Genomic DNA, 57,671 nt, shown 5'->3' with positions numbered 1-57,671 from the left:
GGTCGCAGCGGTGGATGCTCACCGCCGAGCACTCCGATCCCACCGAGGCGCATCGCATCGGCCTCGTCCAGGAAGTCGTGCCCGACGGCGCCACGTCGACCGGGCCGTCGCCCTCGCGCAGACCATCGCCCGACAGGCAGCACTAGGCGTCCGTGTCGTGCCCCCATCCTTGTCGCACGGCGGACGGTCCAGGCACCAACGGCCCTCACACTAGTGGTGCCAGGCTCGCCCGCCCGTGTTGTGGATGAACCGCTGCAACACCTTGAGGGTGATCAGGTACTCCTCGTCGGAGACACCCGCGTGCCGTTCCGCCCAGAGCTCGTCCTGAAGGGCCGCGGCCTTGTCATAGAACGCCCTGCCCTCATCCGTGAGGCGCAGGTGTCCCTCCGTGTCCTCGGTGATCCAGCCCTGGGTGACGGTCCGGTCGATCTCCGAGTCCATGGTGTCGAGGCCGACCTCGAGGTAGTTCTGAAGGAGGCGGGACACTTCCGCACGGGTCTTGACGGTGTCGGCGCGTGCCACCTGCGCGAGGACCCACCACTGGGGCTGGGTGGTGCCGATCTCCGCGAGAGCGGACCGGGTGCGCGTGATGACGGCCTTGTGGGCCGCCCAACTCCAGTAGCCCATGGGCTGCTTGATCAGTTCGGCGTCGCTGTGTGAGTACTCCATGACCGGGACCCCTGCCGTTGTCTGCGTCGGTTCGACGGGATCGACCGTAGAAAGTCAACCGGACTTGAGGTCAAGGGCGTACCGGTCGACTCGTTCTGTGCGCGGGATGATCCCGCGGGTCGAAGCTGATCGCGCGCTTGTCGCCCATGTGCGAGAACCCGATCGCAGGCAGCCGAGTCGCCCGCGGCGTCTCAAGAAGAAGCACCGCGCGGGCTGGGACCGGCCCAGCCCCGGACGGCCTCGCTCCCCCTTCCTACGGCATGCCGAAGCCGCCGCGCCGTCATGGCCTCGAGACCCGAGCGATACTCGGCGAAGTCGGTCGGTGCAGGCTGGTCAAGGGCCAGGAGGACAAGATCACGGACATCCCGCCCGACCTCGCAGCAGTCGGTGTCGTCGGCTGAACGGGAGGGACGGGTTCTTCGCTGCGGCGTGGTGGTGATCGTGGCGCGCGGGTGACAATCGTCCGCATGATGGAGTCCTCCGGTGGTCCGTCCACCTTCCGTGACCTGTCCGCCTTCGTCGCCTGTTCCCGCGTCAACTCCCTTGCCCTGTCAGCCGATGGCACTCGGCTGGTCGCCGCCGTGCAGTCGCTGTCCGAGGACGGGACGCGGTTCGTGTCCGGCCTGTGGGAGATCGATCCGACCGGGAAACGCGACGCGCTACGGCTGACCCGGTCCGACAAGGGCGAGTCGGCGCCGGTGTTCGGCCCGGACGGCATGCTGTACTTCCTGTCGGAACGCGCCGCAGCGCAGGGAGATGAGGACGAGGGCCCCGCGCTGTGGGCGCTGCCGCCGCGCGGGGAGGCCGTCGTCGTGGCCCGGCACCCGGGCGGGATCGCCGCGGCCACCGTCGCCCGGGAGTCCGGCGCACTGTGCCTCACCGCGGGGCTGCTGCCGGGTGCCGCCGACGCCGAGGCACACGGCAAGCTGCGTGCGGCGCGCAAGGACGCGAAGGTCACCGCGATCCTGTACGAGGGCGGCCCGACCCGCGCCTGGGACCATGACCTCGGCCCGGCGGAGCCGCACATCTTCGTGCGGGCCACTGTGGGCGCCGAGCCCGTCGTCGCCGGCGGGCAGGGGATCGGTCTGGCGGATCCGGGGGACGCGGCACTGTCGCCGGACGGCACTCGGGTCGCGTACCGCCGGTTCGTACCCGGGCGGGTCCCGGACCGGCATCGCACCGCCGTGGTGGTGGCCGACGCGGTGAGCGGCAAGGAGATCCACGTCGTCGGTGATCCGGAGCACCTCTACGAGGGGCCGCGATTCACCTACGACGGCTCGGCCGTCGTGTGCTGCCGGATGCGTTACGTGACGTACGACGAGCCCTGGAACGCGACTCTGGTCCGGATCGACCTGGCCGACGGCACGGTGCAGGACCTGCTGCCCGGTTTCGACAACTGGCCCGGTGGCGTGGTCTGTTCACCGGTGGACGACACGCTCTTCTTCACGTCGGACGAGCAAGGGCACGCACCCGTCTTCCGGCGCGCCCCGGACGGAGGCGTCACCCGCCTCACCGCCTCGGGTGCGTACGGTTCGCTGACCGTGTCCCCCGACGGGCGCACCCTCTACGCCCTGCGCCATGCCGTCGACGCGCCGCCGACGCCGGTCCGGATCGACGCGGGCGCCGCTGACCAGACGCCGGCACAGCTGTCTGCCCCGGGGGGCGTCGGGGAGTTGCCCGGCACGCTCACCGAGGTGCATGTGGAGGCGGACGACGGGTTCCGGCTGCGCGGTTGGCTCGTCCTGCCCGAGGGCGCGTCCGCCGAGCGGCCCGCTCCCCTGCTCGTCGCCGTCCACGGAGGACCGCACTTCAGCTGGAACGGCTGGACCTGGCGCTGGAACCCGTGGCCGTTCGCCGCACGCGGGTACGCGGTGCTGCTGCCGGATCCGGCCCTGTCGACGGGGTACGGGCAGCTCAACCACCGGCGCGGCTGGGGGCAGTGGGGCGGGCGCCCCTACACGGACGTGATCGCGCTGACCGAGGCCACCGAGGCCCGCGACGACATCGATGCCTCACGTACCGCGCTCGCCGGCGGCTCGTACGGCGGATACATGGCGAACCGGGTCGCCACCCGCACGGACCGGTTCAAGGCGATCGTCAGCCATGCAGGCCTGTGGGACCTGCGGATGTTCCAGGGCGACACCGATGTGCCCTGGTACTTCCAGCGGATCTTCGGCGACCCGCTGACCCGCCCCGACCGGTACGAGGCCGACTCGCCGCACCTCGACATCGCGAACATCCGCACCCCGATGCTGATCATCCACGGGGCGAAGGACTACCGCGTGCCCGTCGGGCAGGGCGCCACGCTCTTCCAGGAGCTCCAGCGGCACCAAGTCCCCGCGAAGTACCTCTACTTCCCCGACGAGAACCACTGGATCCTCAAGCCGAACCACGCGCGCGTGTGGTACGAGACATTCCTCAACTTCCTCGACCACCAGGTTCTCGGCACGCCGTGGCAGCAGCCCGGGCTGCTCTGATGTCAGGCGCGTGACGGCGCCGCCGGCCGACACGCCACCCGTCCGTGTGCCTGAGCCGGCGGCCCTACTGCCCGGTGACGCGCCGGAAGGTCCATTGCTGGTTGGTGCTGCCCCTGTCGGAGTACTGGATGAGCGCGGCCCCGTCGGCCGTGCTGCCTGCGCTGACGTCGAGGACCTTGCCGCTGTTGCGGTTGACCAGGACGAACGCACCCCCGGTCAGCGGGCGCAATTGCCATTGCTGGCTGGTGCGGCCGTCCGCGGTCGACTGTACGATCCGCGCGCCGTCCGCGGTCGAGGAGCCCGATACGTCCAGGACCTTGCCGCTGCGGACGCAGGTGACGGTGTGGTAGCCGTCCGCGGTGGACTGGAAGGTCCACTGCTGGTTCGCTGCGCCCTTGTCGGACCACTGGATCAGGCCCGCGCCGTCCGCGGTCGATCCGCCGGAGACGTCGGCGACCTTGCCGCTGCGCACGCTGACGCATGTGTAGGCCCTGGTGGGGGCGATGGAGTACTGCACGGAGTCGATGTCGACGTAGCCGGTGTTGTTGGGGTTGTAGGTGTACAGGCCGATCCGGTCGCCGCGGTAGCCGCCCCAGGTGAGCTGGTAGGTGCCGCCGAAGGAGGTGAACGCGCTGCCGTCGAGGCTGTAGGAGAACTGGCTGACCCCGTTGACGTCCCAGGTGGTGCGCAGCCACACGGCGTTCTGCGTGATCGCCGCACCGTCGGTCAGGGTGCCGTTGACGTTGTTCACGATCGTGGTGGTGGTCCCGGAGCGGCGGACGCCCAGCCCGGCGTAGGTGGCGGCGTAGTGGCACAGTCCGGCGTGCTGGCCGTCGACGAGGCCGGCCAGTTCGAGACGGACCGTCACCGTCGCGCCGCCCGCGGTGCGCAGCACGCGTTGGGTGAGGGTGTTGCCGACCTTGGTCAGGTTGTCGGCCGCCAGCGGGGCGAACGCCTTCAGCCGAAGGCAGCCGGGGCGGTCGGTCAACGACCAGTGATCCGCGCGGGGTTGGTAGTACCACTCCCACTGAGGCTTGAGGCGGGTGTCGGTGAACAGGTCGCTGGTCACCACGGAAGGTAGCGCGTCGACCGGCAGACCGGGGGTGCCGCCGGCGGGGACCTGACCGGTCCAGACCATGGTGCCGATGCCGTCCGTGCCGACCTGGCCCAGGATGGGCCAGCCGTCGATCCAGGTCACCGGCAGCAGGGACAGCACGCGTCCCTCCCAGTCGCCGTGGCCGTGATGGGTGACGAAGTACCAGGTGCCGTCGGGGGCCTGTACCAGGCCGCCCTGGTTGGGCTCGCGGTCCACCGAGGAGTTGATGTGTTCGAGCTGCCGGGTCTCGTAGGGGCCGTAGAGGTTGGAGCTGCGGTTCATCATCAGCACCCGGCCCTCGGGCTTCACCTCGCTGTACAGGTGGTAGTAGAGGCCGTTGATCTTGTACAGCTTGTTGGCCTCGCTGCCCGACGACTGGTGGATGACCGTGGGCGAGCCGACCAGGGACTTGCCGTCCTCGGACAGCTTGAACAGGTTGATCTTGTAGCCGTCGGAGTAGTGCGAGGTGACCAGGTAGCCCTGCCCGTCGTCGTCCCAGAACGGGCAGGGGTCGTCCCAGCCGGAGGTCCGCCACACCGCCGTCAGCGGATCCCACGGCCCTTCCGGTGACGCGGCCGAAGTCATGAAGAAGCCTTCGTCGGGGGTGTTGAAGTACACCCAGTACCGGCCCGCGTGGAAGCGGATGGCACCGGCCCACACGCCGCGGCCGAAGCGGTTCATCCGGTCCCAGTTCAGATTCGGTCCGATCTGGGTCAGGTCACCGACCGCGCCGCCGAGCGTGCGCCAGTTGACCAGGTCCTTCGAGTGCAGCACGGCGACGCCGGGCGAGTAGCCGAACGTGCTGGTGATGCCGTAGTAGTCGTCGCCGACCCGGATGCAGTCCCAGTCGCTGAAGTCGCCCGGGAGGACGGGGTTGACGTAGGTGCCGTCGCCCTGGTCGCCCCACTTGCCGGCCGACAGTGCGGCGGCGGCCGCCGCTCTGCCCGGTGACAGCAGGCCCGGCAGCAGGAGTGCCCCGGTGCCGACCGCGGCGAGGCGGCCGAGTTGTCGTCTGGTGATGTCCACGAGTCCCGTCCCTTGGTAGGGGTCATCACATATGGGGTGGTACTGCTCGATGCGCATGCGCGGTGATGCCGGGCGGGATCAGTCGACGTTGACGATCTTCCACAGCTGGCTGTCGGCGTTCGTGTCCGTGGTCTGGGCGAGCTGAGTGCCGCCGGAGGACACGTCGAGCACCTTGCCGCTGTTCACGTTCTTGATCTTGTAGTAGCCGTTTCCGGTGGCGGTCAGGGTCCAGTGCTGGTTCGCGACGTCGGTGTCGGACGACTGGACGACGGTGGCGCCGTCCGCGGTGGATGCACCGCTGACGTCCATGACCAGTGCACTGTTGCGGCTGACGATCTCGTAACTGCCGTCACCCACGGGAACGAAGCGCCAGTTCTGGTTCCCGGCTCCGGAGTCGGTCCACTGGATGATGTTGGCTCCCGCCGTCAGCGATCCGCCCGACACATCGACGGCCTTGTTGCTGCTCTTGTTGACCACCTTGTAGTTGGCGTTCTTCGCGGGGAACTGGATGGAGGCGAAGGCGTCCAGCGCGCAGACGGCGTTGGAGGCGGCGGTGTTCTTCGTTCCCGTGCACACCACCCTGATCGTGTGCGGGCCCGCGGCCAGGTTCGTCCTCTCGAACAGCGGCACCTGCTTCGTCACCGTCGCCGCGTAGGCGTCGATGCCCGCCTGGGCCAGGGTGCCGTCGAGGTAGACGTCCACCTTGCCCATGTTCGGCTGCGTCATGCTGAGGTACCGCACGCCGGTGCCGGTGAACGAGAACTCGGCGTAGTTGCCCGCGGTGCTCGTGACCCTCTCGGAACCGTTCACGTCCTTGGTGTCGTTCCAGTTCGACCAGGTGCCGGAGTAGGTCACGCCCGCGGCCTTGTCGTCGACGTGGTTCCAGCGCTGCCGCACGAGGGCCTTCGACGCAGGGGACGTGTTCCCTTGGGCGTCCACGACGTAGAGCCGGTAGTCACCCGCCGTCTGCGGGACGCGGATGCTCGTCGAGGTGCCGCTCGCGCTGGTCATGGTGGGACCGGCGGCGAACGTGGTCGTACCGGCGGGAGCCAGCCACAGCGTCTTGGACGCGTCCTTGGGGCTGCGCACCGGGATGGTCATCACGCCCGTGCCGGCGAACGTGCTCGCGGGCAGCGCGTAGTCCTGCGCAGCCGTGACCGCGGCGGGCAGCAGGCTCTTGTAGGCCTCCTCGAGACCCGCGTTCAGGGCGATGCTGTACGCCTGGGACGGCCATACGTTGTCCCCGTACGCGCGTACGTCCGTGATCGTGCTGTTCGGAACGCTCCGGCCGGCGATCTTGTTGACGGTGCCGTAGTTGTTGGTGATGGTCAGGTCGTGCTGGCGGCCCCAGGTGCCGGAGTTGACGGTGTACGCCAGGCCCGGGTCGACGTCGAGCACGTTGTCGTGCTCGTTGAGGAAGGCGGAGCCTTCGTCGGGGTGCAGGCCGTACTTGTGGCCGGCCGGAACGCCCTTGATGTAGTTGTCGCTGATCTCCGTTCCCGGCTGGCTGCCCAGCGTGTAGATGGGAGCGGAGTCACCGAGCACCTGCATCGTGTCGATGATCTCGTTGTACTTGACGGTGTTGTTCCTGGCCGTGGTGGTCGCGTTCCCGGGATTGATCGAGTTCGCCGAGCCGTCGAAGTTCCACCATCCCCAGCCGAGGGTGATGCCCGCCCACGGGGACTTCTCGATCCGGTTGTGCTGCACGGACAGGGAATCCACGAAGTACGCCGACACCGGGCTGGAACCGTTGAACAACACCGCGCTGTCGTAGAGGTAGTTGTCCGTGATCGAGATGTTCTTGCAGAGCCCCTCGACGTTGACCGGGTACTTCTCGTTGTTCGTCGAGGTGTAGTCACCGATGTACACGTGCTGGGGATGTCCGACAGTGATGGCGGACCCCGCGATGTCGTTCGTGACGTTGCCGGTCAGCTGCGAGTCCGTCACGTCGTTGGCCAGGGTGATGCCGTCGGAGCCGGTGTGCTGAACCGTGTTGCGTGACAGGATGATCCCGTCGGCGTTCTCGATCTGGACGGCGGCGGGCGGCAGGTCGACGTTGCGGTAGGTGTACGCGTGGAAGTTCTTCCTCGCGTACACGTTCGCGCTGGCGTTGCCCTGCTGGCCCTGCCGGAAGACGGAGCCCGCGACATTGGTCAGGTTCCAGTCGGAGTGCTCGACCGTGAGCCCGGAGAACGTGATGTTCCGCGCGTGGTCGGTCCTCGACGAGCCGGCGATCTTCAGGAGGGTGGACACGTGGTTCGGCGCGAAGACCTGCGCCGACGTCATGTCGTCAGAGCTGGACTTGTAGTAGTAGAGCGTGTGGGCGGTCTTGTCGAAGTAGAACTCACCCGGCTTGTCCAGGAACTCGTACGCGTTCATGAACGTCTGGGTACCGGTGGCCTGGAAGTTGGCGTTGTACGCGCCCTGGGCTATCGCGGCGCCCGGCTCCTGGAACTGGGCCACGCGATTGGCGCCGTCCGAGCTGGTGGTGATCTGACGGACGCCCACGATCGCCGTCGTCCAGGTCGTCGCCGTCCTGATCTCGACGTCGTCCTGGTTGGAGGCGATGGCGGGCAGGTCGGCGAGGCTGTACTTCGCTCCGTCGCACTGCGATCCCGATTCCCAGGCCCAGGGGGCCTGACCGGCGGTGATGGTGTACGTCCCGTAGCATCCGGCCGAGTTGATCGTCTTCGAGGCCATCTCGGCGCGCTTGCCGTTGACGTAGAGCGTGCGGAGCTTGTCGTCCCGGTTGAGCGTGGCCTTCCAGATGTTCCCGCTGTGCTGGGTCCAGCCGGACACCTGAACGCCTGCGTCGAGGACCGGCTTCTCGCCCGGGTAGGCGGCGTACACGATCTGGTGCCCGTTGGTGCCGGAGTCGGCCGAGGTGAAGCCGATCGTGCTGCTCACCGGGTACGTACCGCCCCGGAGATAGACGTTGATGTCTCCGGTCATGTTGTCGTTGACCGTGCGCACCACGTCCCGGGCGTGTTGCAGGGTCTTGAACGGTGCGGAAATCGTCCCGGCGTTGGCGTCGTCGCCGTTGGGGGCGACGTAGTACGTCGCCTGGGTCGCGGCCGAGGCCGGGACCGGTGTCGTGAGGGAGGTCAGCACGACAGCGGAGACCGCGACCGGGAGCGCTGCCGCCAGACGGCGGAAGACGGAGGCGGCAGGAGCTCTGCCCCTCCGGTTGCTTCGGACGGTCGGCAAAGCGTTCATGCGTCGGCTCCTGCGGCTCTGTTGTCGGTCTGGTGGTGCGGATCTTCCTCGTTGCCCGGTCCCTGAGCGTCCTGCGGGCCTGGGGGCGTCGGTCACTTAAGGCGGCTTGTGTGTCACCGACGTCGAAGAAATTAGCCGTCTTATCAAGGGGTCCGTCAAGAGTGCGTACGGCGTTCGTTTGAACCAAGGAGTAACGTCGGGGCAAATATGCGTAACTCCTTACCCTATAAGGGATTTGGGCACCGGAGGAGCCAGGGTCCACATGATGGATCTAGGCAAAATGAGTACTACTTATTCTTCCCAGCTACACATGGACGCCTTGAGGCCCCAGCGCCATCGGTTCACCGACGCATGGCCCGCAGACATGCCATGTCTACCCGGGACGCAACGGTCGGATAGCCGTACAGAGCACCATAAAACGACAGCGAAAAGGAAGCTTTCATCCCTGCACGCCCGTTGACACAGGCCTGGCGTGTGCCGCAGCTTCATGCGTGGCGGCAAAAAGGGCGTCACCGGCTGCGAACGGCGGCGGAGTCCGGGGGACTTCAGGGAATTCGCGGTGGAGCAGCTTCCCGAGGACATGTCCACCCGCCACTCCGTTCTGCAGAAGTACCGCCGACCATCGGCCCTGGTCTTTCACCACAGCTCTGACGGAGGTACCACCATGATCAGCAGACGCCAGTTCCTGGCGAGCGCCACGGGTGTCGCGGCAGCGGCGGCCGCGGGAAACGTCCTCACCGCAGGCACCGCCCGCGCCGCGACCACCTACACGCCGACGTGGGCCTCGGTCGACCAGCACACCGCTGCTCCCGAGTGGTTCAGGGACGCCAAGTTCGGCATCTACTACCACTGGGGCGTGTTCAGCGTCCCCGCCTACGACAGCGAGTGGTACCCGCGCAACATGTACGTCGGCGGGAGCAAAGCCAACACCCACCACATCGCCACCTACGGCGATCCGGCCGCATGGCCGTACCACAACTTCATCAACGGTGCGAACGACCTGAACGGCAACTTCACCAAGTTCGCCCCGAAGCTGAAGTCAGCGGGCGGAAGCTTCGACCCGGACGAGTGGGCGCAGCTGTTCGTCGACGCCGGCGCCCGCTTCGCGGGCCCGGTCGCCGAGCACCACGACGGCTTCTCCATGTGGAACAGCTCGGTCAACGAGTGGAACTCGGTCGCGAAGGGTCCCCAGCTCAACCTGCTCCGGCTGTTCTCCGACTCCATCCGCGCCAAGGGGCTGAAGCTCCTGGTGGCCATGCACCACGCGTTCAACTTCAACGGCTACTACGACCACGCGCCCGCGCAGTCCGACCCGAGCCTGCAGAAGCTGTACGGGCAGTTGGGCACTACGGCCGAGAACCAGCTGTGGTACGACAAGCTCAAGGAGGTCATCGACCTCGCCCAGCCGGACATCATCTGGCAGGACTTCGACCTGGTCAAGGTCGACCAGACGCAGCGGCTGAACTTCCTTTCCTACTACTACAACCAGGCGAACACCTGGGGTCGCGAAGTCGTCGCCACCTACAAGGACGGCCTCAACGGCCACGGCGAGGTCTTCGACTACGAGCGCGGCGGCCCGGGCGACATCACCAACCCCTACTGGCTCACCGACGACAGCATCTCCAGCTCCAGCTGGTGCTACACGAACGGCATCGGCTACTACAGCATCCAGCAGATGCTGCACGCGCTGATCGACCGGGTCAGCAAGAACGGCAACATGCTGCTCAACATCGCCCCGATGGCGGACGGTACGATCCCCCAGGCCCAGAAGGACATCCTCCTCGGCATCGGCGACTACCTGCGCCGCTTCGGCGAGTCGGTGTACTCGACCCGGGCCTGGACCACGTACGGCGAAGGCCCCACGCACATGGGCGGCGGCGCCTTCACCGCCCCGAAGGTCGGAACGGCACAGGACATCCGCTTCACCCGGAACAAGAACAACACCGTCCTGTACGCCACGGTCCTCGGCTGGCCGGGCGGCACACTGAACATATCGACGCTCAACTCGGCCCGGATCAACGTCGGTTCCCTGACCTCGGCGCAGCTGCTGAACCCGACCGCCGGCACGTACACGAACCTTCCCAAGCCGACGCAGGACTCGGCCGGGCTGCATGTGACCCTGCCGTCGTCGGCGGCGCCGTTCACCGCCCTGGCCTACGTCGTGAAGCTGACCTTCTCCGGCCCGATCCCGGCCCTGAAGCCACTGTCCGGGGCCGTGGCCTACCAGGACGTCAACTACCTGGGCTCCTCGTCCGTGCTCCAGGTCGGCTCCTACACCGCCGACCAGTTGTCGCTCGCCGGCCTGCCCGGCCGCACCCTGTCCTCGCTGAAACTGGCGCCCGGCTACCAGATCATCGGCTACTCCGGTGACAACTTCACCGGCACCGCCTGGACCTTCACCGCCGACACCGCCGACCTGCGGGTCACCGGCAACAACGACGCCGTCGTGTCGATGAAGGTGCAGTTCAACCCCTCGGCATGGTTCAGGATCACCAACGTCACCGACGGGCTGGTCCTGGACAGCGGCGGGAACGTCCCCAGCGGCTCCAGCCTCAAGCAGTGGACCTGGAACGGCAGCACCAACCTCCAGTGGCAGGCCGTCGAAGTCGGCGCCGACTACTACAAGCTGGTCAACCGCGCCAACGGCATGGTCGCCGACGGCGGCGGCGCCACCACGAACGGCTCCCCCGCCCTGGAAGCGCCCTGGGACGGCGGCACCAAGCAGCAGTGGGCGCTCAGGTACCAAGGCGGCGGCAGGTACTGGCTCGTCAACCGCGCCACCGGCCTCGTGCTCGACGGGGGCGGCAACGTGCCCTCGGGCTCCGTGACCAAGCAGTGGTCGGGGAACAGCAGCACCAACGTGCAGTGGACCTTCACCGCGCTCTGAGCCGGCGGGAGGAGCGGGGGCCGGGGCAGCAGCTCCGGCCCCCGCAGCCCTGACGCCTCCGACGTGGCCGGCTGATCGCGGGGCTCAACTCCGGCCGCTCTCTTGTGCGCGAGCCATGGTCCCGGCGGCTGCCGAGAGCGCCTCCGCCGTCGCCGGGTCGGCCGGCAGGAACGCCTCCAGCTTCAGTTCGGCGAGGGTCACATCGACGGCTGTGGCGAAGGTCGTCACCGTCGTCATCAGGCACAGCTCACCGACTGAGGACCGCAGACGGAGCGGGACGGCGAAACCCAGCAGCCCGGCCGACGGCTCCACCTCGGGCACGTACGCGGCGAGTTCGGCGCGCAACTCCTCCAGGGGACCGAGGCGTACCAGGATGTGCCGCGCCCATTCGGCGAGGTTGCGGATCCGGGGGGCCAGGCCGTCGGGATGCAGCGCCAGGCGGTAGACGTTCGTGCCCGGGCCCACCAGCTCGGCAGCCGCGCCCTCGGTGATGAGGTCGAACGCGGAGTTCGCGGCGATCAGGTCACCGCGCCGGTCCACCACCAGTGCCGGATACGGCAGATGCCCGCGGAGAATGTGGTCGATCGCCGTGCGCGCCGGGGCCAGCACCGGATCGTCCAGTGAGCTCTCGGGGTAGGCGGGCGCGTATCCGGCGGCCAGCAGCAGTTCGTTGCGCTCCCGCAGCGGCAGCTCCAGTGCCTCGGCCAGGCGCACGACCATGTTCCGGCCGGGGACGGACCTGCCGGATTCGACGAAGCTGAGGTAGCGCTGGGTGGTGCCCGCTCGCAACGCCAGGTCGAGCTGGCTGAGATGGCCGCGGGTACGGCGTTCACGAAGCGCGCTGGGGAAGTCCACGGGCCTGTTCTAACGGCGACGGAGGGTTCTCCGCCATTCCCTCCAGGGAATTGTCGCCACTCGTTCCGGTCGTGACCATGGCCGACATGGACATCGGTGTACTGCTTCCGACCGGAACCGCCCAGTGGGGCGCTGCCGACCCCCGCGAGCTGATTGCCTTCGGCCGGCATGCCGAACGCTCGGGCTTCTCCTCGCTGTTCGTCAACGATTCCCTGATCAGCCCGCGCATCGAGGCGCTCACGATGCTGGCCGCGCTCGCCCCGGTGACCGAGGCCGTGACGCTGGGCACAGCTGCGCTCCTGCCGTTCCTGCGTCGGCCGATCCAGACCGCGCAGTCCCTGGCGTCGATCGACCTGCTGTCCGGTGGACGGCTCACCGTGACCGTCGGCGCCGGCTTCCCCGGCCGATTCGGGCGGCCCCTCTACACGCTGTCCGAGCTGCCGTGGGAACGCCGCTTCGCCCGCCTGGACGAGACCGTCGCGCTGTGGCGGGCCCTGTGGGACGGTTCCGACGCCTACCACGGCGAGATCCTCCGGTTCGACGACATCCCGCCCACGACCAGGCCCTTCCGAGCCGGCGGCCCTCCTGTGTGGCTCGGCGGCGCGACACCCGCGGCGCTGGCCCGCACCGGCCGACTGTACGACGGATGGCTGCCGTACCCGCCCGACCCCGCCGACTACGCGTCCGGCCTCCGTGCCATCCACAAGGCGGCGGCCGACGCCGGACGTGCGACCGAGGACATCACCCCCGCGCTGTTCGTCTCGGTACGGATCGACGACGACATCGAGAGCGGCCGTCGGGCACTGGACGACTACGCGCGGGCCACGTACGGAATGCCCCTGGAGGAGCTGGAGAAGATCCAGGCAGTGGTCACCGGCACCGCGGACCAGGTGGTGGAGCACCTCGGACGGTACGTCGCCGCCGGTGCCCGGCAGGTCGTCGCTCGCCTCGCTGCCCTGGACCTGCAATCCCAGCGCGACCAGCTCGAACGGCTCGCCGACCTGATCCCCGCCGTCCAGAGGACAGCCGGCACGACGTGACGAGTGCGGGACAGTTCCGCTTCAGATCGCCGGCCGCTTCACGGCCCGCTTCGCTGCACGCGGCCGTCCAGAAGCTGCGCGCCCAGCGGGGTGAGGGTGTGGCGAACAGTGTTGCGCACGCGCAGGCTCTGGATCAGGCCCGCGTCACGCAGCACCGTCGCATGCTCGCTGACCGACGCGGACGAGATGCCCAGCCGCCGGGCCGTCTCACCGCCGGTGACGCTCTCCCCCTCCCCGATGGCCAGGAGGGTCGCCGCCCGGGTACGGCCGAGGAGCCGGTCGAGCGCGGCGGCCCTCGCGGCGATGCTGTGGGGCCGCAGGACGCCGGCGTCCTGACTCACCGGATAGACCAGCACCGGTGCGAGGGAGTCGTCCCGCAGTGTGATGGGCGTTCCCCGGCAGAAGTACGAGGGTACGAGCCGTAGCCCGCGCCCCTGGAGGTGCAGGTCCCCGTCCCGGGGATAGGTGATCTCGAGAACCGGAGCCCGCCATCGCACCGCAGGGTGCAGTCCGCCCAGGAGCCGGTCCGTGCCTCCGGCCAGGAACGCCTTGGCGCGCAGGGCCCGTTCGGCGTCGACCGAGGCACTGATCTGCGTCCAGTACGGATCCAGCGCCTGTCGGTGGTAGTGGCGGAGGGCTCGGCCCAGACCGCGTCTGGCCGATGGGACTCCGGAGGCGAGAGCGGGCGCCCACGACGGCAGTTTCCGCTCCCGGCCGAGCAGCGCCATGTCCGCCCGCAGGCGCGCCTGTGGGGTGGACATGATCGTGTCGACGGCGGCGTCCGGATCGGACACCGCTTCGGCAGGGGTCAGGAAATCGGGCGAGTACCCGCGGGACGGAACGAGATGGAACAGCGGCCGGGACGCCGAGTGCAGCGTCGTCCGGACTCGGCTGGTCCAGCTGCGCAGTCCGGGGTCGGTGCCGGAGGTGCCGAGGACATGCAGGCTGAGCAGGGCCTCCCAGGTGGGATCCGGTCCTGTCGCCAGACGAATCCGGCCGAGGTCCTCCGCACTGAAATGGATACGCAGCATCAGCTTCCCCCCGAAAGGCTGCTACCCCAGGTGTCTCACTCTCCCCCATGAACGCAGGGCACGGTAGCTCCGATCCCGCCAGTCGCGGTCTTTCGGCCGGCACCGAAACTGCTCCCGCACGCAGGTGACCGACGCGGACCGTGTGCTGGTGATGCAGCGCTCAGGTCGTGCCCCGGACCTTCAAGGTCGGTGTCAGGACGATAGGGGGCGGCAGTTCCCCGGCCAGGAGTTGGCCGACCTGGTGAATGGCCAGTTCGCCCAGCCTCCGCTTGTCGATGTGGAGCGTGGTCAGCGGCGGGTCGACCAGGTCGACGACGCTCAGCCCGTCGTAGCCCACCAGCGCACAGTCGTCCGGTACCTGGACCCCGGCCCGGCGGGCGCCCCTGAGCGCGCCGATCGCGACCAGGTCGTTGAAGGCGACCACGGCTGTGAGGTCCGGATGCGCGGCATACAGCGCCTCGAACCCCGCGGCGCCGCCCGCCGGGGACTGCTCGCTCAGGACGATCCAGCCCTCGTCGACCGGCAGGTCGTGTTCACCCACGACCTCGAGGAAGGTGCGGTGCCGGACCATCGGGGCGCTGAGGCACTCGCAGTCGATCAGGCCTATCTTGCGGTGCCCCCGGTCGATGAGGTGCTGCATCCCGGCCCGGATCGCGGGCGCGGTGTCGATCTGGACCATCGCGTGGTGCGACGACTCCATCCCGCGATCGACCAGGACCAGCGGCATGGTCCCCACGTACGGCTCGATCTCCGCATCCGTGTGGGTGACATAGCCGACCAGAGCGTCGACCTGCTGGCCGAGTGACCGGAGCAGGGCCAGCTCCCGGGAGCGGTCGTTCTCGGTGCTGGCAACGAGTACCTGCCAGTCGCGTTCGTCGGCGGCCGCGATGACGCCGGCCACGAACTCCGGGAAGAACGGGTTGACCACGTCGGGGACGATGAGCCCGACGGACACGACATCCTGGCGGCTGAGTCCCCGGCCGAAGCGGCTGGGCCGGTACCGCATCCGCTTCGCGACGTCGAGCACGCGCTGCTGGGTCGCCGGGTCGATCTCCCCCTTGCCGTTGATCGCCCGGGAGACGGTCTGATGGGACACACCCGCCGCCTCGGCCACGTCGCGGAGGGTGACGCGCTTGGCGGTTCTCACACCCTGCGCCTTCTGGTCATCCGTTTTGCGCTGTCCGGCCACGTCGCCCACTCACTTCTGTCCTGTGTCGCCCGGTGCAAGTCAATCAGGTTCACCGTCCTGCCGTCCCGTGGGCCGTCCGCACAGGGGCGTTGACGGACGGCACGTCTCTGGGCAAGAATCCCGTTAACGGTAACGTTAACGGTCACGTTAGCGATAACGGACCAAGTGAAGGGGATCGCATTGGCTTCTCCGAGGGGCCCTCTACCGCACGCACCTCACCCGGCCTTCCACAGCCTGTTCAGCGGGTGGCAGGCACAGGCCGGCGTCTTCTCGGCGCTGCCGGACGCACCCGTACAGCCGGACGACCGGCGGCCTTGGTGGCACCGGCTGAGCGGTCGGCTGCGGAAACGGAACAGCGTCGCGTCCTCGTTCCGCCGCTCCGCTGCGCCGCACCCTGTGGGCTGCCCTGCTCCCACTGCGGAGGGTCGGGGCTGACGCCCGGGAACCACGAGGCCAGGGCGCGTCACCCGTCAGCGGCCCCCGGCAGCCTCCGCACGCGGTTGCCGGTACGGCCGTACGGCACGCCGCGCGATGGCGAAGCGGTGTGTCTCCGAGGGGCCGTCGTAGATGCGGAACGGCCGCACCTCCCGGAACAGACGGGCCAGCGGCGCGTCGGCGGCCGAGATGCCGAGGGCTCCGCAGATCTGCACCGCCCGGTCGACCACGCGGTTGACCGCCTCGGCCACGAACGTCTTGGACACCGAGGTCAGTTGGGAGGCGGTCGGCGACTCGGTGTCCAACTCCCAGGCGGTGCGCAGGATCAGGGCACGGCTCGCCTCGATGTCGATCTCCGAGTCGGCCAGCATCTGCTGGACCATGCCGAGGTCTCCGAGCGCCGAGCCGAACGCCATCCGGCTCCCCGCCCGTTCCAGCGCGACGTCCTGGGCGCGGCGAGCGGCTCCCAGCCAGCGCATGCAGTGGGTCAGCCGCGCGGGTCCCAGCCGGACCTGGGCGCCCTCGAAGCCGCGGTCCACCTCGCCGAGGACCTGCCCCTCCCCCACCACGCAGCCCTCGAAGACGATCTCGGCGTGTCCGGCGAACAGCGACTCGTCGAGGGTCTCGATGTTGCGGACCAGGCGCATGCCGGGCGTGCCGGCGTCGACCAGGAACATGGTGGCGCCGCCCGGGTCACCGGGGCTGCCCGAGGTGCGGGCCATGACGATGGCGAAGCCGGCTCCGTGGGCGCCGGTGATGAACCACTTGTGACCGTCCAGGCGCCAGCCGCCGGGAACTCTGGTCGCGGTGGTGCGCAGGGAGCGGGGGTCGGCCCCGGCCCCCGGCGCCGGTTCGGTCATGGCGAAGCAGGACCGGTTCTCCCCCGCGGCGAGGGGGCGCAGGTAGGCCTGCTTCTGTTCCTCGGTGGCCACCTTTTCCAGAAGGTGCATGTTGCCTTCGTCGGGGGCCGCGCAGTTCAGGGCGAGCGGGCCGAGCAGGGAGTAGCCCGCGGCTTCGAAGACGGCCGCCTGTCCGCGCAGGTCGAGTCCGCGCCCGCCCCAGCGCTCGGGCACCTGGGGGGCGAAGACGCCCGCTTCACGGGCCGCCTTGTGCAGGGTCTCGCGCAGGGCCTCGGGGGCGTCGTGCACGGAGCCGCCGCACTCGCGCTCGGCCGGGACGACCACCTCGCGCACGAACTCCGCGGTGGACGCGGCGAGTTGGGCGACTGCCGGATCGACATCGAACTGGATGGGCACGGGTCCTCCCGCCGACAGGCGTACGGGCATCCGGCCCGTCGCGTCCTAGAAACTGTATAGCGTCTTGAGTATCTTGCCGGGAAGCACCCGGCGACAGGAAGACGCGAGGAGTACCGCCCATGACCCTGCCCGTGAGCACCGAGCCGGTCCGGATCGTCCGCCATCCCGACCGGGTCGTCGAACTGAGACTGGACGATCCCGTGCGGGGCAACGCCCTGGACCTGAGGACGGCCGAGGCACTGCGGGACGCGTCCCGCGAGGTGGCCGCCGACCCGGGCGGCGCGGTCCTGCTGCGGTCCGCGGGCAGCAGCTTCTGCGTAGGGGGTGACCTGCGCGCATTCGCCGGCCGGGGCGCGGAGACGGGCGCTTATGTGCGGGCCGTGGCGGACGCCGCGCACGCCGCGATACAGGCCCTGTACGACCTGCCGGTGCCGCTGGTGACGGCGGTTCCCGGCGCGGCCGCGGGCGGCGGGGTCGGTCTCGCCCTCGTGGGCGACGTCGTCCTGGCGGCCCGCTCGGCGCGGTTCCGGCTGGCGTACACGGCGATCGGGCTGACACCGGACTGCGGGGCCTCGTGGTTCCTGCCACGCCTGGTGGGCCCCCGAAGGGCGACGGAGCTGGTCCTGACCGACCGGGTCCTGACCGGCGACGACGCCGAACGATGGGGCCTCGTCTCCCGGTCCGTGGACGACGGCCGGCTCCAGGCAGCGGCACACGAGACCGCGTCCGCCCTGGCCGCAGGCGCCGGCGCCGCGCTGCGTGCCGCGAAGTCGCTGTTGCGCGCCGGGGACGGCGACGGACTGCGTCGGCATCTGGCCGAGGAAGCGCGGTCGATCGCCGCCCTGGCGGACGGCCCCCGGGCGCAGGAGCTGATGGCGGAGTTCCTCGCCGCGCGGGGACGTCCGAAGCCGGGCGGCGGCCGCACCGGAGCCCTCGCGGCGGAAAGTGTTTCTTGAGTCACTCTTCACTAACCCACCCGTCGAGGCGTAACCTCCGGGCAACACAGAACCGAGGAACCGGTCACCACAGAACCGGGGAAATGGTGTGGCGATGCAATCTGCTGCCGTGGGCCTTCCGGACGCGTCCGACGACCCCCTCACCGAGGCAGTCGTCGATCTCGTTCTGCGCGGTATGTGGCGCGGCCGGCCGGAGTCCGAGCACCGTCCGCTCGTCGACGCCGGGCTGGCGATGGCCAAGGGGCCCGTGGTGCTGCCGACCGAGCGCGCCAAGACCACCGTCGCGCAGGCCCTGCGGGTTCCCGCCGGTTCCGGGCGGGAACAGCGCATCACCGCGGCCTACGAGGCGTTCCTGCCGGTCAACCGGCAGATCCGCGATGTGTGCACCGCCTGGCAGTGCCGCCCCGACGGCACCCCCAACGACCACTCGGACGACGTCTACGACGCCGGGGTGCGCGAGTCGCTGGAGGACGTGCACGAGGCCATCCAGCCCGTGCTGCGCAGGCTGGAGCAGGTGCTCGCGGGCAGCGGACGGTATCTGACGGCCCTGGAGGACGCCCTCGACCGCTTCGACGACGGCTCTCCCGAGTGGCTGGCCTCGCCGCTGTGCGACTCGTACCACACCGTGTGGATGCGGCTGCACCAGGAACTGCTGCTCGTCCTGGGCATCAGCCGGGCCGAGGACGCGGCCCGCGAAGAGGAACTGGTCACCAGGAGCCGGGGGTGAGCGTCACCGACCGCGATGCGGGGCCGTGCGCACCCTCCACGACGGCCGGCCCCGGCCGGGTCCTGGTGCCCTACGGGCAGGGACGCATCCGCGGTCTGGACGCCGCCGAACTGGGCTCCCACGGCGCGGCCATGGACCGGCTCCTCGCCCTCGGGCTGCCGGTCGTTCCGGGACTCACCGTGCCGGCCGGCGCCGCCGCCTCGCTGTGCGGGACCGACACCGCCGAGGCCGCCGTGGAACTGGTCGAACAGCTTTCCGGGCGGCGCGTGGGCGATCCGGTCCGGCCGCTGCTGCTGCGCCTGTCGGCGAGCGCGCCCACCGAGGTCGCCGGACTGCCGCCGGACCTGGCCTGTCTCGGCTTCTCCCCCGCCCGCGCGGACGACCTGACCGCTGTCATCGGACGCGCCGACGCCCTGTACGAGGTGTGGGCCGGCACCATGCGCATCATCGCCGAGTACGCCCTCGAGGTGCCCGCCGCCGTGCTCGACGACGCCCTCCTGGACACACCCGAGCCACGGGAACGGGTGGAGCTGCTGCTCTCCCTGGCGGCGGAGCACGGCTCGCGCCCCTTCCCGGACGATCCGGCACAGCAGCTCGCGCTGGCCGCGCGCGCCCTCCTCAACCGGTGGGACTCCCCCCGTGCGCGAAGGGCCCGCCGCGCCCAGAAGCTCCCCGCCGAGCTGGCCGTCGCCCTCCATGTGCAGGCCCTGCGCATCGGCCCCGCCGACCACTCGGGCTACGGCACCGCGGTCAGCCGCGATCCCGAGAGCGGTCGCTTCTCGCCCCGGGGCTCCTTCTTCCGCGGTGTGCGCCGCAGTGCCCCTCCGCCGCACACCGGTGAACCGTTGGAGCGGCTCGCGGGCGGCACCGCGTTGCTCGAACACTCCCTGCTCACCCTGGAACGCCATCTGCGCACCCCGGTGACGGTCGACTTCGAGGTGCGTGACGACGAGATCTCCCTGCTGGCCGCCTCCCCGCAACCACGCCCGCCGCTCAGGGCAGCCGTCTGTCTGGCCGCGGACCTGGCCCGGGACGGAGCCCTCGGCCGCGAGGAGGCCGTGCGCAGGATCAGCCCCGCGCAGGTGCAGGAACTGCTGCACCCCCAGCTGCGGTTGACCGGCGGGGAGGAGCTCCTGGTGAAGGGACTGCCCGCGTCCCCGGGAGCGGCGACCGGAGCGGTCGTGCTGTCCAGCGAACGCGCCCTCGAACTGGCCGCGGACGGCACGCGGGTCGTCCTCGTGGCCGCCGAGACCAACCCTGCGGACGTCCCCGGGATGCTGGCCTCCGCCGCGGTGTTGACCGCCACCGGGGGCATCGCCTCCCACGCCGCCGTCGTGGCCCGGGGCGCCGGCAGACCCGCGGTGTGCGGCGCGGAGGGACTGCGCGTGGACCGGGCCGCCGGGACGGTGCGCTTCGGCGAGCGCGTGCTGCGCGAGGGTGACCCGGTCTCGCTGGACGGCCGTACCGGAGCCGTCTACGCCGGGACGCTGGGCGTCAGTGTCGCCGGACCGCCGCCCGAGCTCTCCACGCTGCTGGGCTGGGCGGACGACGCGCGCCGGCTGGGGGTGCGGGTCAACGCCGACACGGCCGCCGAGGTGGACACCGCCGTCGCCCTGGGCGCGGAGGGTGTCGGGCTGTGCCGTACGGAGCACCAGTTCCTCGGCGCGCGGCTCCCGCTGATCCGCCGGGTGCTCCTGGCCGCCGATCCGTCCGCCCGTGACGAGGCGCTGGTGGCGCTGGAACGCGCCCAGCACGAGGACTTCCGGGCGCTGCTGGCCGCCGTGGGCAGCAGGCCCGTGACCGTGCGCCTGCTGGACGCCCCGCTGCACGAGTTCCTGCCCGCCCCCGGGCAGGCCCTGGACACGGCCGAGGAGCAGCGCGCCGCCGCCCTGCGGGAGGCGAACCCGATGCTCGGGCTGCGCGGGGTGCGCCTTGCGCTGCTGCACGAGAGGCTCTACCCCGCCCAGGCCGAGGCGCTCTTCACCGCCTGGGCCGATGTCGCCGCCACCGGCGTACGGCCCCGGCTGGAAGTGATGATCCCGCTCGTCAGCCTGCCGGAGGAACTGGCCGCCGCGGCCGCCTACGTGCGCGGTGCCGCCGACGCGGTCGCCGCCCGCACCGGGGTGGAGGTCCCCTACCGGCTCGGCACGATGATCGAGACCCCGAGGGCCGCGCTGCTGGCCGGTGAGCTCGCCGAGCACGCCGAGTTCTTCTCTTTCGGCACCAACGACCTCACCCAGCTCACCTACGGGTTCTCCCGGGACGACGTCGAGCGCCAGGTGCTCGCCTCCTACCAGCAACGCGGGTTCCTGACCGCCAGCCCCTTCGCCCGGCTCGACCCGCACGGCGTCGGCGCGCTGATCGCCCTGGCCGTCGAACGGGCCCGGGAGGTGCGGCCCGGCATCAAGCTCGGCGTGTGCGGCGAGCACGGCGGTGACCCCGAGTCGATCGCGTTCTGCGACGGTCTCGGCCTCGACTACGTCTCCTGCTCCGCGCATCGCGTCCCGGTGGCCCGGATGGCCGCCGCGCACAGCGCCCTGCGGGAACCGGGCGGAAACAGCGGGAGCACACGATGACGACGAGCACCGTCACCGAGGGCACGGCCCTGTCGGACACCGAGCTGGAGGACCTGCGCGAGACCGTGCGGTCCGTGTGCGCGGACGCGGGCGGCACCGCCGCGGTCCGCCGGCTGTCCGAGGAGGCTCCGGGCATCGACGCCGGGTTGTGGGAGGTACTCGGCCGGCAGGTCGGCCTCGCCGCCCTCGGCCTGCCCGAGTGGGCGGGCGGGATCGGCGGCCTCGCCGGGATCACCGCCGTCTGCGAGGAGTTGGGCCGGACCCTGGCTCCGGTGCCGCTGCTGTCCTCGACCGTACTGGCCGGACAGGTGCTGGCCGGCTGCGGTACGGCCGGCACGGCGTTGGCAGGGCTGGCCGAGGGCGCCGTACACGCCCTGGCGGTGGTCGCGCCCGACGGGGCCTGGCGGACGGACGCCGTGCCGGTGGCCGTCTCCTGGCAGGGCAGTGTGCCGCTGCTGGACGGCACCGCGCCGTTCGTCCTGGACGGTGCCGACGCCGAGGCGCTGGTGGTGGCCGCGGCCGGGGCCGACGGCGTGGACCTGTTCCTGGCCGACCCGCGCGAGCCGGGGGTCACCGTGCGCCGGGTGCCCACCCTGGACCTCAGCCGGGGCCAGGCCGTGGTCACCTTCACCGGCTGCCGGGCCAGGGCGCTGACCGCCGGCGGCGACGGGGCGGACGTCGTCTCCCGCGCGCTGGACGTGGGCCTGGTGGCCCTGGCCGCCGAGCAACTCGGCGGGGCGCAGGCCGCGTTGGACCTGACGGTGGCCCATGTGCGCGAACGTACCCAGTTCGGGCGCGCGATCGGCGGCTTCCAGGCGGTCAAGCACGCCTGCGCGGACATGCTGCTCCAGGTCGAGGCCGCCCGGTCGGCGGTGGTGCGCGCCGTCCGCTCGGACGGCTCCTCCGAGGCGCTGGCCGAGGCGGCGGCGGTGGCACAGGCGTGGTGCGGCGAGGCGTTCACCGCGGTCACCGCCCAGTGCGTGCAGCTGCACGGCGGGATGGGCTTCACCTGGGAGCACGACGCGCACCTGTACTTCCGGCGCGCCCAGTCCGACGCGGCCCTGCTGGGCGGCGCCGCGCACCACCGGGAACGGCTCGCCGGACTGCTGGGCTGGTGACGTGGAAGGGCGGTTTCGGCGTGACGTGGAAGGGCGGTTCGACGTGACCACCAGACTCATCGACGAGTCGCTGTTCGAGAGCCGGGAGGACCAGGAGCACGACGAAGCGGGCCCACGGCGTCTCGTGGGCGCCCGCTGCTCCGGGTGCACCACGGTCGTCTTCCCCCGGCAGGACTCGTGCCCCCGCTGCGCGCACGGGACGATGTCCGCGCACGTGCTGCCGGTGAGCGGACGCGTGTGGTCATGGACGCTCCAGGCGTTCCCGCCCAAGCCGCCGTACCGGTCACCGGTCGGCGGCCACCGCCCCTACCACCTCGGCTACGTGGACCTCGGTGAGGTGCTGGTCGAGGCGCGCCTGGCGGTACCCCGCGAGAAGATCCGGATCGGTCTGCCGGTCCGGCTCACCACGGTGACCGCGTACGAGGACGAGGACGGCACCGAGGTCATCACCTTCGCGTTCCGCCCGGAGCGGGACGAGGAACGATGAGCCGACGCGACGAGGTGTATGTGGTCGGCTGCGGGAGGACTCCCTTCGGCCGCGACGAGAGCGTCAGCGCGATGGACATGGCCGAGCGTGCGGTGCGTGAGGCGCTCGCCGACGCCGGTGTCGCCTGGCACGATATCGGCTTCGCGGCCGGCGGCTCCGACGTGTCCGGCAAGCCCGACACGCTCGTGGGCCGACTGGGCCTGACGGGACTGCCGTTCGTCAACGTGCAGAACGGCTGCGCGACTGGCGCCTCCACCGTGCTCGCGGTGGCCGACGCGCTGCGCGCGGGCGAGGCCCCCCTGGGAGTGGCGGTGGGCTTCGACAAGCACGAGCGCGGCGCGTTCCACGTCTCCCCGGCCCGCTACGGCCTGGGCGACTGGTACGCCGTGACCGGCATGATGCTCACCACCCAGTTCTTCGCGCTGAAGACCCAGCGGTACCTGTACGAGCACGGGATCCCGGAGCAGGCGCTGGCGACGGTTGCCGCGCGGGCCTTCCGGAACGGCTCGCACCATCCTCTGGCCTGGCGGCGCAAACCGCTCACCGAGCGGGAGATCCTCGACTCGGCCGAGGTCAGTCCTCCGCTCACCCAGTACATGTTCTGCTCGCCCGGCCAGGGCGCGGCCGCGCTGGTCCTGGCACGCGGCGACCGCGCCTTCGACCTGTGCGAACGGCCGGTCAGGCTGGCGTCGCTGGCCTTCCGGACCCGGCGCTTCGGTTCGTTCGAGGTGTTCTCGCCCTGGCTGACACCGGGTCCGCACCGCAGCCCCAGCGTCGACGCCGCGGAGGCGGCCTTCCGCACGGCGGGGGTGCGGCCCGCGGACGTCCAGGTGGCCCAGCTCCAGGACACCGACAGTGGTTCGGAGCTGATCCACCTGGCCGAGACGGGTCTGTGCGGCCATGGCGAGCAGGAGGAGCTGCTGGCCGGCGGGGCCACGGATCCCACGGGCCGCATACCGGTCAACACCGACGGCGGCTGTCTGGCCGCCGGTGAGCCCGTGGGGGCCTCCGGGCTCCGCCAGTTCCATGAGGTCGTACGGCAGTTGCAGGGCCGTGCGCCCGGTCCGCAGGTGCCGGGCTCGCCACGGGTGGGCTTCACCCACGTGTACGGGGCGCCCGGGATCAGCGCGTGCGCGGTCCTGACGGTGTGAGGGACGCCGACGGACTCCGCGTTGTGGTGGAGTTACTGACTTCCGGCTCGCCAGGGTGAACTCACTTCAAGGCGCCGATCGTGCTGGTCTGCTTACTCCGTTGCAGTACCGGCATGGCACCCCGGGGCGGATTCCTCGCCGGGACGGGCCTGGCTCTCGACGGACGGAACTGGCCTCTCATGCGTCGAGGTCAGTATGCCCACACGGCTCCGACGGCGGGGGCGAGGGCGCGGCCTTGTTGCCGGCCGGCGTCGGCGGCCGGTTTGGCCCGGGCCGGGTCGTAGGGGTTTGGCCCGATGGCGGCGCGGCTGGTGGCATCGGGTGTGGCAAGCACGGTCTGCGCACGCCGGCTCAGGCGGGCGACGTCGTCCTGGGCGCTGGGGATGCCTGCGTGCCCTTCGGGCATGGGGGCCAGGACGACGATGCGGTCGTGGCCGGCCGCAAGGATGGCGTTTGCGGCGGAGACCATGCCGGCGTCAATCCATTCGCGCCCGCCGAAGTGCACGCTGGGCCAGATGCCGGGAACGGCACCGCTGGCTGCCGTGGCGGTTTCGATCGCGATCCCCGCTTCGGGCCCGAGCAGTTCAAGACGACCGGTGTCCGCGTCAGTGACGGCGACCCGCATGGTGGCCGGCCACTGGTCAGTGCGCAGGCGCGCGCGGACCACAGCCTGGCGCATCCGGGGGGAGACGTTCGCCCCGAACTTCCGGGCCACCCGGCCGAAGCCGGCGCCCACCGCCTCGGGTGCGCCCGCGCCGGAGCGGAAGGCTTCTGCCCAGCCCTCGTAGACGGCCGGGTCGGTCCGCAGCACCGGTTCGTGGTCGGTGGCGCGCGCCTGGTCGGCGAAGAGCGCTTCCCAGTCCGTGCCGGAGGTGAAGTTCGTTCCGACGAAGGAGCCGGCGGAGGTTCCGATCACCGTGTCCGCGGTGCGGAGGTCGATGCCCTCGTCGAGCAGACCCGCGAGCAGGCCGACTTCCCAGGCTATGCCGGTGACGCCGCCACCACCGAGGACAAGCGCGCGGGTCGGGTTCGGGGGAGCCACAGGAACCACCTTTCCGGTAATCACGATTTCCGATAATCTACGTTACCGTAAACGGATGCAGCCTGTGCACCGGGGCCGCCCCCGCCAAGCCGACATCGACCGTGTCGCCCTCGAACACACCCTTGCTCTCCTTCAAGAGCGCGGCTACGACGGACTGCGGATGAAGGACGTCGCCGAGTCGGCCGGCATCGGCCTCGGTGCGCTCTACCGGCGCTGGGCGGGAAAGAAGGAGCTGGTCATGGCGGCCCTCCGGGCCGACGTGACCCAGCACGAGACGGAAGACACCGGTGATCCCTTTGCGGATCTGGTCACCGCCCTTGAACGCATCGGCGACGCCGTGCCCCACGGCCTGGGCAGGCTGTTCGCCGCCTGCCTTGCCGATCCGGACTCGGAACTGGCACGCGTGGCCATCGAGGCCAAGCTCACCCCCATGCTCGACGGCCTCACTGTCCGGCTGGAAAGAGTGGCCGGCACCGCGCCCGACGTGCGCCTGCGCGCCGAAAGCGGCCTGTTGTACCTCCTGTGGCACACAGCCGTCGGCGGGCAGACAGCCGACACGACCGCCCTTCAGCGGCGAGTCCTGAAAGTCATGGGAGTCTCTACGGGACTCTGATGGTCAGCCAGGTGTGCCGTTCACCGAACCGGTCACGACACACCCCGTCAGCCCTGCGACGCCGCCGGCTTCGCCGAGGTCTGCTCGGCGGCGACGATCCGCAGCGCCAGGGCCCGCACCGCCTCCAGCACGGACCGGGAGGGCAGCTGGGACAGCGGTCCGCCCTCCGCCCGGAGCGCGGTGACGAGCATCGTCGTGCTGATCAGGGTGCGGACGGCGAGGGCCTGTGCCGCATGCCGGGCCTTGGCGGCGCGGGGGCTGCGCGTCGTGCCCTCGGGCAGATAGTCGTAGCCGCGCTGGATGTGCCGCTGCTCGAACTCGTCCCGCAGCACCTTCACGCTGCCGTTGGCCGAGGCGACCTGGACCTGGTAGAGGCGGGCCTCGTCCGGGTTCTTCTCCACCCACTCCCACACGGCGTCGATGACCCGCACCAGGCCCTCCGCGTCACCCGGTTCGGACTCCGGCCGGGCCGCCTCCACGACGGCGTTCAGCTGGTCGAAGACCCGGCGCATGGCGAGTTCGAGCAGCTCCTCCTTGCCGTCGAAGTGGTAGTAGACGGCGGTCGGGACCACCTGGGCCTCGTCGGCGATGTCCTGGACGCTGGTCTCCGCGACGCCGTTGCGGCCGAACACCCGCACGGCCGCGGTGATGATGTGCTGCCGCCGCGAGGGCCGGTGGGCGGGCTGTTTGCCGTTCTTCGTCGTGGCCGCCATCATGCTCCCTGCCCGCCGCCGTGAACCCGCGTCCCGGATCCGTCCGTACTGACCAGTGTATCCAGTAACTCCGATCCCCCGTCGGCGGAATTCCTGCTGCGCGTGGGCCTCCGGGGCACCCTCCGCCCGGCATACTTGACATCATGACGACATCCGGAACCCGCGCCGCGCACCGACCCTCGCGCAAGCAGTGGGTGATCGAGGCGGCCACGGAGCTGTTCGCCACCCAGCCGCCGGACGAGGTGACGGTGGCCGACATCGCCGCTCGGGCCGAGATGACGTCGGCGGCGGTGTACTACCACTTCTCCTCCAAGGACCAGGTCCTGGCGGAGACCATGCGGGCGTTCGCCGCGGCGCTGCGCGAGCAGTTGCGGGAGATCACCGAGGTCCATGATCCCGGCGCGGACATCGGCGCGTCGGTCACCTCCCTGCTGGCCTGGATGGGCGAGCACCGCTCCGCCGCCACCGTGTTCTTCGTGTCGTCGGCCGGCATGAGCCAGGACGCGGAGGCGCTGCGTCAGGAGAGCCGTACGGAGGTCCTGGACGAGCTGGTGCGGTTGATCCGCAAGGCGCGGGGGTCCGTCTCCGACGCCGAGGCGGCCGTGATCGGCCTCGGCCTGCTGGCGCTGCTGGAGACCGCGGCGATCTCCCAGGTCCGGGGGGACGACGTGTACCGGTCGCTGGGCCACCGCGCGTTCGTCCGCGAGGTCGGCGAGCTCGCGGAGCGGATCGCCGACCCTGCCACCTGAACCGCGGCTCACACCAGCAGGCGAAGCGGCTTGCTCAGCAACTCCCCCAGCGTGCGCAGGTATTCGGCGGCCGGGGCCCCGTCGACCGCGCGGTGGTCGAAGGTGAGGCTCAGGGTGAGGACCCGCGTTCGCAGCGGTCTGTCGTCCGCCCATTCGACGCCGTCCCTGAGCCTGCCCACGCCGAGGATCGCGACATTGCCGGGATTGATGACGGGCGTGAAGAAGTCGACGCCGTAGCCGCCGAGCGAGGTGACCGTGAACGTGGCTCCTTCCAGCTGCGCCGGGGAGATGCGCCCCGTGCGCGCGGCCTCGGCAAGGGCCTTCGTCCGCTCGGCGATCCCGGTCAGGGGCAGTGCCGCCGCGTCCTCGATCACCGGGACCATGAGGCCGCCCGGTACGGCCACCGCGAAGCCCAGGTGGATGTCGTCGAGCAGGTGGATGCCGTCCTCGCGGACCGTCGCGTTGAGCAGCGGGTGCTCGCGCAGGGCCAGGGCGGCGGCCTTCAGGAGGAAGTCGTTGATGCTGGGCACCGGCAGGCCGCTGTCCGTCCACTCCTCCTTGAGCCGGTCCCGCAGGGACACCACGGCGTCCATCCGGACCTCGTAGCCGTGGGTCAGCTGGGCCATCTCCTGGAGGCTGGCGTGCATCCGGCGGGCGATGGTGCCGCGCATCCCGGTGAGGGGGATGACGGTGGAGCTGGTGAGGACGGCGGCGGGGGCGACCGGTTCCAGGTCCGCCCTGCGGATCCGCCCGCCCGGTCCGGTGCCGTTCACCTCGGCGAGGTCGATGCCCCGTTCCCTGGCGAGCTTGCGGACCAGCGGCGAGGAGGCACCGGCGGCCCGTGCGGGGAATGCCGCCACGTGCTCTTCCACGTCCTCGGAGACGATCCGGCCGCCGGGCCCGGTGCCGCGTACGACGGCGAGGTCGACGCCGGCGGCCGCGGCGACCCGCCGGGCGTTCGGGGAGGACAACAGGCGCTGGCTCACGGGGTGAGCGGCGGGGGCACCGGGACCGGGTGAGGTGGCCGGGCCGCCGGGGGCACCGACCGGGGCGCCGGCACCTTGGGCGGCAGCCTGGGCGCCGGGACCAGAGACGATGGCCGGGGCGCCGGCACCGGGGGCGGCAGCCTGGGCGCCGGGACCGGAGACGATGGCCGGGGCGCCGGCACCGAGGGCGGCGGCCGGGGGAGCTTTCGTGGGCGGCGCAGGCTCGTCCGCGCCTTCCGGTGGCCGCTCGCCCTCCGCCAGCAGCCACCCGATGAGTGCCCCGGCCGGGACGGTCGTGCCCGCCGGCACCACCGGGTGGAACAGTCCCCCGGCCTCCGCCTCGACGTCCACATCCACCTTGTCGGTGGCCAGCCGCAGCAACGCCTCGCCTTCCGTGACGACGGCGCCCGTGGGCACCAGCCATTCGTCGATCGTGCCTTCCTGCATGGTCAGGCCGATCTTCGGCAGCAGAACCTCGACCGCCACGTCGGTCACGACCTTTCGAGCAGGCGCCGGCAGCCCTGTGCGATGCGGGCGCGATCGGGCACGTACGCCTTCTCCAGGACCGGTGAGAAGGGCACGGGTGAGAAGGGGGCGCCGATGCGCAGGACCGGCGCGTCCAGGTGGTCGAAGACCACGTCCTGGATCTGGGCGGCGATCTCCGCCCCGAGCCCGCCGAAGGTGACGGCCTCGTGCACCACGAGCACCCGGTTGGTGCGGCGCACGGACGCGAACATCGTCTCGGTGTCCAGCGGCTGCACGGTGCGCGGGTCGATCACCTCGATCTCCACGCCCTCGGCGGCGAGTTCGTCGGCCGCCGCGAGCGCCTCGCCCACCATGCGACCCAGCGCGATCACGGTGACGTCGGAGCCCTGTCGGGCGGTGTGCGCCTGGCCCAGCGGGATGCCGTAGATCTCCTCGGGCACCTCGCCGGTGCTGCCGAGCAGGACCTTGTTGAGCATGACGACGACCGGGTTGTCGTCCCGGATGGCCGAGACGGTCAGGCCCTTGGCGGTGTGGGCGTCGCACGGCATCACCACCTTGAGGCCGGGCACATGGGCCAGCCACGCCTCCAGGGACTGGCTGTGCTGGGCGGCGGCGCCGAGGCCCGCGCCGGAGGCGGTGGTGATGGTGAGCGGCACCGACAGCGCGCCGCCGAACATGTACTTCATCTTCGCGGCCTGGTTGACGATCTGGTCGAGGCAGACGCCGATGAAGTCCATGAACATGAGGTCGACGACCGGGCGCAGTCCCTGGGCGGCGGCTCCCACGCCGAGGCCGACCAGGGCGGCTTCGGAGATCGGGGTGTCGATCATGCGGCGGGGGCCGAACTCGTCGAGGAGGTTGTCGAACATGCGGAAGACGCCGCCGTATCCGGCCACGTCCTCGCCGGCGACGAAGACGTTCTCGTCCTCGCGCATGGCCTGGGCGAGCCCCTCGTTGAAGGCCTTGACGTAGGTGAGCTTGCGGGCCCCCGGGTTCGGGGCGAGGGCCGGTGCTTCGGTGATCGTGGTCATGGCGCTCATCCCGAGTAGACGTTCAGCAGCAGGTCGGCCGGGTCGGGCAGCGGGCTCGCCTCGGCGTACGCGACGGCCTCGGCGATCTCCTCGCGGGTGCGCTGCCATACGTCGTCGAGTTCGGCGCGGCTCGCGGTGCCGTCGGCGAGGGCCCGGGCCTCGATGAGGTCGATGGGGTCACGGGTCTTCCACTCGGCGACCTCCTCGTCCGAGCGGTAGGGGTGTCGCAGGCCTTTGACGCCCTGGTGGTCGAAGAAGCGGTAGGTCTTGGCCTCGATCATCATCGGTCCCGCGCCGGCCCGGGCCCGGGCGACGGCCTCGGCTGCGGCCCGGTGGACGGCGACCGCGTCCATGCCGTCGACGATCACGCTGGGCATGCCGTAGGCGGCGGCCCGGTCGGCGACGTCGGTGAGCAGCATGTGCCCGGACTGCGGGGTGAACTCCGCGTAGCCGTTGTTCTCGCAGACGAAGACGACCGGCAAGCCGAGGATCGCGGCCATGTTGGCGCCCTCGTGGAAGGCGCCGATGTTGGTGGCGCCGTCGCCGAAGAAGGTGACGGCGACGCTGTCCCGGCCCTTGTACCGGGCGGCGAAGGCGGCGCCCACGGCGATCGGGACACCGGCTCCGACGATGCCGTTGGCGCCGAGCATGCCGCGGCCGAGGTCGTTGATGTGCATGCTGCCGCCGCGGCCGAGGCAGGCGCCGGTGACCCTGCCGTAGAGCTCGGCGTACATCTCGCGGAAGCCGACGCCCTTGGCCACGGCGTGTCCGTGGCCGCGGTGGGTGGAGGTGATCTGGTCGTCGTCGCGCAGGGCCGCCATCACGCCGGCGGCGACGGCTTCCTGGCCGACGTACAGGTGCAGGAAGCCGGGCAGCTTGCCGGCCTCCATGAGCTTTCCCGCCTCGGTCTCGAACAGCCGGATACGCACCATGCGTTCGTGCAGGTCCTTGACCACCTGCGTGCTGACCTGCGCGGATATCTTCGATGCCGTCGACGCTCGTTGAGCCATCGTCCGCCCCTTCGTCCGAGGGAGGTTGCCAAGCAATCGGACTTACTTGTGCCGGTCTACAGTAACCGGCTGGGGGCACCTTACTGAAGAGTGTCTCTAATTACTATGCCCCGATCCGGTCGGCCGCCCCGCGCGTCCACCAACTCGACGACGTTGCCTTCCGGATCGACCCAGAAGCTGATCCGGCGGCCGTGCGCGGGAACCACGACGGGGTCCGAGAGGGGCCGGGCCCCGGCGGCCGCCAGAACTGCCACCACCGGGTCCACATCGTCGACATGGAAGGTGAGATACGACAGTCCGGGACGCCCGGCCGACCAGGCCTCCGCAGACACCTCCACCGGCGCCGACCGGGGTCGGATCAACTTCACGCACCCCCCGGACGGCACCCCGAGCCAGACCACCTCCAGCTCGCCGCCGAGCCCGGCGGAGCCACCCACGGACTCCGGCACACGCGAGCGGCGCTCGGCGCGACAGCCGATCAGATCGCAGTAGAAGCGCTCCATCACCCCGAGGTCGCGCACCACCACACCCACCTCGAACGGCAGGGTCATGACCATCACACCCACCCCCACGTGACGCCGAACGGCAACTTCGACACTTTCTATTGACAGACCACACTAAGTCCTGTTGCAGTTTCGGACACAGCCCAGCTGTTGCGTCACGAGGCCGGTCACCGGCTCGCGGCTGGGAGGATTGTGAGGACATCGTGGTCCAGACCAGTTCGCCGGAGATCCGGGAGACAGCCGAAGGGCGCGGCTCCCCGGCCTCGGCCCCGCCGGCTCCCCCGACCCCCGAATACGCGTCGTGGATCAGCCAGGACCGGTCCACCGACCCGGCGGCCGTGACGATGCGCCGGGAGGCTGCCGAACTCGTCGAGCGGGTGATGGCGCACTACCGCGACAACACCACGCACGAGGCCGGGGAGCAGTGGACGGAACCCGTCGCCCACTACCTCGACGCCGACCGCTGGCGGCGCGAGACGGACGCGGTCCACCGCAGCGTCCCGTTGCCGCTCGCCATGTCCAGCGAGCTTCCCGGCCCGAACACCTACAAGGCGATCGACGTGCTCGGCATCCCCGTGCTGATCACCCGGGACCGGCGGGGCGCCGTACACGCGATGATCAACGCGTGCCGGCACCGCGGGGCCAAGCTCCTCGAACCCGGCTGCGGGGTGTCGAAGCGGCTCACCTGCCCCTACCACTCCTGGTCGTACGACCTGGCCGGGGAGTTGCGCGGGGTGTACGCCGAGAAGACCTTCGGCGAGGTTCCGCGCGAGGGCCGCAGCCTCATCCGGCTCCCGGCCGGGGAGCGCGCCGGAATCGTCTTCGTCTCCCTCGACCCTGCGGCCGAACCCGACCTGGACGCCTGGCTCGGGGACCTCCGGCCCCTTCTGGAGGGACTGCGTCTCGCGGAGTGCCATCACTACTCCACCAGCGAGCTGACCAGCCCCAACTGGAAGGTCACCCTCGACGGGTACCTGGAGACGTACCACTTCGCCTCACTGCACCCCAAGACGGTGTTCGAGACGAACCTGTCGAACATGATGGCCCACGACACCTGGGGCCCCCACCAGCGCATCGCACCGGCCCTGCGCCCCATCGCGCGGGCGGTCGAACTGCCGCCTGAGCAGCGCGATCCCGGGGAGTGCGTCGGGCCCATCTACTGGCTCTTCCCGGGCCTCGCGATCGCCGGCGGCTGGCGCCAGAAGATCGCGGTCTCCCTGGTCCTGCCCCGCACGGCGACCGAGTCGGTGACCCAGCAGATCATCCTGCTGCGCGAACCGGCGGTCACCGACGAGGAACGCCAGGCCGCCGACCGGTTCGGCGAGTGGTTCCACGAGGTGGTCCGCGACGAGGACTACGCGACCACCTACGGAGTCCAGCAGGGCCTCCAGGCCCTCGCCGGGACCGACTTCGTCTTCGGACGCAACGAGCCCGGCCTCCAACACTTCCACCGCACCATTCACCAGCACCTGGACACAGCCCCCAGAGCCGCCAGGTGACCTACCAACCACACTCGGAGAACACCATGGTGGCTACGGGCAGCCTCGACGGACGTGTCGCGGTGATCACGGGCAGCACGCGCAGCATCGGCCGCGCCATCGCCGAGGCCTTCCTGGCCGACGGCGCGACGGTCGTCGTCAGCGGCCGCAGCGAGATCAAGGGCAAGCAGGCCCTGGAGGAGATGGACGCCGGCGACCGGGCCGTCTTCCACCCCTGCGACGCGGGCCGTCAGGAGGACATCGAGGCCCTCGCGGACTTCGCCGCCGAGCGCTTCGGGCGGCTCGACATCTGGGTCAACAACGCCGGCGGCAGCTCCGGCTTCGCGCCGATCCACCAGCTCAGCGACGAGGCCTGGCACGCGGCCCTGGACCTGAACGTCAACAACTACTTCTACGGCACCCGCCGGGCCCTGCCGAAGATGCTGGACGGCGGCTGGGGACGCATCATCAACATCTCCTCGGTGGAGGGCAAGCAGGCCAACAAGCCCGCGATCAGCCACTACATCACCAACAAGCACGCCATCCACGGACTGACCAAGGCGACCGCCTTCGAGTACGGCACCCAGGGCATCACCTGCAACGCCATCTGCCCCGGCGCCGTCGACACCGACCTCATGCGGGCCGCGGGTCCCGCCGCGGCGGAGGCCGAGGGCATCTCGTACGAGGAGTGGCTGGGCCGGTTCGCTGAGCACGCCGCCACCAAGAGGATCACCACCGTCGAGCAGATCGCGGCGGTCGCCTCGCTGCTCGCGAGCGACGCGGGGGCGGGTATCACCGGCACCCTGATCAGCGTCGACGGCGGGACAGCGCAGTGGTAGGCGCAGTGGTAGGCGCAGTGGTAGGCGCACTCGTAGCGGCAGGCGTGGAACGGGCACGGGCGGGCGTGGGTACGGACAGCGGGAGATCTCGGTCATGAAGAGCTGGATCACGGACTGGCAGCGCAGTGAGCGGCTGCCGCACTACACCCGGGCCAACGCGGGCGAGACCCTGCCGGATCCGGCCAGCCCGCTGGGCTGGACCCTGGTCTGGGGGCGGGGTCTGCAAGGGTGGCGCAACGGCTTCGTCGGCTTCGGCATCTACCGCGAGGAGGAAGTGGCCGGGCCCCGGCCGCCGTTCGTCGGGATGTTCGGCGGGCACTTCTATCTGAACCTGTCCCACATGCGACTGTTCGGCATCCGGATGGGCCAGACCGCGGACCAGATCGACGCGGCCTTCGTCGGCCAGCGCTCCGACACCCCGGTCTACGTGGCGCACCCGGACGACCTGGACGAGGAGCTGACCGCCAGGGCGGGCGCGACCCTCCAGCGGATGCTCGGCCAGTCCGGCTTCCCGGAGGCCGACGCCGACCGTGAGCGACTGCGCGCCCTGCGCCGCTCGCGCCCCGACCCGAGCGCCCTGTCCGACGCCGAACTGGTGGCGCACGCACGGTCGTTGCTGGACGAGGTGGAGACGACCTTCCAGCGGCACGTGGAGTCGTCGCTGCCCGCCTCCGTCGGGCCGGCGATCCTCGGTCCGCTCTGTGCGAGCGTGGAGCGGCCCGGCGCCATGCTCGACCTGATCGGCGGACTGGGCGACGTGGACTCCGCCTCCCCGTCGACCGGGCTGTGGACGCTGTCCCGTCAGGTGGCGGCCTCGGCCGAGCTGAGCGCACTGTTCGACCAGGGTCCGGCCGCGGTGGAGCAGGCGCTCGACGCCGCCACCGGCGATGTGAAGGCGTTCCGGGACTCCTTCGAGGAGTTCCTCGCCGAGTCCGGCGACCGCGGCCCCAACGAGTGGGACATCCACGCCCTGTCCTGGGAGGCGGCCCCCGTCCAGGCCCTCGCCCTGGTCGACCGGATCCGGCACAGCCCCGACGCCGACTCCCCCGCCGCCCGCCGCAGGCGCCTGACCGAGGGGCGCGAACGGACGGCACGGGAGATCCGGGCCCTGCTGCCCGAGGAGACGCAGCCCCTGTTCGACGCCGGCCTGCACGCCGCCCAGGTGTGGATCCCGGCCCGCGAGCGCACCAAGGCGAACTGCGTCACCGTCGTCAACGAGATCCGCATGGCGATACGGGAACTGGGCCGCCGCGGAGTCGGGGCGGGACTGTTCGCCCGGCCCGAGGACGTGATGATGCTGCTGGACACCGAGCTGGACGACTATGTCGCCGCCCCGGAGTCCTTCGGCCCGGTGATCGCGCGACGGCTGGAGGAGTACGCGGGCCTGCACGAGCTGGAGCCGCCGTTCTTCGTCGCCGCCGACGCGCAGACCGAGATCGACGGCTGGCCGCGCCGCGCCGAGGAGCGCACCCCGGCCGCCGTCGAGGGCGATGTGCTCTCCGGGGTGGGCGGCAGCCACGGCACGTACACCGGCACCGTGCGGGTGGTCACCGACCCGGCCTCCTGCGAGGCGCTGGAGCCGGGCGAGGTGCTGCTGGCACCGATCACCGACGCGGCCTGGACCCCGCTGTTCCTGGTCGCCGGGGCGGCCGTGGTGGACGTGGGCGCGCTCAACAGCCACGCCGTGGTCGTCTGTCGTGAACTGGGCATCCCGGCGGTGATCTCCGTCGAGGGCGGGACGCGGCGGCTGCGGGACGGCATGGTGATCACGGTCGACGGCGAGCGGGGCACGGTCACCGTGGACAGCGTCCCGGTACCGCTCGGCGGTTGAGTACGCCGGGGGCCCGTCATCGTCTCCCCATCGGTGGCGGGTCCTCGGTCATGAGCGCGAGAGGAACGCGTGAGGGGCATGACCGAGGGAATCATCGTCGCCGGCTGGATGGACTACGAGCCGGGTGACCGCAACACGATGCTGGGACATCTCGTCGCGCTGGGACACCGGACCCGCGCCGAAGAGCCGGGTTGCCTCGACTACGCCATGACGGCGGACCCCGACGACGAGCGGCGTATCCGGGTCTATGAGCGGTGGGTCTCGCAACAGGCTCTCGACGAGCACTTCAAGGCCGCGCACATGAAGGACTTCAGGTCGGCGTCGGCCGGGCTGACCCGGGTCGGCGTCTCGTTGGACGTCCACACGGTCGCGGAGTCCCGGCCCATGCGCTGAAGACGGCGCCCCCGACGGGGGCGCCGTCTTCGTTTCAGTCACCCAGCCGCACCAGCATCTTGCCGACGTTGCCGCCCTCCAGCAGGGACAGCAGCGCCCCCGCGGCGTTCTCCAGCCCGTCCACGACCGTCTCGCGTGCGGTGACGCGGCCCTCGGCGAGCCAGCCCGCGACCCGTTGCTCGAACTCGGGGCGCAGGTCGTCGTGGTCGCGGACGATGAAGCCGGACAGGGTCAGGCGCTTGAGGACGGCCTGGATCAGATGGTTGATGTCCACGGTCCGCCGGCCCTCGGTCCGCCGGTCGCCGCCGAACTGGGACATCATCCCGCACAGGGCGACCCTGCCGCCGGTGCGCAGCGCGTGCAGGGCTGCCGCGAGCTGCTCGCCGCCGACGTTGTCGAAGTAGACGTCGATGCCGTCGGGCGCGATGCGCGCCAGTGCGTCACGGACCGGCTCGGCACGGTGGTCCGCGGCGTCGTCGTAGCCGAACTCCTTGACCAGCAGCGCGCACTTGTCCGGGCCGCCGGCGGTCCCGACCACGCGGTCCGCTCCCAGCAGCCGCGCGAACTGGCCGGCGGCGGTGCCGACGGCCCCGGCCGCCGCCGAGACGAAGACGGTGTCCCCGGGATGCAGCGCCGCTATCCGGGTCAGGCCCACGTAGGCGGTGAACCCGGTCTGGCCGAGCAGCCCCAGCCAGGTGGGCAGCGGGGCGAGCCGGGGGTCGATGCGCCCGGCGCCGTCGGTGTCCGCGGCGTCCAGCACGGCCCGCTCCCGCCAGCCGAGTTGATGGCGTACGTACGTGCCCGGCGGGACCGAGGCGCAGCGGCTCTCCTCCACCACGCCCAGGGCGCGGCCGTCGAGCGGCGAGCCCGGGGTGAAGTTGTGCGTGTAGTGCTTCTCGGTGCTCTCCAGGCGCCCGCGCATCGACGGGTCGACGCTCATGTACAGGTTGCGGACGAGCAGTTGGCCCTCTCCCAGGGGCGGGAGCGGGCGCTCGGCCACGGCGAAGTCGCTGGTGAGCGGTTCTCCGTGGGGGCGGCGCACCAGCGTGACCACCCGGGTGCTGCGGGGCGTCACGGTGGTCATCGCTCCGGCTGCGGGGGCGTACGGCGCCGGGCGAGGCGGCCCACCCAGCCGGCCATCTGGAGGTCGGCGTGGCGCAGTTCGCCGGACTGCCAGCGGGCCTGGAAGTCGAAGAGGCCCTGCGCGCCGGTCGCGGGGTCGGTGACCTCGACCAGGCCGTCCGCGGTGAGCCGGTACACGTGCCCGGTGAGGGGGTGGATCACTTGCTTGGACATGGGGGTCTCACTCCTGCACTCGGCGGCGCACGCCGCGCTTGGTCACGGTCACCGGGCCCTCGACCCGGAGCCGGCAGGCGAGCCGGGTCAGGCCGTCCACCGGCCTGCGCAGGGCTTCGATGCCCTCGCGTTCCAGCGGGCCCACGGGCGAGCAGTTCTCGGCGCCCTCGTCGACCTGGACGAAACAGGTACGGCAGGTGCCCCTGCCGCCGCAGACGGTGGGCCAGCGGTAGCCGAGGCGCTGGGCGGCGCTGAACAGGTCCTCTCCGTCGAGGACGTCGAGCTCGATGCCGGAGGGCCTGACCGCCACCCGGTGGGTCACTTCTCCATCCACCGGTCAAGTGTCCGGTTGAAGTGGCGGATGCGGCTCTCCTGGTAGTTGGCCAGGGTGATGCCGGGCTTGCGCATCGCCTTCAGGCCCTGCTGGACGTAGGGGAGGTTCTCGCAGTCCTGGTCGAAGACGGGTCCGAGGACGCCGAGTTCGGGGATGTCGGCGAAGAGCATGTCCTCGGGCACCCATCGGATCTTCGCGGGGGCGGGCTTCTCGCCGGGCTGCTTCGGGGACGACATGAAGATGATCTCGGCGGTGCAGGAGTCGGGGTCCAAGCCGTGGGGCCGGAACCGGTAGATGATGTTGGACTTCGCGCCACCCCAGGGGTTGAAGTTGGGGAACAGCAAGTAGTTGATGGCGTCCAGCAGTTCGGTGTCCGGGGTCTGTGAGAAGTCCTGCGCCGAGGTGGCCGCCAGCTGCGCGCGCATGCGCTCGGCGAGGACCTGGCGGGCGGTGCCGCCGGGCGGGATCGCCGGGAGTTCGTCGCCTTCCTGCATGACGAGGTCGCGGCCCTGCGCGGCGGCGTAGAAGGCGCGCGAGTCGTAGAAGGTCTCCAGGACGTCCTCCTCCGTGACGGAGTCGGCCACGTGCGGGCTGGGCGCGCCCTGGATGTTGATCATCCGGTTCCAGTGGGGCTGGTCCGCCATGACGTCGTACTGCGAGTTGGCGTCGGCGAGCCACGGCAGCATCTGCGGGTGGGTGGCGATCACGTGGAAGGACTCGATGAACGCGTCCTGGGCGACCTTCCAGTTGCAGGGCAGCACCTTGGCGATGTGCAGGGACTTGTAGCGGTTCTCCAGCGGCCAGATGTAGTAGTCGTCGAAGGTGCCGCGGTAGTTGTCGAAGGATTCGGCGTACGGGTCCATGTTGATGAACACGAAGCCGCGCCAGGTGGCCACCTGCGCCTCGGGAAGGGCGAACTTCTCCGGGACGACGTGCGGGAAGTCCCAGGCGCAGGGCGGGCTCTGCATGGTGCCGTCGAGGTTCCAGGCGAAGCCGTGGAAGGAGCAGCGGAACTCGCTGACGTTGCCGCCGCCGGTGCGCAGTTTGCGTCCGCGGTGCAGGCAGACGTTGACGAAGGCGCGGATCTCCTCGGGCCCGGTGCGTACGACGATCAGGGAGTCGTCGCCGATCTCGTAGATCTCGTGGTCGCCGACCTCGGGAATCTCGCTCTCCAGACAGGCGAACTGCCACACCCGCCGCCAGACCTGCCGCATCTCGCGCTCGGCCCACTCGCGGGAGGTGAAGCGGGCGGTGTCGATGTCCTCGCTGCCGAGGTGGTCGTTGTGCTCGTACCTCAGGGCGGCCGGCACGGGGCGGCTGTCCTGGCCGAGGTAGTCCTGGACGGTGGGGCCCGGGCAGCGGGCGGTGGCCGGCTCCGATGTTTCGTCCATCATCTCTCCTCCGGCAGAAACTTTAGATGGAGTGTAGTTACGAGTTACGGCCAGGAGCAACAGTCGCGCCGGTCAACGACCCCGCACTGTCTTCACCGACCCCCTGCCGAGCTGGTATCCAGCAACTTTTTGCGACGACCCTCTCCCCAAGGCCGTCAGGGCGTGTCACACTCCGACCCACTTGAGACTGTAGTGCCTCAAAAGTTTCTCGATCCCGGGACGATCTCCGACCGGTCCCGGACCGGTGCCGTGGCGTTCCCGCCCGGCGCGACACGCCATCCATTCGCCTGACCGGGGCCGATCACCGCCGACGCGGGACGTCCCGGGCCGCGACAGCACAGGCGACACACCACGGGAGTGCTCAACGATGAGTTCCAGACCCCGTCGCGCGGCCCGCCGCGCCCTGACCGCGATCGTCCCCGTCACCGCCCTGCTCGCCCTGGCGGGGTGCGGCAACGGAACGACACCGGCCGCCGACTCCGCCACAGCCGCGGCTCCGGACTCCCCCGGCCTGACCGCCGCCCGCAAGGCCGTCGCGAAGTACTCCGCGCACCCGGACCGGATCCCGGTCACCCGGCCGGTCGGCAAGAGCATCCCCGCCGGAAAGACCGTCGACTTCATCCTGTGCGGCGTGCAGTCCTGCCAGGACCTGGCCAACTTCTTCACCGCGGGCGCCAACGAACTCGGCTGGCACGTCCGCCAGATCGCCACCCAGGGCACCCCGGAGTCCGTCCAGAGCGCCTACGAGCAGGCGCTGCGCGACAGGCCCGACGCCGTCGTCTCCTCCGGGTTCCCGCGCGCCGTGTACGCCAAGCAGCTCGCCCAGTTGAAGGCGGCGGGCATCCCCGTCCTCCAGTCGAACGCCGACGACGTCGTGGGCGGCGGGGTCTCCCTGCTCAAGAACGGGCCCAAGGACGTCGCCGTCCAGGGCGAGATGCTGGCCTCCTGGGTGGTCGCCGACAGCAACGCCCAGGCCGACACCGTCTACTTCGACCTGCCCGCCTACACCATCCTCAAGCCCGTCAAGGACACCTTCGCCGCCAAGTACAAGCAGTGGTGCGCCGGGTGCGGACTGGACACCGTGGACGTCCCGATCACCGCGATCGGCAAGGACATGCCGGACCGGGTGGTGTCGTACCTGCGCTCCCACCCGAAGGTGACCCACGTCGTGTTCTCACTGGGCCTGCTCAACGTGGGCGTCCCGGCCGCGCTCAAGACGGCCGGCATCACCGGCAAGCATCTCGCCGTGAACGTCGGGGACGGACAGAACTACCAGTACATCCAGAGCGGGCTCAGCGACGCCGCGATGGCCCTGAACTCGCACGAGACCTCCTGGCTCCAGGTCGACGCGCTGGCCCGCCACTTCACCGGTCAGTCCATGGACGTGGACCAGCAGGCGGTGCTGCCCAACATGCTCATCACCAAGGACAACCTCCCCAAGACCATCGGGGACTTCCCGATCGTCGAGGACTACCAGGCCCAGTTCAAGGCGCTGTGGGGCGTGAGTTGACCGGGCCGCTGCTGCGGGTGGCCGCCCTGTCGAAGCGATTCGGCGCCACCCGGGCCCTGACGGACGTCGACCTCGAGGTGGCGCCCGGCGAGATCCACGCCCTGATCGGCCCGAACGGCTCCGGCAAGTCCACCCTCATCAAGATCCTCGCCGGATACCACCACGCGGAGCCGGGTGCGGTGGCCGCACTCGACGGTGAGCCCTTCGACCTGAGCCAGGTGGCGGCCTCCCGCCACGACCGCCTGCGCTTCGTCCACCAGGAGCTGGGCCTGGTGGGCGAGTTGAGCGCCGTCGACAACCTCGCCCTGCGTCACGGCTTCGCCCGCACCGCTTTCGGCAACATCGACTGGCCGGAGATGGAGCGGCGCACGCACGCCCTGGTCGAACGCTTCGGCCTCGGCATCGACGTGCGCCGCCCCCTCGCGACGGCCACCCCTGTCCAGCGCACGGTGGTGGCCATCGCCGCGGCGCTCCAGGGGTGGGAGGGCCGGCGTGGCGTCCTGGTGCTCGACGAGCCCACCGCCGTGCTGCCGCCGGGCGAGGTGGCCCGGTTGTTCGACATCGTGCGCGAGGTCCGCGCCGCGGGAGCCGGGGTGCTGTACGTGTCGCACCGCATGGACGAGATCTTCGCGCTCGCCGACCGGGTCACCGTGATCCGCGGCGGACGCCGGATCGCCACCCGCCCGGTCGCCGACCTCACCCCGCGCTCGCTGGCCGCGCTGATGGCGGGCGAGGAGATGGACACCGACCACCGTCCGCCGTCCTTCCCCGCGGCCGGCGATCCCGTGCTGGAGGTGCGCGACCTGTGGGCCGGGCCGCTGCGCGGAGTCGGCTTCGACCTGGCCCGGGGCGAACGCCTGGGCGTCACGGGACTGGTCGGCTCCGGCCACGAGATCGTGCCGTACGCGGTCTGCGGGGCCCATACCGGCCGCGTGACCGGCAGACTGCGCCTCCCCCAACGCTCCACCCGGTGGACCGAGGCGCGTGACGCCCGTGCCCTGGGCCTGCCCCTGGTCCCGGCGGACCGGGCGGCCGAGGGCGTGATCGGCGACTTCTCGGTCAGCGAGAACCTCACCCTGCCGCTCCTGGACCGGCTGCGGACCCGCGCCGGACGGCTGCGCCGACGCCGTGAGGCCGCCCTCACGGAGGACTGGATCAGCCGGGTCGACGTCCGTACCGCCGGCCGCACGGCCAGGATCACCACGCTCAGCGGCGGCAACCAGCAGAAGGTCGTCATGGCCCGCTGCCTCGCCCAGCGCCCGCCCGTGCTGACCCTGTGCGAGCCCACGGCCGGCGTGGACATCGCCACCCGCCTCCAGCTCTACGACCTGATCGAGCGGCAGGCCGAGGAGGGGACGGGCGTCCTCGTGTCCTCCTCCGACACCCAGGACCTCCTCGCCCTGTGCACCCGCGTCCTGGTGGTGCGGGACGGCCGGATCGCACGGGAGATCAGCGGCCCGGACATCACCGAGTCCGCGCTCGTGCACGCCATGGAAGGAACCGAGTGAGATGACGTCCGTCCCGACCCGGGTGAAGGCCACCCTGTCGTTCCGCACCATCGGCGCGGTGTACGTGTGGCTGGTGATCGTCGTGCTCTTCTCCGTGTGGGCGCCGGACACCTTTCCGACGGCCATCACGGTCAAGCAGGTGCTCAACGGCAACGCGGTGGCAGGACTGGTGGCGCTCAGCGTCGTACCACCGCTGGCCGCCCGCGTCTTCGATCTGTCGGTCGCCTACACCATGTCCCTGACCAGCGTGCTGACCGCCCACTTCCTGGTCTCCACGGGCCTCGGTCCCTTCACCGCGATCGCCCTGGCCATGGCCGCGGCCCTGCTGGTCGGGGTGGTGAACGCCCTCGTGGTGGTGGTCCTGCGCGTCGACTCGTTCATCGCCACCCTCGCCACGGGTGCGCTGATCCAGTCCCTGATCACCATGGTCACCAACGACAGCTCGGTCACCGGGGTGCAGCTGCTCGCCAAGCCCTTCGCGAGCATCGCGCAACTGGACGCCGGCGGCATCACCCTGCCGGTGCTGTACATGCTGCTCGCCGCCCTCGCCATCTGGTTCGTGCTGGAACACACCGCCACCGGACGCCGCTTGTACGCGACCGGGTTCAACTCCGACGCCGCCCGCCTCCAGGGGGTGCGCACCGACCGGCTGCGCTTCGGGACGCTGGTGGCGTCCGCGCTGCTCTCCGGTTTCGCCGGAGTGGTCTTCGCGTCCTCGGTGGGGTCCGGATCGCCGACCGCGGGCAGCCCCTATCTGCTGTCGGCCTACGCGGCGGCCTTCGTCGGAGCGACCCAGCTGCGCGCGGGCCGCTTCAACGCCTGGGGGACGGTGATCGCGGTGCTGCTGCTCGGCACCGGCATCACCGGGCTCGGGCTCGCCACCAGCGCGCAGTGGGCCGCGAGCCTGTTCACCGGGTCCGTCCTGATCGTGGCCCTCGTCCTCACGGGCGGGCGGATCGCGCTGCCCACCGTGCTGCGCCGCCGGACCGGGAAGCTGCCCGGCCCCGCACAACCGGAAGGAAGTAGCGATGATGAAAGCCGTGCAGTACCTGCGGGTGGGTCACGCGCCTGAGCTCGTGGAGGTGCCGGTGCCCGAACCCGGCCCGGGCCAGGTGCTGTTGAAGGTGACGGCGGCGGGCCTGTGCCACTCCGACATCGCGGTGATGGGCTGGCCCGAGGAGGCCTTCCCCTACGTCCTGCCGATGACCCTGGGCCACGAGGGCGTGGGCACGGTGGCGGCCGTGGGCGCCGGCGTCACCGAGGTGACGGAGGGCGAGGCGGTGGCGGTGTACGGTCCCTGGGGCTGCGGACGCTGTCACCCGTGCGCCGAGGGCAGGGAGAACTGCTGTCCGCACGCGGCGGGCCTCGGCATCGTCCCGCCCGGTCTCGGCCGGCCCGGCGCGCTCGCGGAGTACCTCCTGGTGGACTCGCCCCGCCATCTGGTCCCCCTGCACGGCGTCGACCCCGTGCAGGCAGCGCCCCTCACCGACGCCGGGCTGACCCCGTACCACGCGATCCGCAGGTCGCTGCCGAAGCTGCTGCCCGGCAGTACCGCGGTGGTGATCGGCGTAGGCGGACTGGGCCATCTCGCCGTGCAGCTGCTGCGCGCCCTCACCCCCGCGCGGGTGGTCGCCCTCGACACGAGCGAGGACAAGCTCCAGCTGGCGGAAAAGGTCGGCGCCCACGAGGCGCTGCTCTCCGACGGCGAGGCGAGCGCACGGATCCGCCGACTCACCGGCGGTATCGGGGCGGAGGTGGTCCTGGACTTCGTCGGCGCCGGGGCGACCTTGGCGGTCGCGGCCGCCTCGGTGGCGGTCGCGGGCGATGTCACGGTGGTCGGCCTCGGCGGGGGCACGCTGCCCGTCGGCTTCGGCGGCGGGCTCCCCTTCGAGGTGTCGGCCGCGTTCCCCTACTGGGGCAGCCGCACCGAGCTCATGGAGGTCCTCGACCTCGCACGCCAGGGGCTCGTCACCTCCCACGTGGAGACGTTCACGCTGGAGCAGGCGCCCGAGGCGTACGCGCGTCTGCACGCCGGGGAAATCAACGGCCGCGCGGTGGTGCTGCCGCACGGCTGAGCCCGGTGCAGAGAGAGGGCCGGGGCCCGAGGGCTCCGGCCCTCTACGGCTTGTCCGCCATCCGCCGCACACACCGCCGCAGCACCGTCAGGAACTCGGCCGTCTCCCACGGCCCCACGTCCACCCGCCCGGTGTCGGCCACGCCGAGGTCCTGCATGTCGTAGCGGCCCCGGCAGTGGCCCAGGGTGAAGTAGCAGACCTCGCCCCGGCCGTGCGGCTTGAGGTACAGCACCGGTCGGGGCGCGCTGTCGCGGGCCGCCGTGTCACCTTCGGCGAAGCCGCGGCACGGTCCCGTGTACTCGGCGTGCAGCAACACCTCCAGCTCACCGTGCAGTTCGCACACGTACAGCTCGTCGGTGACCGTGAACGGGCCGATCCCGGCGACCAACGGATGCTCGGGCCGGGTCACCTTCACCTCGTACGGTTCGATCGGCGGGTGGGCCAGGAACTGGCTGCCGAGCACCTGCGCCAGGTCGCCCAGGAGCCGCGGGGTGGTGAACTCCCGTGGCCCGGCGCCCGTGGACGGCTCGATGACCGCGTTGGTGCCGTGCAGGGCCAGCCAGCGCCCGCCCCGCTCGACGAACCGGGCCAGCGCGGCCCGCTGCGCGGGGCGGGGCCGGACGTCGCAGGTGTAGGTGACCAGCAGGTCCGCTCCGTCGAGGGCGTCCAGGCAGTCGTAGTCCTGGTGCACCGTGGTGCGCACCCGCGGCTGCTCGGCGAGCAGTTCGAGCAGCCTGAGCCGGGCGTGGTCGAAGTCGTGCCAGCGGCCGCCGCAGACCAGTACGGCGTCCAGGCGGCCGGCCGGGCCCGCCACGGGTCAGTACTGGACGCGGGTCAGCAGCCCGCCGTCCACCACCAGGTTGACGCCGACGCAGAAGGAGCCGGTGCGCCCCAGCAGGAACGCCACTGCGGCGGCCACGTCCTCGGCGGTGCCGTAGCGGCCGATCGGCAGCTTGGCAAGGACCTCCTCGTACACCTCCGGGCGGCTGGTGCGGATGGTCTCCCAGGCACCGCCGGGGAAGTCGATCGGGCCGGGCGAGACGGTGTTGACGCGGATGCCCTTGGGGGCGAGGGAGTGCGCGAGGGCCGAGGCGTGCTGGACGACGGCCGCCTTGAGGGCGGAGTACGAGTTCGCGCCGGCCGGGCGCGCGGTGTCGGAGGCGTTGGTGGTGCCGATGGCGACGACCGCGGCCCGTTCCGAGGCCTCCAGGTGGGGAAGGGCCGCCTCGACGAGCCCGGCGAAGGGGATCAGGTCGCCGCGCAGGCTGTCCTCCCAGGACGTGGGGCCCTTCACGTTGCCCGCCGACACGTTGGACACCAGCAGGTCGAGGCCGCCGAGTTCACCGGCCGCGCGCTCCACGAAGGCCGCGAGGGCGGCCGGGTCGGTGACGTCGACCGGCTCGGCGAACACGGTGGTGCCGTCGGCGCCCAGTTCGGCGGCCGTCTTGGCGAGGCCTTCCTCGCCGCGGGCGCACAGGGCCAGGGCGCAGCCCTCGGCGGCCAGGGTCGCGGCGATCGCCCGGCCGATGCCCCGGCTCGCGCCGGTCACCAGCGCCTTCGCGCCTGTCAGTCCCAGATCCATCGTCGTCACTCCTTCGTGAGAAAGCCTGTGGTGGGTCTCTTAGTTGCCGGGAAGCTGCGAGAACGGCGCCCGGTCCGTGCGGGGCTCCGGCGGCAGGTTCAGCACGCGTTCGCCGATGAGGTTGCGCTGGATCTGGTCGGTGCCTCCGGCGAGGCGGTAGCCGGGGGCGCCGAGCAGGTGCTGCGTCCAGGCGAAGGTGCCCGGCTCCCCGGTGTCGGCGGTGATCCGCGCGCCCATGAGCTCGGCGGCGACCTGGCCGGTGCGGGTGAGCAGTTCGGAGGCCATGAGTTTGGTCAGGGATGCCTCGGGGCCCGGTCGGCCCCCTGCGGCGCTCGTGCGGGCGACCCGCTCGACGGTGGCCTCGCGCAGGGCGGCACGCACGTACAGGTCGGCGAGGAGCTGGCGGGCCAGCGGGTCGGTGGTGCGGCCGAGGGAGCGGGCGAGCGCGAGGACGTCCGAAAAGGTGCCGCCCTTGCGGCGGTTGCCGCTGCCGGACGCGGTCCGCTCGAAGGCGAGGGTGGTGGTGGCGACCTCCCAGCCCTGGCCCGGCCGCCCGATCCGCAGCGCGTCCGGGACGCGGACGCCGCTGAGGAAGACCTCGTTGAAGGAGGCGCCGCCGCTCATCTGCCGGATGGGGCGAGCCTCCACTCCGGGGGCGTCCATCGGGACCAGGAAGGCGGTGATGCCGGCCTGTTTGACGACGTCCGGGTCGGTGCGGGCGAGCAGCAGACCGTAGTCGGCGAACTGGGCGCCCGAGGTCCACACCTTCTGGCCGTCGATCACCCACGCGTCGCCGTCCTGGCGGGCACGGGTGCGCAGGGCGGCGAGGTCGGATCCCGCGCCGGGTTCGCTGAAGAGCTGGCAGGCGAGCAGGTCGGTGCGCAGGAACGCCCGGGCGTACTGCTGGCGTTGCCCGTCCGTCCCGAAAAGGGAGACGGCCATCGCGACCAGGCGCACGGTGACGCTGATCAGCTCGGTGGACGGCGGCACCTCGAACGCGGACTCCTCCTGGGCGAAGACGGCCGCATGTGCGGCAGTCAGTCCCGCGCCGCCCTTGTCGGCGGGGAGTGTCAGCGCCTGGTGGCCGGCGTCGAAGCGGGCCCGCTGGTAGGCGCGGCAGCGCTCAAGCAGCAGGCGTTCCTCGTCCTGCGGAAGGTTGTGGAACACGGCGAGGTCGGCGTCCGCGCCGGCGGAGTCGGGCGCCCGCGCCGGTTCCAGCACGGTGGCCAGCCACTGCCGGACCTGCCGGCGCCATGTGTCCGGATCGGGCTGGGACATGGCTCCTCCTCGACTACTTACCAGACGACGGATTGAGTAACGGTGAGCGGATCGCGTGCCGTACTTGCCGGTGAAGCATGCGGGAATGGCTTCGTCCGCGATCCGAGTGTTCCGTACTTTCTTGATAAACGCTACAGTCACAGCATCCCTCTCTCCCGTCGTCATCGGGAGAGGACCGCGGAGCCGCCGGAGGAGCCATGTCGCTGCTGCCACTCGACCGTCGCGCCCAGGACACACCCGACGAGCCCGCCCTGGCGGACGACCTGGGCGTGCTCACCTGGTCCGGCCTCGCCGGCCAGGTGGCGCGGGCGGCGGTCCGGCTGCTGGAGTTCGCACCCGGACCGGACGACCGGGTCGCCGTCCTCGGTGACAACGCGATCCCGACCCTGGTGGCCCATCTGGCGGGCCTGCGCGCCGGAGTGGGGACCGTGGCCACCTCCCGCAACCTCACCTCGCGAGAACTGGTCGACCAGCTCATCGACGCGGGCGCCACCGGGATCGTCGCCGGACCGGTCGGCGCCGGTGCCGCCCTCGACGCGGCCCGGGAACTGGGCCTGCCCCTGGTGACGCACGGCACCCCGGCCGCCGGGCACGCCTTCGACTGGGACCTGTGGCTGGCCGCGGCACCCTCCGACCACGCCCTCCCCACGGACCGGCCCGCCCGGCCCCCGCTCGTCTACACCTCCGGAACCACCGGCCGGGCCCGCGGCACCGAGGTGCGCTGGGTCGGTACTCCGGTCGCCGACAGCGCCGCCTACCTCGCCGCGATGTCCGCCCGGCCCGGCTTCCCCCCGGGCCCTCACCTGGTGTGCGGCCCCCTCCAGCACAACGCCCCGCTGACCTCGCTGCGGCACCTGGCGGCCGGTGAGCCCGTGGTCGTCCTCGGCCGCTACGACGGGGAGACCTTCCTCAGCCGCGTGCAGAAGTGGCGGGCCACCTCGACGGTGATGGTCCCCACTCACTTCCAGCGGCTGCTCGCCCTCCCGGACGACGTCCGCTCCTGCTACGACGTCTCCAGCCTGCGACAGGTCTCCCACACCGGCTCCGCGTGCCCGCCGGACGTCAAGCGCGCCATGATCGACTGGTTCGGTCCGGTGCTGACCGAGTCGTACGGCGCCAGCGAGGCGGGGACGGTGGCCCGCATCAGCAGTGCCGAGTGGCTGGCCCACCCCGGCTCGGTCGGACGGGTCCGGCCTCCCTTCGAGGTCCTTGTCACCGACGACGACGGCGGTCAACTACCGCCCGGGGAGCGTGGGTTGCTGGCCTTCCGGGCTCCGGACGACCAGGGCGTCCGCTACCACGCGGACCCGGACAAGACCAGGGCCGCCTACCTCTCCCCCGGCGTCTTCACCCTCGGCGACATCGGCTACGTCGACTCCGACGGCTACATCTTCATCACCGACCGGGCCGCGGACGTCGTGGTCTCCGGCGGGGTCAACCTCTACCCCGCCGAGAGCGAGGCCGTCCTGCGGCAGCACCCGTCGGTCGCCGAACTCGCGGTGATCGGCGTGCCCGACCCCGACTTCGGCGAGGCACTACGCGCGCTGGTCGTGGCTGCGGGAGAAGAGCCTCTGCCCGAGGAGCTGGACCGGTTCTGCCGCGAGCGCCTGGCCGCCTACAAGTGCCCGAAGTCGTACGAGATCGTCCCCGAGCTGCTGCGCAACGCAATGGGCAAGCTCGACAAGCGCGCGATGCGCCGCCCTTACTGGAGCTCGGAACGGACCATCGCCGGCTGAGCCGCTCCCTCAAGTACGCAAGGACCACTCATGACCGAACTCCTTCTCGTCCGGCACGGCCTCCCCATGGCCGGCGTGTTCGACCCGGGCCTGTCTCCCGAGGGCACCGCCCAGGCCGAACGCCTCGCCGCGTGGCTCGGCCACGAGGACCTCGACGCCCTGTACGTCAGCCCGTTCCGGCGGGCCCGCGAGACCGTGGCGCCCCTGGAACGCCTCACCGGCATGACCGCGACCGTCCTCGACGACCTGCGCGAATGGGACACGGACGTCTCCCAGCCCTACACCCCGCCGGAGCAGATCGGCCCCGCCGACCCCCGAGCGGCGGCGCTCGCGGAGGGACGCTTCGAGGACTTCGTGCCCGACCTCGACCGGGAGGCCTTCCGCGGGCGGGCGGTGCGGGCGATGGACACCATCCTCGACGCCCATCCCGGCGAACGGGTCGCGGCCGTGTGCCACGGCGGCATCACCAACACCTACCTGGCGACGGTGCTCGGCCTGCCGACGATGTTCTGGTTCCACCCCGGCTACACCTCGGTCTGCCGGGTGCGGCGCATGCCCGGCGGCCGGGTCGTCCTGCACTCGGTGAACGAGACCGCCCACATGATCGCCGAGCGCGCCGCCGACCCGGTCGCCTGAACCCGCCGCCGTCCGAAGCCGCTCACACCCCAGGAGGTCCCGGCCATGCCCGGATCCGTCATCGTCGCCGGCGCGAGAACGCCCGTCGGCAAGCTGATGGGCGCCCTGAGCACCCTGTCCGCGGTCGATCTCGGCGCCCATGCCATCCGCGCGGCACTGGCCGCCGCCCGCGTGGACCCGCGGGCCGTCCAGGCCGTCGTCATGGGCCATGTGGTGCAGGCCGGGGCGGGCCCCAACCCGGCCCGGCAGGCCGCGGTCCGCGCCGGGATCCCCTTCTCCGTCCCGGCGAGCACCGTCAACAAGCTCTGCCCGTCCGGACTGCACGCCATCGCCCTGGCCGACCTCATGATCGCCTCTGGCCGTCACGAGGTGGTCGTCGCGGGCGGCATGGAGTCCATGTCCGGCGCCCCGCACCTGCTGCGCGGATCCCGCACCGGCTGGAAGTACGGCCCGTCCGAGCTGGAGGACGCCCTGGACCGCGACGCCCTCGTGTGCGCCTTCGACGGGGTCTCCATGGGCGCGGCCACCGAGCGGTACCAGCGGCCCTTCGCCCTGAACCGGCAGGAACAGGACGAGTACAGCGCGCTGTCCCACCAACGAGCCGCCCACGCCCAGCAGTCGGGCGCACTGTCACAGGAGATCGCGCCCGTCACGGTGGCCGGACGCCGGGGCGAGACGGTGGTGGACGCGGACGAGGGCGTACGGCCGGACAGTACCGCCGAGAGCCTGGGACGCCTGCGCCCGGCCTTCTCCGCGACGGGCACCATCACCGCCGGCAACTCCTCCCAGCTCTCCGACGGCGCCGCCGCCGTCGTCGTGATGAGCGCCGAGCGCGCCCGTCGGGAGGGCCTGACGCCCCTCGCCGAGATCGGCGCCTACGGCACGGTCGCGGGCCCCGACCCCTCCCTGCTGGTCCAACCGGCGGGCGCGGTCCGTGACGCCCTCGACCGGGACGGCCGGCTCAAGGCAGCCGACCTGGACCTGTTCGAGATCAACGAGGCGTTCGCCGGAGTGGCCCTGGCCTCCGTGCGGGAGCTGGACATCCCGGTGGACAAGGTGAACGTCAACGGCGGCGCGATCGCCCTCGGTCACCCGGTCGGCATGACCGGAGCCCGGCTGGTACTGACCCTTGCCACGGAGCTGCGGCGGCGCGGAGGCGGCAGTGGAGCGGCGGCCCTGTGCGGAGGCGGCGGCCAGGGCGACGCGCTGCTGCTGCATGTGCCGGCACGGATCTGAGACCCGGAGCGAACAGACATGAACGACCGACTCCTCCTGACGGTGGCCGCCCGCACCCTCGTGGCAGACGGCGTGGTCAGCCTCACCCTGCGCCGCCCCGACGGCGGCCCGCTCCCCGCCTGGACGCCGGGCACGCACATCGACGTACTCCTCGACGGTGAGGGGGGCGACCTGGTCCGTCAGTACTCCCTGTGCGGACACCCGGCCGACCGCGAGACCTGGCAGATCGCGGTGCTGCGTGAACCACAGGGCCGCGGGGGCTCCGCGTACGTCCACGACCAGCTGCTCGAAGGCGCCGAGGTGCTGGTCCGCGGCCCGCGCAACAACTTCCCGCTGCGGCCCGCCGCCCGGCACCTGTTCATCGCGGGCGGCGTCGGGATCACGCCCATCCTTCCCATGGTCGAGGCGGCCGAGGCCGCGGGGGCCGACTGGAGCCTGCTCTACGGCGGCCGCACCCGGACCTCCATGGCCTTCCTGGACCGCCTCGCCCCGCACGGCGACCGTGTCCTCGTCCGCCCCCAGGACGAGTACGGCCTGCTGGACCTCGCCGCCCACCTCGGCGTGCCCAAGGAGGGCACCCTCGTGCACGCCTGCGGTCCCGAACCCCTGCTGCGGGCGGTGCAGGAACAGTGCGCGGGGTGGCCGCCGGGCACGCTGGGTGTGGAACGGTTCGCGCCCGCACCGCCGGCCGCGACCGGCACCACCGCGGCTTTCGAGCTGGAACTCGCCCGTTCCGGGCTCACGTTGACCGTGCCGCCTGACCGTTCGGTGCTCGAGACCGTGGAAGAGGCGGGCGTGGACGTCGACTTCTCCTGCCGGGAAGGCACCTGCGGCACCTGCGAGACCGATGTGCTGGCGGGCGTGCCGGACCACCGCGACGCGCTGCTGACCGAGGACGAGCGGGCCGCCGGAGACACGATGCTCATCTGCGTCTCCCGCTCGTGCGGCCCCCGCCTCGTCCTCGACCTCTGACGCCCACCCTCCCCCAATCACCAGAAAGGACGGGCCCCCGATGCACCCCGTCACCCGTCTCGGCGTCGTCGGCTGCGGCCTCATGGGCTCCGGCATCGCCGAGGTCGCTGCCCTTCACGGCATGGACGTACGTGTCGCCGAGTCCACGCCGGACGCGGCCGAGGCAGGCCGGCACCGCGTCACCGCCTCCCTCGACCGGGGCGTACGGCACGGCAAGCTCAGCGCGACGCAGCGTGAACAGGCCCTCGCCCGGCTGTCGTTCACCGTGGACCTCGGGGACATGGCCGACCGGCAGTTCGTCGTCGAGGCCGTCGCCGAGAACCGCGACATCAAGACCGGAGTCCTGCGCGTCCTGGACAAGGCGGTCGAGGACCCTGCGGCCGTCCTGGCCACCAACACCTCCTCGATCCCCGTCGTCGACCTGGCCGTCGTCACCGAACGCCCCGAGCGGGTCATCGGGCTGCACTTCTTCAACCCCGTGCCCGTGCAACGGCTGGTCGAGGTCGTTCCCGCGCTCGTCACCAGCACCGACACGGTGTCGCGCACCCGGGCGGTCGCCGAGCAATTGGGCAAACAGGCCATCCTGGCCCCCGACCGTTCCGGCTTCGTCGTCAACGCCCTCCTGGTGCCCTATCTGCTCGGCGCAGTGCGGATGGTGGAGTCGGGCGCGGCGAGTCCGGACGACATCGACCGGGGGATGGAACTCGGGTGCGCGCACCCCATGGGGCCGCTGCGCCTGCTCGACCTCATCGGCCTCGACACCGCTCAGGCCGTGGCGGAGTCGATGTACGAGGAGTACAAGGAGCCGCTCTACGCCCCACCGGCGTTGCTGCGCCGCATGGTCGCGGCGGGTCACCTGGGCCGCAAGAGCGGGCGCGGGTTCCACACCTACGGGAGCTGAGCCACTCGGTGGGTCCCAGGTGCCGATCGCTTCGTCATCGATAGGGCGACGGCGATCACAGTCCTGATGAATTCATCATTTCCTGCTCCGAACGGCTTGACGACGGAACTGTCACAGTTGATGATTCCCTCATTACGGCAATGTTGCTCGGAGGGCACCATGTCTGACATCCGCGTCAACGGGGCCGACGCCATCACGGCCCACCAGGACCTCCACAGCGCGCAGGGCGCCCTGCGCGGCGAACACCCCGGGCGCACCCGGAATCCGGTGATCAAGGTGGCCGACCTGGCCTGGCTGGAGTTCGAGAAGCCCGACCTCGACCGTGCGGAGGTCTTCGCCCGGGACTTCGGATTCGGAGTCGCCGCCCGCACCGAGCGGGAGCTGTGGCTGCGCGGCACCTTCGCCGGCTCACCCTGCATGGTGATCCGCAAGGGCCGCACGTCCCGCTTCATCGGCCCGGCGTTCCGGGCCGCCGAACGGACCGACCTGGACCGGCTGGCCCGCGCGACGGGCCGGGACGTACGGGACGCGGACGTGCCCGGCGGCGGAAAGGTGGTCGACCTGCTCGACCCGTCGGGCTTCCCTGTCCGGGTCGTGCACTGCGCCGAACAGCTGCCCGCGCTGCCGGAACAGCAGCCCCTGCTCCTCAACTTCGGCACGGCACACCGCCGTACCGACGCCGTCCAGCGCCCCCCGCGCGAGCCCTCCCGCATCCAGCGGCTCGGCCACCTGGTGCTGGAGACGCGGGTGTTCGCCCATGCTCTGGACTGGTACCTGGACACGCTCGGGATGATCGTGTCGGACTTCCTGTTCCTGGACGGTCAGCGCGGCCGTGGTCCGACGATGGCGTTCATCCGCTGCGACCTCGGCGGCACACCTGCCGACCACCACACCCTCGCGATGCACCTGGGGCCGGGGACGGGGTACGTCCACTCCGCCTACCAGGTCACCGACCTGGACTCCATCGCCGCCGGGGGCGAGTACCTCAAGGAGCGTGGCTACACGCGCAGTTGGGGCATCGGCAGGCACATCCAGGGCAGCCAGCTCTTCGACTACTGGCGCGACCCCGACCACTTCATGCTGGAGCACTTCGCCGACGGCGACCTGTTCTCCTGCGACGTCGAGCCCGGCTGGGCCCCCATGTCGACCAGCGGTCTGGCCCAGTGGGGCCCGCCGGCCACCCGCGACTTCCTCGGCGCGAGCCCCTCACCGCAGCGGCTCCGCGATGTCGTCGAGGCCCTGCGCGGCGACAACGAGATGGACCCGGCACGCCTGTTCGGCCTGCTCAAGGCCGCCAACTCCTGACCCCCGCCCGCGAATCCACTCCACAAAGGCACCGACATGAGCACCAATGTCCTGCGCACCGCTGACGGCTGGTGGGCCGTCCGAGGTGACCGAGCCGTCCCGGTCGACACCAAGGCCGCCACCACCGCCGAACTCCTCGCCGACCGCGACGCCGTACGAGAGGCGGCCCGCTCTGATGAGGCGGGCACGCCCGTCGCCGACCTGCCGGCCCTCTCACCGGTCACCACCCCCTGCCGGGTGGTCGCCCAGATGGTCAACTACCGCAGCCATGCCCGTGATTCGGGGTTCAAGGGCGACATCCCGCCGGCGTTCTTCCGCAAGGCGTCCGGCTCGGTCAGCGGCCCGGGCGACGCCGTCGTCCGCCCCTCCCATGTGCGGTTCCTCGACTACGAGATCGAACTCGGCCTCGTCATGGGCGCACCCCTGCCCGTCGGCACCGTGGTCGAGGAACGGGACCTTCCCTCGTACGTCGCAGGTCTGGTGATCACCAACGATGTCAGCGCCCGTGAGGTGCAGCTGACCAAGACGCAGTTCTACGAGAGCAAGTCGTACCCCACCTTCACGCCCACCGGTCCGTACCTGTCGCTGCTGGAGCCGGAGGACTTCGCCCATCTCCTGGACCTGCGCCTGAAGTTGAGCGTCAACGGCGAGCTCCGCCAGGACCGCACCCTGGCCGACATGATCGTCCGCCCGGCCCAGGCACTCACGCTGCTGGCCCGCTTCCAGACCCTGGACGCCGGCGACCTGCTGCTCACCGGCACCCCTGGGGGCACGGCACTGAAGGCCCCGCCGAAGGCCGTGGAGAAGATCGGCGCACTGCTGCCGCCCGCCGTGAAGTGGAAGGCGTTCTTCAAGAGCCAGGCGAAGAACCCGCATTACCTGCACCCCGGGGACGTGATCACGGCGACGATCGCGACCCCGGACGGCCGTATCGACCTCGGCGAGCAGCGCACGCCCGTCGCGGACACGAACTGGACCCCGAGGTGAGCCGCACATGACCGTCGACGAAGCCGCACGTGTGCCCGTCGTGATCGTCGGGGCCGGGCCGGTGGGCGTGACCGCCGCCCTGCTGCTGGCCCGGCGCGGAGTCCGCAGTGTCGTCCTCGAACGCCACCGGGACATCTACCCGCTCCCCCGTGCCGCCGCCACCGACGACGAGATACGCCGGATCCTCCAGGCGGCGGGCGTGGAAGAGGAGTTCTCCGCGATGGCCCGCCCGGCGAACGGCCTGCGGCTGCTGGACGCCCGGCACCGGGTGATGGCCGAGTTCCGGCGTTCCCCGCAGGGCCACCACGGTTACCCGCAGACCAGCATGTTCGACCAGCCTGAGCTGGAACGTGTGCTGCGCGACGCCCTGGCCGGAGACCCGAGATGCGAACTGCGGGGCGGAGTGGAGGTCACCGGCGTCGGCCCGGACTGCACCGGCCCCGTGCGCGTGACCTACCGTGACGGCGACGGCGGTGAGCACGAGCTGTGGGCCGACGCGGTTCTCGGCTGCGATGGCGCGAACAGCGTCACCCGCGAGGCGATCGGCGCCGTATGGGAGGACCTGCGCTTCGAGGAACGCTGGACCGTCATCGACGTCCGCACGACGGCCGACGTGCGCTCCTGGGAGGGGGTCGACCAGGTCTGCGACCCGGACCGGCCGGCGACCTTCACGCGTATCGGCGAGGACCGGTACCGCTGGGAGTTCCGGCTGCGCGAGGGGGCGGAGCAGTCGGTCCGCGACCTGGTCGCTCCCTGGCTGCCGCCCTCGCACGAGGGGGACTTCGAGGTCATCCGCGAGGCTCAGTACACCTTCCGGGCCCGCCTCGCCGACCGTTGGCGCAGCGGAGGGGTCTTCCTGCTCGGCGACGCCGCCCACCTCACCCCGCCGTTCATCGGACAGGGGCTGTGCGCGGGGCTGCGGGACGCCTACAACCTCACCTGGAAGCTCGCCCGCGTGCTCCGACAGGGCGGGGACGAGCGGCTGCTGGACACCTACGAGAGCGAGCGCAAACCGCATGCCCGGCATGGGATCAGGCTCGCGGTCGTCATGGGCTGGGCCATGACCGGCGGCCAGGACGGCGTCGCCTCCCTGCGCCGCGGGGTGCTGTCCGCGGCCTGCCGCATACCCGGCCTGACCGAGCTGGCCGGGCGCGACCTCAGCCCGCCCCTGACCGCCGGTCCGCTGGTGCGGCGGGGGGTCCGTCGAGGCCTGGCGGGCACGCACTGTCCGCAACCGTGGGTGAGCATCCATGGACATCGTGTCCGCCTCGACGACGCGCTCGGCGACTCCTTCACCGTACTGACCGCCACCGAGCCCAGCCCTTCGCTGACCGCGCTGGCCCGCGGTCTCGGCGTGCCCGCCGTCCCGGTGACCGACCTCGGCGACGACGGCACCCTCGCCGCCTGGCTGCGCGCCGGACGCGCGGACGCGGTCCTGCTACGACCCGACCGGGTCGTGCTGGACGTCGTCCCGCTCGGCGGGCGCGACTTCACCTCGACCGCGGCCTGGGCCTCCCTGCTGCACACCACACGAAGCCCCGCCCCTTCCGAACCAACAGCCCCGCACAGCCTGTTGAGGAGTACGACGCGATGAGCACGCCCTTCTTCACCCCCGATCCGGAGACGGCGGCCGCCAGTCACATCGCGGACTTCGCTCGCCATGCCGGGATGCCAGGCACCGACTACGCGGCCCTGCACCGCTGGTCGGTCACCGACCTGGAGGGCTTCTGGGGGGCGGTGTGGGAGTACTTCGACATCGACGCGGACGCCCCTTACGAGCAGGTGCTGGCGGAGGAGCGGATGCCGGGCGCCCGTTGGTTCCCCGGGGCCACCCTCAACTACGCCCACCACGCTCTCCGCAACTTGGCCGACGACGCCGTGGCGATCATCGCGCTGGACGAGACCGGGTCCTGCTACGAGGTGACCGCGGGCCGCCTGCGCGCCGAGGTCGCGTCCGTGGCCGCGACCCTGCGCGACCTCGGCGTGGACAGAGGGCATCGGGTCGTCGGCTATCTGCCCAACACCCCGCACGCCATTGTGGCGTTCCTCGCCGCCGCGAGTTTGGGGGCTGTGTGGTCGGTGTGCGGGCAGGACTACGCCCCGAAGGCGGCAGCGGACCGTTTCGCCCAGCTCGAACCGACCGTTCTGATCGCCGCCGACGGCTACGTCTTCAACGGCACGACCCATGACCGGCGTGATGCCGCCCTCGAACTCGCCCACGCGTTGCCCACGTTGAAGGCGACCCTGCTGGTGGATCACCTCGGACTGGCGTGGCCGTCGCAGGCGTACCCGTCCCTGGTGATCCCCTGGGAGGACGCCTCCACGCGCACCGAGACGCTCGCGTGCGCAGCGGTGCCGTTCGATCATCCGCTGTGGGTCGTGTTCTCCTCCGGCACCACCGGCCTGCCCAAGGGCATCGTCCACGGCCACGGCGGTGTGCTCCTGGAGCACCTCAAGACCCTGGGTCTGCATGCGGACTTGGGTCCCGGCGACCGTCTCCTCTGGTACACCACGACGCACTGGATGATGTGGAACCTGGTCGCCTCCACGTTGTTGACCGGTGCCACGACGTGTACGTACGACGGCAGCCCGGCGCCTCTGGCCCGGCCCGACATTCTGTGGAAGCTGGCCTCCCGTCACCGGGTGAGCGTCTTCGGCACCAGCCCCCAGTACCTGCTGGGCATGGCCAAGTTCGGCATCGACCCGTCGGCGTATGACCTGTCGTCGGTGCGAGTGGTGGGCTGCACGGGCTCGGCCCTGCCCGCCTCCGCCTACCCGTGGGTCAGCGAGCACGTCGGCGAGGGGGTGCTGCTCGCCTCCATCAGCGGCGGCACCGACGTCGTCTCCGGCTTCGCGGGCAGCTCCCCCAACACCCCTGTCTGGGCTGGCGAGTTGTCGGCTCCGCACCTGGGGGTGGCGCTGGCCGCGTACGACGCGGAGGGCTTCCCGGTGGTGGACCGGGTAGGCGAGCTGGTCGTTACCCGCCCCATGCCCTCGATGCCGCTGTACTTCTGGAACGACCCGGAGGGCACCCGCTACCGCGACGCCTACTTCTCGG

The 57,671-nt window shown here is 71.2% G+C and carries 49 protein-coding genes (1 of these 49 cut by a window edge); 29 read left to right on the top strand and 20 right to left on the bottom strand.

All coding sequences use genetic code 11. From position 1 onward, the window contains the following. Positions 1-210: 210 nt before the first annotated feature. Positions 211-669, bottom strand: a complete 459-nt coding sequence (locus H295_RS0133615; protein ID WP_020139752.1) for a MarR family winged helix-turn-helix transcriptional regulator — start codon at positions 667-669, stop codon at positions 211-213. A gap of 146 nt (positions 670-815) precedes the next feature. Here H295_RS0133615 and H295_RS48790 point away from each other — a divergent pair, with 146 nt between their 5' ends. Both H295_RS48790 and H295_RS0133605 read left to right on the top strand, forming a co-directional pair. Then, positions 816-1,070 carry a hypothetical protein gene (locus H295_RS48790; protein WP_420706280.1) on the top strand — a complete coding sequence of 85 codons (255 nt, stop codon included), beginning with the start codon at positions 816-818 and terminating at the stop codon, positions 1,068-1,070. Between the two features lie 66 nt (positions 1,071-1,136). Then, entirely contained in the window at positions 1,137-3,146 is a 2,010-nt protein-coding gene (locus H295_RS0133605) for an alpha/beta hydrolase family protein (RefSeq protein ID WP_020139750.1), read from the top strand. Positions 3,147-3,210: 64 nt separating this feature from the next. Here the strand turns inward: H295_RS0133605 and H295_RS0133600 are convergent, their stop codons facing one another. Continuing rightward, positions 3,211-5,268 carry a family 43 glycosylhydrolase gene (locus H295_RS0133600; RefSeq protein ID WP_020139749.1) on the bottom strand — a complete coding sequence of 686 codons (2,058 nt, stop codon included), beginning with the start codon at positions 5,266-5,268 and terminating at the stop codon, positions 3,211-3,213. Between the two features lie 78 nt (positions 5,269-5,346). Beyond that, positions 5,347-8,484, bottom strand: a complete 3,138-nt coding sequence (locus H295_RS0133595) for an RICIN domain-containing protein (protein WP_020139748.1) — start codon at positions 8,482-8,484, stop codon at positions 5,347-5,349. Between the two features lie 664 nt (positions 8,485-9,148). Between H295_RS0133595 and H295_RS0133590 the strand changes: the two genes are divergently transcribed. Continuing rightward, positions 9,149-11,371, top strand: a complete 2,223-nt coding sequence (locus tag H295_RS0133590; protein ID WP_028809988.1) for an alpha-L-fucosidase — start codon at positions 9,149-9,151, stop codon at positions 11,369-11,371. A gap of 84 nt (positions 11,372-11,455) precedes the next feature. Here H295_RS0133590 and H295_RS0133585 read toward each other — a convergent pair whose 3' ends face one another. Continuing rightward, positions 11,456-12,226, bottom strand: coding sequence for a helix-turn-helix domain-containing protein (locus tag H295_RS0133585; protein ID WP_020139746.1), 771 nt, complete (start codon positions 12,224-12,226; stop codon positions 11,456-11,458). Between the two features lie 77 nt (positions 12,227-12,303). Here H295_RS0133585 and H295_RS0133580 point away from each other — a divergent pair, with 77 nt between their 5' ends. Further along, the gene (locus H295_RS0133580; protein ID WP_020139745.1) at positions 12,304-13,266 is read left to right on the top strand and encodes an LLM class flavin-dependent oxidoreductase; all 963 of its coding nucleotides are present in this window, start codon (positions 12,304-12,306) and stop codon (positions 13,264-13,266) included. Positions 13,267-13,304: 38 nt separating this feature from the next. On the opposite strand, the gene H295_RS0133575 is transcribed toward H295_RS0133580, so the two are convergent. The 3 genes from H295_RS0133575 to H295_RS0133565 form a co-directional block, all read right to left on the bottom strand. Beyond that, entirely contained in the window at positions 13,305-14,297 is a 993-nt protein-coding gene (locus tag H295_RS0133575; RefSeq protein WP_020139744.1) for an ArsR/SmtB family transcription factor, read from the bottom strand. A 160-nt stretch (positions 14,298-14,457) separates the two neighbouring features. Then, entirely contained in the window at positions 14,458-15,495 is a 1,038-nt protein-coding gene (locus H295_RS0133570; RefSeq protein ID WP_020139743.1) for a LacI family DNA-binding transcriptional regulator, read from the bottom strand. Positions 15,496-15,956: 461 nt separating this feature from the next. Then, positions 15,957-17,177 carry an acyl-CoA dehydrogenase family protein gene (locus tag H295_RS0133565; protein ID WP_020139742.1) on the bottom strand — a complete coding sequence of 407 codons (1,221 nt, stop codon included), beginning with the start codon at positions 17,175-17,177 and terminating at the stop codon, positions 15,957-15,959. A 119-nt stretch (positions 17,178-17,296) separates the two neighbouring features. Here H295_RS0133565 and H295_RS0133560 point away from each other — a divergent pair, with 119 nt between their 5' ends. From H295_RS0133560 to H295_RS0133535, 6 genes are all read left to right on the top strand, one after another. Next, positions 17,297-18,133 carry an enoyl-CoA hydratase/isomerase family protein gene (locus tag H295_RS0133560; RefSeq protein ID WP_020139741.1) on the top strand — a complete coding sequence of 279 codons (837 nt, stop codon included), beginning with the start codon at positions 17,297-17,299 and terminating at the stop codon, positions 18,131-18,133. Positions 18,134-18,227: 94 nt separating this feature from the next. After that, entirely contained in the window at positions 18,228-18,860 is a 633-nt protein-coding gene (locus H295_RS0133555; RefSeq protein ID WP_234021738.1) for a hypothetical protein, read from the top strand. Further along, positions 18,857-21,436 (top strand): putative PEP-binding protein, encoded by a 2,580-nt coding sequence (locus tag H295_RS0133550; protein WP_020139739.1) that lies wholly within the window; start codon positions 18,857-18,859, stop codon positions 21,434-21,436. Before H295_RS0133555 ends, H295_RS0133550 begins: the two co-directional genes overlap by 4 nt. Further along, on the top strand, positions 21,433-22,554 hold the full coding sequence (locus tag H295_RS0133545; protein ID WP_020139738.1) for an acyl-CoA dehydrogenase family protein: 1,122 nt from the start codon (positions 21,433-21,435) through the stop codon (positions 22,552-22,554). Before H295_RS0133550 ends, H295_RS0133545 begins: the two co-directional genes overlap by 4 nt. Before the next feature lie 43 nt (positions 22,555-22,597). Next, positions 22,598-23,041 carry a Zn-ribbon domain-containing OB-fold protein gene (locus H295_RS0133540; RefSeq protein ID WP_106961006.1) on the top strand — a complete coding sequence of 148 codons (444 nt, stop codon included), beginning with the start codon at positions 22,598-22,600 and terminating at the stop codon, positions 23,039-23,041. Beyond that, positions 23,038-24,192: a thiolase family protein gene (locus tag H295_RS0133535; protein ID WP_020139736.1), complete on the top strand. Its 1,155-nt coding sequence runs from the start codon at positions 23,038-23,040 to the stop codon at positions 24,190-24,192. The genes H295_RS0133540 and H295_RS0133535 overlap by 4 nt, the downstream gene beginning before the upstream one ends. Before the next feature lie 190 nt (positions 24,193-24,382). Here the strand turns inward: H295_RS0133535 and H295_RS0133530 are convergent, their stop codons facing one another. Further along, positions 24,383-25,234 carry a patatin-like phospholipase family protein gene (locus H295_RS0133530; RefSeq protein WP_020139735.1) on the bottom strand — a complete coding sequence of 284 codons (852 nt, stop codon included), beginning with the start codon at positions 25,232-25,234 and terminating at the stop codon, positions 24,383-24,385. Positions 25,235-25,289: 55 nt separating this feature from the next. On the opposite strand from H295_RS0133530, the gene H295_RS46015 reads away from it, so the two are divergent. Continuing rightward, a complete protein-coding gene (locus H295_RS46015; RefSeq protein WP_158691092.1) occupies positions 25,290-25,847 on the top strand; it encodes a TetR/AcrR family transcriptional regulator in 558 nt (185 codons plus the stop codon). A 47-nt stretch (positions 25,848-25,894) separates the two neighbouring features. Here H295_RS46015 and H295_RS0133520 read toward each other — a convergent pair whose 3' ends face one another. Then, positions 25,895-26,560: a TetR/AcrR family transcriptional regulator gene (locus H295_RS0133520; RefSeq protein WP_020139733.1), complete on the bottom strand. Its 666-nt coding sequence runs from the start codon at positions 26,558-26,560 to the stop codon at positions 25,895-25,897. 143 nt (positions 26,561-26,703) lie between these two features. Here H295_RS0133520 and H295_RS0133515 point away from each other — a divergent pair, with 143 nt between their 5' ends. Continuing rightward, positions 26,704-27,309: a TetR/AcrR family transcriptional regulator gene (locus H295_RS0133515; protein WP_020139732.1), complete on the top strand. Its 606-nt coding sequence runs from the start codon at positions 26,704-26,706 to the stop codon at positions 27,307-27,309. A gap of 8 nt (positions 27,310-27,317) precedes the next feature. Here H295_RS0133515 and H295_RS0133510 read toward each other — a convergent pair whose 3' ends face one another. The 4 genes from H295_RS0133510 to H295_RS0133495 form a co-directional block, all read right to left on the bottom strand. After that, positions 27,318-28,781, bottom strand: a complete 1,464-nt coding sequence (locus tag H295_RS0133510; RefSeq protein ID WP_028809986.1) for a dihydrolipoamide acetyltransferase family protein — start codon at positions 28,779-28,781, stop codon at positions 27,318-27,320. 5 nt (positions 28,782-28,786) lie between these two features. After that, positions 28,787-29,812: an alpha-ketoacid dehydrogenase subunit beta gene (locus tag H295_RS0133505; RefSeq protein WP_020139730.1), complete on the bottom strand. Its 1,026-nt coding sequence runs from the start codon at positions 29,810-29,812 to the stop codon at positions 28,787-28,789. Between the two features lie 5 nt (positions 29,813-29,817). Beyond that, on the bottom strand, positions 29,818-30,822 hold the full coding sequence (locus H295_RS0133500) for a thiamine pyrophosphate-dependent dehydrogenase E1 component subunit alpha (protein WP_234021737.1): 1,005 nt from the start codon (positions 30,820-30,822) through the stop codon (positions 29,818-29,820). Between the two features lie 80 nt (positions 30,823-30,902). Further along, positions 30,903-31,373 carry a VOC family protein gene (locus H295_RS0133495; RefSeq protein ID WP_234021736.1) on the bottom strand — a complete coding sequence of 157 codons (471 nt, stop codon included), beginning with the start codon at positions 31,371-31,373 and terminating at the stop codon, positions 30,903-30,905. A gap of 155 nt (positions 31,374-31,528) precedes the next feature. Between H295_RS0133495 and H295_RS0133490 the strand changes: the two genes are divergently transcribed. The 4 genes from H295_RS0133490 (at position 31,529) to H295_RS0133475 (ending at position 35,866) form a co-directional block, all read left to right on the top strand. Beyond that, entirely contained in the window at positions 31,529-32,824 is a 1,296-nt protein-coding gene (locus H295_RS0133490; protein ID WP_020139727.1) for an aromatic ring-hydroxylating oxygenase subunit alpha, read from the top strand. Beyond that, a complete protein-coding gene (locus tag H295_RS0133485) occupies positions 32,821-33,642 on the top strand; it encodes an SDR family NAD(P)-dependent oxidoreductase (RefSeq protein WP_020139726.1) in 822 nt (273 codons plus the stop codon). The genes H295_RS0133490 and H295_RS0133485 overlap by 4 nt, the downstream gene beginning before the upstream one ends. 94 nt (positions 33,643-33,736) lie before the next feature. Beyond that, entirely contained in the window at positions 33,737-35,473 is a 1,737-nt protein-coding gene (locus H295_RS0133480; protein WP_020139725.1) for a PEP-utilizing enzyme, read from the top strand. 78 nt (positions 35,474-35,551) lie between these two features. Then, on the top strand, positions 35,552-35,866 hold the full coding sequence (locus H295_RS0133475) for a putative quinol monooxygenase (protein ID WP_020139724.1): 315 nt from the start codon (positions 35,552-35,554) through the stop codon (positions 35,864-35,866). Between the two features lie 34 nt (positions 35,867-35,900). On the opposite strand, the gene H295_RS0133470 is transcribed toward H295_RS0133475, so the two are convergent. From H295_RS0133470 to H295_RS0133455, 4 genes are read right to left on the bottom strand one after another with little or no spacing between them, the layout of a single operon-like run. After that, positions 35,901-36,950, bottom strand: coding sequence for an NADP-dependent oxidoreductase (locus tag H295_RS0133470; RefSeq protein ID WP_020139723.1), 1,050 nt, complete (start codon positions 36,948-36,950; stop codon positions 35,901-35,903). After that, a complete protein-coding gene (locus H295_RS0133465; RefSeq protein ID WP_020139722.1) occupies positions 36,947-37,162 on the bottom strand; it encodes a hypothetical protein in 216 nt (71 codons plus the stop codon). Before H295_RS0133465 ends, H295_RS0133470 begins: the two co-directional genes overlap by 4 nt. Positions 37,163-37,169: 7 nt before the next feature. Beyond that, positions 37,170-37,496, bottom strand: coding sequence for a 2Fe-2S iron-sulfur cluster-binding protein (locus H295_RS0133460; RefSeq protein ID WP_234021735.1), 327 nt, complete (start codon positions 37,494-37,496; stop codon positions 37,170-37,172). Next, entirely contained in the window at positions 37,481-38,887 is a 1,407-nt protein-coding gene (locus H295_RS0133455; RefSeq protein ID WP_043218402.1) for an aromatic ring-hydroxylating oxygenase subunit alpha, read from the bottom strand. The genes H295_RS0133460 and H295_RS0133455 overlap by 16 nt, the downstream gene beginning before the upstream one ends. 367 nt (positions 38,888-39,254) lie before the next feature. Here H295_RS0133455 and H295_RS0133450 point away from each other — a divergent pair, with 367 nt between their 5' ends. From H295_RS0133450 to H295_RS0133435, 4 genes are read left to right on the top strand one after another with little or no spacing between them, the layout of a single operon-like run. Then, positions 39,255-40,397 carry a substrate-binding domain-containing protein gene (locus H295_RS0133450; RefSeq protein WP_020139719.1) on the top strand — a complete coding sequence of 381 codons (1,143 nt, stop codon included), beginning with the start codon at positions 39,255-39,257 and terminating at the stop codon, positions 40,395-40,397. After that, entirely contained in the window at positions 40,382-41,905 is a 1,524-nt protein-coding gene (locus H295_RS0133445) for a sugar ABC transporter ATP-binding protein (protein ID WP_020139718.1), read from the top strand. The genes H295_RS0133450 and H295_RS0133445 overlap by 16 nt, the downstream gene beginning before the upstream one ends. Position 41,906: 1 nt before the next feature. After that, positions 41,907-42,977 (top strand): ABC transporter permease, encoded by a 1,071-nt coding sequence (locus tag H295_RS43930; RefSeq protein WP_020139717.1) that lies wholly within the window; start codon positions 41,907-41,909, stop codon positions 42,975-42,977. Next, on the top strand, positions 42,937-43,980 hold the full coding sequence (locus tag H295_RS0133435; protein ID WP_028809984.1) for an NAD(P)-dependent alcohol dehydrogenase: 1,044 nt from the start codon (positions 42,937-42,939) through the stop codon (positions 43,978-43,980). The genes H295_RS43930 and H295_RS0133435 overlap by 41 nt, the downstream gene beginning before the upstream one ends. A 43-nt stretch (positions 43,981-44,023) precedes the next feature. Here H295_RS0133435 and H295_RS0133430 read toward each other — a convergent pair whose 3' ends face one another. The 3 genes from H295_RS0133430 to H295_RS0133420 are packed head-to-tail and all read right to left on the bottom strand — an operon-like array spanning position 44,024 to position 46,840. Next, the gene (locus H295_RS0133430; protein ID WP_020139715.1) at positions 44,024-44,794 is read right to left on the bottom strand and encodes a ThuA domain-containing protein; all 771 of its coding nucleotides are present in this window, start codon (positions 44,792-44,794) and stop codon (positions 44,024-44,026) included. 3 nt (positions 44,795-44,797) lie between these two features. Beyond that, complete coding sequence (locus H295_RS0133425; RefSeq protein WP_020139714.1) at positions 44,798-45,562, bottom strand: SDR family NAD(P)-dependent oxidoreductase; 765 nt, start codon at positions 45,560-45,562, stop codon at positions 44,798-44,800. 39 nt (positions 45,563-45,601) lie between these two features. Continuing rightward, positions 45,602-46,840 carry an acyl-CoA dehydrogenase family protein gene (locus H295_RS0133420; RefSeq protein WP_020139713.1) on the bottom strand — a complete coding sequence of 413 codons (1,239 nt, stop codon included), beginning with the start codon at positions 46,838-46,840 and terminating at the stop codon, positions 45,602-45,604. A 197-nt stretch (positions 46,841-47,037) separates the two neighbouring features. Between H295_RS0133420 and H295_RS0133415 the strand changes: the two genes are divergently transcribed. The 9 genes from H295_RS0133415 to H295_RS0133375 all read left to right on the top strand — a co-directional run. Next, a complete protein-coding gene (locus H295_RS0133415) occupies positions 47,038-48,576 on the top strand; it encodes an AMP-binding protein (RefSeq protein ID WP_020139712.1) in 1,539 nt (512 codons plus the stop codon). Between the two features lie 30 nt (positions 48,577-48,606). Then, on the top strand, positions 48,607-49,212 hold the full coding sequence (locus H295_RS0133410) for a histidine phosphatase family protein (RefSeq protein ID WP_020139711.1): 606 nt from the start codon (positions 48,607-48,609) through the stop codon (positions 49,210-49,212). Between the two features lie 45 nt (positions 49,213-49,257). Next, entirely contained in the window at positions 49,258-50,448 is a 1,191-nt protein-coding gene (locus H295_RS0133405) for an acetyl-CoA C-acyltransferase (protein ID WP_020139710.1), read from the top strand. 18 nt (positions 50,449-50,466) lie between these two features. Then, positions 50,467-51,420, top strand: coding sequence for a PDR/VanB family oxidoreductase (locus H295_RS0133400; protein ID WP_020139709.1), 954 nt, complete (start codon positions 50,467-50,469; stop codon positions 51,418-51,420). 40 nt (positions 51,421-51,460) lie between these two features. Further along, positions 51,461-52,321 (top strand): 3-hydroxybutyryl-CoA dehydrogenase, encoded by an 861-nt coding sequence (locus H295_RS0133395; protein ID WP_020139708.1) that lies wholly within the window; start codon positions 51,461-51,463, stop codon positions 52,319-52,321. Between the two features lie 159 nt (positions 52,322-52,480). After that, entirely contained in the window at positions 52,481-53,626 is a 1,146-nt protein-coding gene (locus tag H295_RS0133390) for a VOC family protein (protein WP_020139707.1), read from the top strand. A gap of 36 nt (positions 53,627-53,662) precedes the next feature. Continuing rightward, positions 53,663-54,613, top strand: coding sequence for a fumarylacetoacetate hydrolase family protein (locus H295_RS0133385; RefSeq protein WP_020139706.1), 951 nt, complete (start codon positions 53,663-53,665; stop codon positions 54,611-54,613). 7 nt (positions 54,614-54,620) lie between these two features. Next, positions 54,621-56,207: a bifunctional 3-(3-hydroxy-phenyl)propionate/3-hydroxycinnamic acid hydroxylase gene (locus H295_RS0133380; RefSeq protein ID WP_020139705.1), complete on the top strand. Its 1,587-nt coding sequence runs from the start codon at positions 54,621-54,623 to the stop codon at positions 56,205-56,207. After that, on the top strand, positions 56,204-57,671 hold the 5' portion of the coding sequence (locus tag H295_RS0133375) for an acetoacetate--CoA ligase (protein ID WP_020139704.1). Its footprint extends 500 nt past the window's final position; 1,468 of the gene's 1,968 nt are visible here — the first part of the coding sequence; the start codon lies at positions 56,204-56,206; its stop codon lies off the right edge, out of view. Before H295_RS0133380 ends, H295_RS0133375 begins: the two co-directional genes overlap by 4 nt.

It is taken from the genome of Streptomyces sp. 351MFTsu5.1 (genome assembly GCF_000383655.1).
Taxonomy (GTDB): Bacteria; Actinomycetota; Actinomycetes; order Streptomycetales; family Streptomycetaceae; genus Streptomyces; species Streptomyces griseorubiginosus.
The sequence above is the reverse complement of the archived record's forward strand: the minus strand, read 5'-3'. Positions and strand labels throughout refer to the sequence as shown.

Excerpts from the sequence above, each read along its gene's own strand:
- H295_RS0133615 (WP_020139752.1), bottom strand. The coding sequence starts at position 669 with ATGGAGTACTCACACAGCGACGCCGAACTGATCAAGCAGCCCATGGGC.
- H295_RS48790 (WP_420706280.1), top strand. The coding sequence starts at position 816 with ATGTGCGAGAACCCGATCGCAGGCAGCCGAGTCGCCCGCGGCGTCTCA.
- H295_RS0133605 (WP_020139750.1), top strand. The coding sequence starts at position 1,137 with ATGATGGAGTCCTCCGGTGGTCCGTCCACCTTCCGTGACCTGTCCGCC.
- H295_RS0133595 (WP_020139748.1), bottom strand. The coding sequence starts at position 8,484 with ATGAACGCTTTGCCGACCGTCCGAAGCAACCGGAGGGGCAGAGCTCCT.
- H295_RS0133590 (WP_028809988.1), top strand. The coding sequence starts at position 9,149 with ATGATCAGCAGACGCCAGTTCCTGGCGAGCGCCACGGGTGTCGCGGCA.
- H295_RS0133580 (WP_020139745.1), top strand. The coding sequence starts at position 12,304 with ATGGCCGACATGGACATCGGTGTACTGCTTCCGACCGGAACCGCCCAG.
- H295_RS0133575 (WP_020139744.1), bottom strand. The coding sequence starts at position 14,297 with ATGCTGCGTATCCATTTCAGTGCGGAGGACCTCGGCCGGATTCGTCTG.
- H295_RS0133560 (WP_020139741.1), top strand. The coding sequence starts at position 17,297 with ATGACCCTGCCCGTGAGCACCGAGCCGGTCCGGATCGTCCGCCATCCC.
- H295_RS0133555 (WP_234021738.1), top strand. The coding sequence starts at position 18,228 with ATGCAATCTGCTGCCGTGGGCCTTCCGGACGCGTCCGACGACCCCCTC.
- H295_RS0133545 (WP_020139738.1), top strand. The coding sequence starts at position 21,433 with ATGACGACGAGCACCGTCACCGAGGGCACGGCCCTGTCGGACACCGAG.
- H295_RS0133535 (WP_020139736.1), top strand. The coding sequence starts at position 23,038 with ATGAGCCGACGCGACGAGGTGTATGTGGTCGGCTGCGGGAGGACTCCC.
- H295_RS46015 (WP_158691092.1), top strand. The coding sequence starts at position 25,290 with ATGCAGCCTGTGCACCGGGGCCGCCCCCGCCAAGCCGACATCGACCGT.
- H295_RS0133520 (WP_020139733.1), bottom strand. The coding sequence starts at position 26,560 with ATGGCGGCCACGACGAAGAACGGCAAACAGCCCGCCCACCGGCCCTCG.
- H295_RS0133515 (WP_020139732.1), top strand. The coding sequence starts at position 26,704 with ATGACGACATCCGGAACCCGCGCCGCGCACCGACCCTCGCGCAAGCAG.
- H295_RS0133505 (WP_020139730.1), bottom strand. The coding sequence starts at position 29,812 with ATGACCACGATCACCGAAGCACCGGCCCTCGCCCCGAACCCGGGGGCC.
- H295_RS0133500 (WP_234021737.1), bottom strand. The coding sequence starts at position 30,822 with ATGGCTCAACGAGCGTCGACGGCATCGAAGATATCCGCGCAGGTCAGC.
- H295_RS0133495 (WP_234021736.1), bottom strand. The coding sequence starts at position 31,373 with ATGACCCTGCCGTTCGAGGTGGGTGTGGTGGTGCGCGACCTCGGGGTG.
- H295_RS0133480 (WP_020139725.1), top strand. The coding sequence starts at position 33,737 with ATGAAGAGCTGGATCACGGACTGGCAGCGCAGTGAGCGGCTGCCGCAC.
- H295_RS0133475 (WP_020139724.1), top strand. The coding sequence starts at position 35,552 with ATGACCGAGGGAATCATCGTCGCCGGCTGGATGGACTACGAGCCGGGT.
- H295_RS0133470 (WP_020139723.1), bottom strand. The coding sequence starts at position 36,950 with ATGACCACCGTGACGCCCCGCAGCACCCGGGTGGTCACGCTGGTGCGC.
- H295_RS0133465 (WP_020139722.1), bottom strand. The coding sequence starts at position 37,162 with ATGTCCAAGCAAGTGATCCACCCCCTCACCGGGCACGTGTACCGGCTC.
- H295_RS0133455 (WP_043218402.1), bottom strand. The coding sequence starts at position 38,887 with ATGGACGAAACATCGGAGCCGGCCACCGCCCGCTGCCCGGGCCCCACC.
- H295_RS0133450 (WP_020139719.1), top strand. The coding sequence starts at position 39,255 with ATGAGTTCCAGACCCCGTCGCGCGGCCCGCCGCGCCCTGACCGCGATC.
- H295_RS43930 (WP_020139717.1), top strand. The coding sequence starts at position 41,907 with ATGACGTCCGTCCCGACCCGGGTGAAGGCCACCCTGTCGTTCCGCACC.
- H295_RS0133435 (WP_028809984.1), top strand. The coding sequence starts at position 42,937 with ATGAAAGCCGTGCAGTACCTGCGGGTGGGTCACGCGCCTGAGCTCGTG.
- H295_RS0133425 (WP_020139714.1), bottom strand. The coding sequence starts at position 45,562 with ATGGATCTGGGACTGACAGGCGCGAAGGCGCTGGTGACCGGCGCGAGC.
- H295_RS0133420 (WP_020139713.1), bottom strand. The coding sequence starts at position 46,840 with ATGTCCCAGCCCGATCCGGACACATGGCGCCGGCAGGTCCGGCAGTGG.
- H295_RS0133415 (WP_020139712.1), top strand. The coding sequence starts at position 47,038 with ATGTCGCTGCTGCCACTCGACCGTCGCGCCCAGGACACACCCGACGAG.
- H295_RS0133410 (WP_020139711.1), top strand. The coding sequence starts at position 48,607 with ATGACCGAACTCCTTCTCGTCCGGCACGGCCTCCCCATGGCCGGCGTG.
- H295_RS0133405 (WP_020139710.1), top strand. The coding sequence starts at position 49,258 with ATGCCCGGATCCGTCATCGTCGCCGGCGCGAGAACGCCCGTCGGCAAG.
- H295_RS0133400 (WP_020139709.1), top strand. The coding sequence starts at position 50,467 with ATGAACGACCGACTCCTCCTGACGGTGGCCGCCCGCACCCTCGTGGCA.
- H295_RS0133395 (WP_020139708.1), top strand. The coding sequence starts at position 51,461 with ATGCACCCCGTCACCCGTCTCGGCGTCGTCGGCTGCGGCCTCATGGGC.
- H295_RS0133390 (WP_020139707.1), top strand. The coding sequence starts at position 52,481 with ATGTCTGACATCCGCGTCAACGGGGCCGACGCCATCACGGCCCACCAG.
- H295_RS0133385 (WP_020139706.1), top strand. The coding sequence starts at position 53,663 with ATGAGCACCAATGTCCTGCGCACCGCTGACGGCTGGTGGGCCGTCCGA.
- H295_RS0133380 (WP_020139705.1), top strand. The coding sequence starts at position 54,621 with ATGACCGTCGACGAAGCCGCACGTGTGCCCGTCGTGATCGTCGGGGCC.